Below are 55841 nucleotides of genomic sequence, written 5' to 3' on the forward strand. Positions count from 1 at the left end.
CGAGTTCGAACTGAGCTGCCGTCTGCAACAGCATCTCGAGACCCAGTTAGTCGAGGCTGTGGGCTTTCCGATGGTTAAGATTGAGGTCCCCGGCACGCTTGAACCGGTCGTCATCCAAAACGAAGCGGACATCGAATATTGGCTAGAAGGTCCGGACAACGAGGAGGCCCGCGACAGGGCCAAGGAGGAGCTATCGGTACAACTCCGTCGTTGGAGCGCCGCAGACAAGGTCATGGGGTACACAAGAGCCCGGGAAGCCGAGCGCGTGGCCGCCGATCGTGAGCTCGCCTTGGCGGCGGAGTTATGGGATATGCCCGCACAGTCCATCGAAGGGATGATCGCCAAGCTGCAGGTTGTTCTGACACTGGGAATAGCATCGCCTGAAAGTGACGAATTTCCCTGGCCGCCACTGCGTTCGGTAATGAACGATCTCATTGAAATGGTCAAATCGCTGTCTGAGCTCGCGACCTCGGACAAAGCACAAACTCCAATACTCGAGGTGGCAGCTGTAAGAGCTCGTCAACGGTGACCCGAAGCCGCCTGACACAATACCGTTCCAAGCGGAGCCGATACCAACCAACGCGTTGGCGTCAACGTGCAGCGAAATTCGCGCTTCGGTTTTCGCGGAACGGCAGCGGTGATTTTGCCCCTTAGCTAACGGACAGCTTTCGGCCTCCATCAGTCATCTTAATGTCATCAGCTTAGGCGGCGGCATCACGTTTATCGCGAGACCGAACATATTGAGAGCTTGGCGGGTTGGGTGCGCTATTGCGCCGGGTGGTATATCGCGGGCAACTGAGGTGAATATATCCGAAAATACAATCTTTACGAGAAAATAGACGGCGGCATTGAGCTGATGTGGAAGCCTTAGCAATACTTCGATCCGGCGCCGCTTTACCGCGCGATACCGATCGTTTTTACCATAGCGCGTGAATCTAGCTCCAACTTTCTTCGAAATATACTATGACGATTGCCATCGAGGGCGAGCCGCCATTAAGATCGATAGGCAGCAATCCTGTAAAAGGCACATGAAGCAACTTTACTCAGGTTATTCATGATTTTATTAGAAATTTCGATGAAACTGATATTTGTAAGAATGCGCCCCTATTTATTCATCCACTGGACTTGTAATGGCACTGCGAAACTCTGAAATTTTGTTATCCATAGTTATCGCAACTCTTGGCCGAACCCACGAAATCGAAAGGCTGCTGAAGTCATTGGCAGCCCAGAAAGTGAATAATTTCGAGATTATCGTTGTCGATCAGAACAATGATGATCGATTGGGCCCTATTCTGGAAGTCTGGTCCGATAAATTGCCCATCACGAGAAAGCGCGCCGAAAGCCGCGGGGTGTGCCGCGCGCGCAATCTTGGTGCTACTTTTGCGAGTGGCGAGTGGCTTCTCTTCCCCGATGACGACTGCTGGTATCCAGAGGATTTCGTCTCCCAATTCGACACGTTGAGGGCAGTTCATCCGAGCGACTTCTACAGCGGCCGTCCCGTTGATCTCGAAGGCAATACGATCATGGGCACCTTCGAAAAGGCCCCCACTCTTGTGGATCGCAAGACCGTCTGGACGACGCTCATCGAATGGGCAATCGTCATCAGGAGGAGCTCATTCGAAGAAGTGGAGGGCTTCGCTGGAGAAATCGGCCCCGGCGCGGGCACCCGCTGGGGCGGCTACGAGGTTCAAGACATCGCCTTGAAACTGCTGAAAGCCGGGTATCAGGGCTATTACGTTCCTACGCTTGTCGGTCATCATCCGGAGGATCTCAGCGATCGCGCCTCGCCGGGCAGTGTTGCAAAGATACGCGCCTACAGCGTCGGCATGGGCTATGTGATGCGCAAGCATGACTATAGCCTTCAGTTTTTCCTTCCCCATCTGGTACGGCCGCTGATGGGCGTTGTTGTCTACACGCTGAGCGGCAAACCCGGCCTGGCAAAGCGTTCTCGGGAGATATTTTCCGGCCGCTGGTCCGGGTGGAACAGCGTGCCGGCCTTCAAAACCCACCAGAAGTGAGCCCGGACTTTTCCGACAAAATCGATGCGCGGTGCTGACTGCCAAGGTGAAGCTCGTCGCTGGACGATGCATGGCGACTTTTGCTAGACTTGTCCACAAGCTCAAAACCCATCACATCCCCGGTAAATCGCAGGCAGGTTTCTCATGCCGAAGATCGATGTTGCAGCCGTGCCGAAACTCAAGGGTACGCGCTATCCCGCTCCGTTCAACGATCCCTGTGCCGAGCGCATACGGCAGCGGCTGGGCGATGCCGGCGGCCTCACCGATTTCGGGATCAATCTCATGCGACTTGCGCCGGGCAATTGGTCGAGCCAGCGGCATTGGCATTCCGAGGAGGATGAGTTCGTCTATGTACTGGAAGGCGAGCTGACGCTGGTCGAGGATGAGGGCGAAACAGTGCTGCACGCCGGCGATTGCGCAGCCTTCCCGAAGAATTCGGGCAACGGCCACCAATTGATCAACAGATCCGACACGACGGCTGTCTACCTCGAAGCCGGAACGCGTTCACCGACCGACCTCATCACCTGCTCCGACGTCGACATGATGAGCTCGAGCACCGACGGACGGTTCGTGCACAAAGACGGCATGCCTTATCCTGACGGCTAGAACTTGTCGCGCAATGATACGCTGCAGCTTTGCGACGGCGACATGGGCGAAAGCGGCCGATCGCTCAGCTGGAGGATTACACCGCTTCCGCCAAGACTGGCGGATCGTAGCAGCACGCATCCTTGGAAACGCCCATGCGGCATCCACTCGCCTCGAGCGCTTCCGCAACCACTTCCACGAACAGGCGGCGGAACCACACCGAGCGGCTGTCGGCCTGATCGACACGCCGATAGAGCATCGTCACCGGATCAGCCGGCAGTTCGAACGGCGGCTCGGAAATCGTCAGATCGTGCAGTTGCGCCATGCAGCGGGCAATGGCTTCAGGAACCGTCGCGATGGCCGGAATGGCCCGTAGCGTCGTCGGCAGTGCGGAAAAGCGGGAAACCGTCGCTACGACCTGGCGGCGATGGCCGAGGCGCGCGAGAGCAACGTCGACACCGCTGGATATGGCGCCTTCAAGCGAAACGGTCACATGCGGCGCGGCCGCGAAATGCTTCAGGCTCAGCGGCGTTGCGCATTTCAGATGCCGGGCATCGTAGATGCACAACGACGCTTGCTCGAACAGCGGCGCGCGAACATGCCAGGAGGCAGGTTCGTCATGCACGGAGATACTGAAGTCAAAGGCGCCCTCGTCCAGCAGGCGCACGGCGTCGCGCCGGTCGAACGCCACGCTGATCAACCGGGCATTCGGCGCGAGTTGACGCAGCCGCGCCACCAGCGGCCCGAAGAAGGACGATTCGAGATTGTCGCAGAGGCCGATACGGAACTCACCATGCCAATCCGCGGGATCGAAGGCTGCCGGCGGACGAATGGCACGCTCGATGCCGGACAGCGCATCCTCGATCGCCGGCGCAATGGAAAGCGCCCGCGGTGTCGGTTGCAAACCGCGGCCGACACGCACGAACAACTCATCATCCAGCGTCTCGCGCAACCGGCGTAGCGCCGCGGAAAGGCCCGGCTGGCCGAGCAGCAGACGCTCGGCAGCACGGCTGACATTCCGCTCCTGCATCAGCACGGAAAAGGCGAGCAGCAAGTTGAGATCGATTTTTCGAAGCGTTGCATCATTCATCATCGCCAGTAATACCTGACATGGTTACTATCAATTTGCAATAGGGTTTGAAGATGTACATTTTCTCGTTCCCTGCCGCCTTCAACCTCCCGAGAGACGGCAGCCCGGAGCAATTCCAGGAAAAGCGCGTAGCGGTTTTCCGTCCGGAATTGCGAGTGAACAACGGCATAGGGCCTTCCAGCGCTCCGAGAAGCGGCTGACCGCTCTAGAAAGGAACGATCCCGATGACTTCTTCCCAAACCCGAAGCGGGGCGGGATTGGCGTTGCTGCTGCTATGCGCCGCCAATTTCCTCGACGCCATGGACGTCTCCACCATCGGCGTGGCCCTGCCCGCGATCCAGAAAGAGCTCGGCATGCAGGCGACCTCGCTGCAATGGGCCGTCAGCGCCTATGTGCTCGGCTATGGCGGCTTCCTGCTGCTCGGCGGCCGCGTCGCCGATCTCTTCGGCCACCGCCGCGTCTTTCTCTGGTCGCTCGCTGTCTTTGCCGCCGCCAGCATTGCCGGCGGCTTCGTCGATAGCGCCCCGACCCTGATCGCCGCACGCCTGATCAAGGGCATTGCGGCCGCCTTCACGGCGCCGGCAGCCCTTGCACTGCTGCTCTCCGTCTTCGGAGAAGGCCCGGCCCGCGCCAAGGCGCTCGGCGTATTCTCCTCCACCGGCGCTGCCGGCTTCGTGCTCGGCATGGTGCTCGGTGGCGCAGCAACCATCATCAGCTGGCGGGCGACCCTGGTCATGGGCGCACCCGTTGCCATCCTCGCCCTGATCGTAGCACCTCTGGTCCTGCCCGCCGATCATAAGCGAAGCGGCCCAAGCGCCCGTTTCGACTGGGCCGGTGCCTTGACGATCACCCCTGGCTTGCTGCTCTTCGTCTTCGGCGTCACCAATGCTGCTGCCGATGGCTGGCAGGCCTTCGCAACCTGGGGCTCGCTCCTTGCCGCACTGATCCTGATCCTGCTGTTCCTGTTGGTGGAGTCGCGCCATCGCGATCCGATGGTGCCGCTCGCCATGTTCCGCCGTGCCAAGCTCAGCCATGCCAATGCCATCGCCGCACTGTTCCAGGGCGCCTATGTCGGCTTCCAGTTCATCGCGACACTCTATTACCAGACCGTCGTCGGCTGGTCGGCCTTTGCCACTGGCTTTGCCTTCGCCGTCGGCGGCACCTGCGTGATGTTCCTCGCACCACGCTTTGCGACGATCGGACAGAATCGCGGAACGACGACACTGATGACGTTCGGCGTGGGATTGCAGGCTATCAGCTATCTCTTCTGGGTGCTGTCGGCCGGCCAGATCGATACCATCGTTCTCGTCATCATCTCCCAGCTGCTGCTTGGCGTCGGCTATGCCATGACCTATCCGTCGATCCAGGTCGCTGCCCTGTCTGATGTCAGCGACGATGAAGCCGGCCTGGCTTCCGGCATGCTCTTTGCGTCGTTCCAGATCGGCGGCGGCATCGTCCTGGCGGCAGCATCGGCGGTCTTCAGCGCCGCACCGAGCTTCGGCTGGAATCCCTATATGGCCGGCATCGGTTTCGTAACGATCCTGGCTGCTGCCATCACGCTGCTCGCGGCCGTCGGTCCGCGGTCTTCCGCTGCGAGAACGGCAAATTATCAGGCTGCGGAATAACTCAAAGCAAGATAACCCGCTCGACGGGCGGGTCAATCCTTCTCTGCGCCGGCAGCTTCGTCAGCACGGCGCATCAGGAAATCACGCTCCCTCTGATTTTCAGCAAGCGCGGCAGCCGTTTCGAAAGCTCGCTGCGCTTCGTCGTAGCGACCGAGCTTGTAAAGAAGATCGCCACGAACACTCGGTAGGAGATGATAGTCCTTCAGCGCAGGCTCATCGCGCAGACGCTCGATGATTTCCAATGCCGCCTCGGGGCCGTCGACCATGCCGACGGCCACAGCGCGATTGAGTTCGACAATCGGAGAAGGAATGAGCTTCGCAAGCTCCGCATAGAGTGCGGCGATCCGCCTCCAGTCGGTTTCCTCGGCGGTCCCCACCCTCGCATGACATGCAACGATCGCGGCCTGCAAGGCATAGACCCCGCCGGCACCGTCAAGTTGCTGTACCCGCTTCAAGGCCTGCAAACCACGCTGGATCTGCAGCCGGTCCCAACGGGCGCGATTTTGTTCGAGCAGAAGGATCGGGTTGCCGTCGGCATCCGTCCTCGCCGCAGCACGGGAAGCGTTCAGTTCCATCAAGGCCAGCAGCGCATGCGCCTCGGGCTCCAGCGGAGCCACGGAGGTCAACACTCGGCCCAGCCGCAGCGCCTCATTGCACAATTGCAACCGCAGCCAGTTTTCGCCGCGTGCTGCCGTGTAGCCCTCGTTGAAGATCAGATAAACGACCTCCAGCACCGAGGCCAGGCGTTGCGACAATTCCTCGCCGTGCGGTGTTTCATACGCGAGCCCCGATTCCGACAATGTCTTCTTGGCACGGACGATGCGCTGCGCGATCGTCGCTTCCGACACCAGAAATGCTCTGGCGATTTCCTCCGTCGTCAGACCGCAGATCATCCGCAAGGCCAGCGCCACGCGCGCCTCGCGCGAAATCAGCGGATGGCACGCCGTGAAGATCAGGCGCAGCATTTCATCGCCGATATCGTCATCGAGAGGGGTGTCTAGATCAGGCATGATCTGCTCTTCCTCCTCCATCTCCCGAACGATCAACTCGTGCTTCTGGTCAAGCATCCGGCGACGGCGCAAATGGTCGAGCGCCCGGCGTTTGGCGGTGGTCATAAGCCACGCGCCGGGGCGCTCGGGGATGCCCGTTTCCGGCCATCGTTCCAAGGCGACAATCAGCGCTTCCTGAGTGAGATCTTCGGCCAGCGGCACATCGCGCAGCAATCGCGCCAGACTGGTGATCAGCCGCGGCTGCTCGATCCGCCAGGCGGCCAGGATCGCGCGATGGGTGCCGGCGGTCGTCAAGACCGCCCGCCCCGATGAAGAGCAGGAAGCATCATGCTCGTGCTTCGGCGAGTGGATCGCATACTCCCTCCGCGCCCGGTTCAAAATAGGGACGGACTTCACAGGTACCCTCCCAACCAGGCATGAAGTCCTTGTGCAATTGCATGAACTCGACCGCGAGCGCCACGGCCTCCTCCTTGCTTTGCAGTTCGAAGATCGCATAACCGCCGACGACTTCCTTGGCCTCGACGAAGGGACCGTCGACGACGCTCAACTTGCCATCCTTGATCATGACTCGGGCGCCGGTCGCAAGCGGCATCAGCCCCGCGGTATCGATCATACGGCCGGCCTTGATCTCCCGATCGGCGATCTTGTGGATGGCTTCGGCAAGCTCCGGCGTCGGATGCATGAAATCCTTGGCAGTGACAATAGACATGAAACGCATGGGAAAATTCCTCCGGAAGCGAGACGCCGGCACCATTGCCGCTCAACAAGCCCGCTCATATTGACAACGAAGCAGCCCTCTGGAAATCGACAGTCGTTTCGAAAAATCTGCATGACGACCGAAACGCCGGCAAATCGTACTTCCGGCCCACACAAGTCATCAAGATCGGCAACGCTCAAAACGACCTAGGATGCAGCCGAAAAGCTTGGGTTTGGATGATCCTGCAACTCGCCGCATCGCTTTGTTGACTTCGCATAATCATTGCAAGATGGTGAGGCGAAATTGCACCTGCGGACTTTCAAAAGCCGGCGTCCCCTCAATGGCGCAGCCTCCAGCAAAGCTCTGCAGACAACTCGGCGGGAGCTTGTTTTCATGTTCGACCACATCTCGATCGGCGTCAAAGATCTGGCGCGGGCGCAGACGTTTTACGACGCAGCACTTTTGCCGCTCGGTTATGAACGCCTGAGCAACTTCGATGGCACGATCGGATATGGCGCGGAGCGCCCTCAATTCTGGGTCAGCGAAGTGGAACACCCCGTGCCCGCCGATCGTAGCTCCGGCCTGCACTTCTGCTTCGTCGCCCCCAGCCAGGAAGCCGTCGACGCATTCTACGCCGCCGGCATTGCCAATGGCGGCGAGGACAACGGCAAGCCGGGCATCAGGCCGGACTACAGCCAGTTCTATTACGCGGCATTCGTCATCGATCCCGATGGCTACCGACTGGAAGCCTATTTCAAAACCGGCGAATAGGCGCAAGTCCGGCGCTATCGACCCGTAGCCAAATCGTCGGTCAACGCTCGAAGGCCCGAGATTAACCCGTTAGTTTCCTTGGATAGTTGATCTTTCAGGCGCCTGTCCGACTTTCGCCGTGGACGCAGTCGGATCGTGCCAATCTGATGTTTGTGCAGGATATCGGCTGCCACCTGTTTTTGGATTTCTTCGAAGAATGGCCGGCGCCGCCTATCTCTCGGACGCAGCTCTGGTCTGGTATTTATCGCTAGCGGTTTCGCAGCCGAAGCCCACGTTCGATCATCAATCATTCAGGTAAATGTCAGGAATGACAGCCAAGGTCACCAGCTTTGGCGCTCAAAGCCACGCCCTGCGATAAGGGTCTTCCGGCTCCGCCGATAGCACTGCATCGGAGAAAACGTTTGAACGACGACAATACCTCACCTGGCTGGCGCCTCGTCAAGCCAGCCATCGGCAGTGTCACGCTATGCCTCCTAGCCACGTTTTATGTGCTTCTTGTGACAAACCGGATGTTCTGGACCAAGTCCTATGGCTATTTCACTGCCGAGCCCGCCGCCTATTTCGCCTTTGCAGCCGGCATCTCCGTCGGCATCATGGCGCTCTTCACCTTCTTTTCCGCCAAATACGTCACGAAACCCGTCCTGATCTTCTTCGTCCTGGTGGCATCGGTATCGTCCTGGTTCAACGATCAATTCGGCGTCATCATCGACAAGGAAATGATCCGCAACGCCGCGGTCTCGACAGGGGCTGAAGCCGGGCACCTGATCACGGCACGCTTTGCAACATATGTCGTGCTGACCGGCATTCTGCCCTCCCTACTGATCATCTGGGTGCGTGTCATCCATCGCCCCATCCTCAAGAAGCTCGCTCACAACACCGTCGTCATCCTTGCCTGCTCCGCGGTCTTCGTCGCCGCCGGAACTAGTTTCTACAAAACCTATGCCGGTATCGGGCGCGCTCATCGCGACCTTATGGACACCCTTAACCCCGTAATGCCGGTCGCCAATGCGGTACGTTATGTCATCGACTCCACCAGAGATGCCAATGTTGTTGCAACCCCATTGGGCACGGACGCCCGCAGAGTGGGCATTGTCGACAACGGCAAGCCGCGCGTCACGATCATCGTGGCGGGCGAGACCGCGCGCGCCCAGAATTTTTCGCTCGGCGGTTACGACAAGCCGACAAACCCGGAACTGGCAAAGCGCAATGTCGTCTACTTCCCGAACACCAGCAGCTGTGGGACGGCAACGGCAACGTCGATCCCCTGCCTGTTCTCCGTCTACACGCGCGAGCAATACAGCCATCGCAAGGGGCTGGAGACCGAAAACTTGCTCGACGTGCTGACCCATGCGAAGGTAGACGTGACTTGGCTGGACAACGACACCGGCAGCTACGACGTGGCGGACCGCATTCCATACGCCTATTTGCCGCCCTCGAATGATCCGCGCTTCTGCAAAGACGGCGAATGCAGGGACGAAATCCTCGTCGACAAGGTCGACGGCTGGCTGGACAAAGTAAAGGGGGACAGCGTCCTGGTGCTGCATCAGCTGGGCAGTCACGGCCCTGCCTACTACCAGCGCTATCCGGAGGAGTTCCGCCGCTTCCGCCCCGATTGCCGCTCCAATGATTTCAGCTCCTGCTCACGGGAAGAAATCACCAATGCCTATGACAATACAATCCTTTACACCGATCACATCGTCTCTATCGTCATCGACAAGCTGAAGCAGCGCTCGAACTCGGTATCCGGCGCAGTGCTGTACTTCTCGGACCACGGTGAGTCGCTCGGCGAAAACGGCATCTACCTGCACGGCGCGCCCTATATCATCGCTCCGGTACAGCAGACGCAGGTGCCGATGCTGGTCTGGATGGCCGACGATCTGGCGAAGGTCGCAGGCTACGATATGGCCTGCATGTCGAAGCGCGCCGCTCAAGGCACACATTCGCACGACAATATCTTCCACAGCGTCCTGGGAATGATGGACATATCGACGAAAGTCTATGATCCGGCCCTGGACCTGTTCGCCGCCTGCCGCACGCCATCGAACAAGCTGGCGCTGAACTGAGGAAAGACCTGTGACAATCGGCGGCCGCCGCTCTGCAGCCGCCGGTCTCACAAGTTTGTTCAAAGCCGCTTGGGCTCGCGGATCGTCCGCTCGTTTTCGACATTGCCGGTATTCAGCGTCGTATTACGTTCGAAAAGCACGACTTCACACGTCGGCTCGGCGACCGGGCAATGTTCCACCCCATGCGGAACGATGATGTATTCGCCCGGACCAAGGACGACATCGCCGCCGTTTTCCTCGCGCAGCTTCATACGCAGCGTGCCCTTGACGACGAGGAACAGCTCATCCTCTGCCTCATGATGGTGCCAGTGGAAGGCACCATCCAGCTTGACGAGCTTGATCTGAAAATCGTTGATATCGCCACCGACGCGCGGACTCCAAGTCTCATCGAAGGCTGCAAAGGCTTTGGCAAGATTGACTTTTTTCAGTGCGACCATGTGTTTCCTCGCTTTGATCCAACTGGGCTGATGTCGAAGCTAAAATTGGCGGGCGCGTCGCCAAGCGCAACGCCGGCGCCGCCGAATATCGGCCGGTTGCCATCGGCATATCGAATTCTTCGAAGGTTTCAGCCGAAACTTTCCGGGTAGTTGGCGACCGGGAGCGACACTACATGCTGTCTCAACATCATCATTTCGACACATGACAGGAAAAATCATGACGACAAACAATGTCGAATTCGGACTCGATACGTTCGGCGACGTCACCTTTGACGGCACGGGCACGCCGCTTCCGCATGCGCAGGTCCTCCGCAATGTCGTCGAGGAAGGCGTCCTTGCCGATCAGCTAGGAATAGACTTCTTCGGCATCGGCGAGCACCACCGCGAGGACTTTGCGGTCTCCTCCCCCGAGACGATCCTCGCCGCAATCGCAAGCCGCACATCGAAAATCCATCTTGGATCGGCCGTGACAGTGCTGAGCTCGGATGACCCTATCCGCGTCTTCCAGCGCTTCTCGAGCCTCAACGCCGTTTCGAACGGCCGCGCCGAAGTCATTCTCGGCCGCGGCTCGTTTACGGAGTCCTTTCCGCTGTTCGGTTTCGAGCTGTCGCAGTACGAGCAGCTCTTCGAGGAAAAGCTCGATCTGTTCGCAGCCCTGCTCAAGAACGAGCCGGTGAACTGGCAGGGCAGCATCCGCCCCCCGCTGCGCAATCAGAAGGTCTTCCCGACCATCGAGAGCGGCCAGCTGAAGACCTGGATTGGCGTCGGCGGCAGCCCGGAATCGGTCGTGCGCGCCGCTCATTACGATCTCCCGCTGATGCTGGCGATCATCGGCGGCAGCCCCTACCGCTTCCAGCCTTATGTCGACCTCTATCACCGCGCCTTCGAGCAGCTCGGCAAGCCCGTACGGCCGATCGGCATCCACTCGCCCGGCTACATCGCCGAAACGGACGAACAGGCGCGCGAGGAGCTGTGGCCCTGCTTCAAGGCAATGCGCGACCGCATCGGCCGCGAGCGTGGCTGGCCGCCCATGACGCGCGCGGAATTCGACAACGAGATCGAAAAGGGTTCACTCTATGTCGGCTCCCCTGAAACGGTCGCCGCCAAGCTCGCCCCGGTCATCAAGACGCTCGGCATCGATCGCTTCCAGCTGAAGTACAGCGCCGGTGCGCTCGGCCATGACAAGATGTTGCGCTGTATCGAACTCTATGGCCAGAAGGTGATCCCGGCGGTGCGCGCTGCACTAGCGGCATAATCCCGGCCGGATATCCCTCCTCGCCTCTTCATCGGATCAACGGGCGCTTCGTTTCACAGCGAGACGCCCGTTGCTTTTTTTGTTGTCATTTTCCCGAAGTAAATGCTACGGATAATAAAACTGTAGCAATCACTACGGCATAAAAATATCCGATGAAAGAAAAGACGCAAAAGCCTCACACTTTCGACGATCGTGTTTTCGGCGTCCTCGAAACGCTCGCGCCGGCGGAGCAACGCATCGCCCGTTTCATTGTCAATCAGAAACAGTCCGTCTTGCTGAATTCGGCTGCGCAAATCGCGCAAATCGCCGGTACCAGCGATGCAACGGTGGTGCGCACCGCACGCGCCCTCGGCTTCGAAAGCCTGTCGACATTGCGGGCCGCCTTGCTTGCGGAACTGACTGGAACGCCCTCACCCGGAGCAAGGATGGAGCGCACGTTGGCTGAAACGGGCAGCCAGGCAGGCAATGCACTTCGCCATGTCATCGACATGCATGAGCAGGCATTGGGCGTCCTGCGACATGAGGAATTTGCAGCAAGCTTCGAGCGCTGCGTCGATATTCTGGCGGGTGCGGCCCGGCGCCATGTCTTCGGCATTGGGCCATCGGGCGCCATGGCTGATTATGCTAGCCTGCAGTTCAACCGCATCGGTCTGCCGACAAACGCGCTCTCTGCCTCGGGCATCGCGCTCGCCGATCGCCTGCTCTGGATCGGTGCCGGTGATGTGGTGCTGATGATCGCCTATGCGCCGCTCTACCGTGAAGTCGAGGTGCTGCTCGAGCATGCAGGTCGCCGCGGTGTGCCCGTTATCCTGATCAGCGACGACCTTGGCCTGCTAGTTGCCGACAGGGTGGCTGAGGTCCTACCCGTTCCGCGCGGCAATGCCGGCCACCTCGCCATGCATGGCGGCACAATGGTGCTGATCGAAGCGCTGGTCGTTGCGCTTGCGGCAAAGGGTAGAGACGTCGCCATCGACAGCCTTGACCAACTCAGCCAACTTCGCGGCACCATCGATAAGTCATGGAACAAGCGCGGCACGAGGAAGCGCAAGTGAGCGGCAACGACAGTCGCCGGACAGGAATGCTGTCCTTGCAAGCTCATCCGGCACATCAAGAAAATCATCCGCAAAATATCATGCCGATTCAAAGCCCTAACCGTCATTCGGGAATCAGTTCATGAACAACCTCACACCTATTCTGTCCACTGTGACGGCGTCCTTTCTCGGCTCGTTCGTCGAGGTCGTCGAGGCCTTCACCATCGTCCTTGCCGTCGGCGTCACGCGCAGCTGGCGCCCGGCGCTAACAGGCGCAGCGCTTGCCCTCGCCGTGCTGGCGGCGCTCGTCCTCATCTTCGGACCGCTGCTCGCGCTGATACCGATCGAAATACTGCAATTCGTCGTTGGCGTTCTGCTGATCCTCTTCGGCATGCGCTGGCTGCGCAAAGCCATTCTCCGCTCGCTCGGCGTCATCGCCCTCCATGACGAGGACGCGGCCTTCTCGAAGGAGACGGCGGCGTTGCAGGCGCAATCCACGGATCGCCGTGCCGATTATCTCGCCGGCCTCGCCGCCTTCAAGGCGGTGCTGCTCGAAGGTGTCGAAGTGGTCTTCATCGTCATCGCAGTCGGTGGCGCGCACGGCCTGACGCTCTATGCCGGTTTCGGCGCGCTTGCCGCCTTCGTGCTCGTCATGCTGATCGGGCTTCTGGTCCATCGTCCGCTTGCCACCGTGCCGGAAAATACCCTCAAATTCGTCGTCGGCCTGATGCTCACCAGCTTCGGCATCTTCTGGACCGGTGAGGGCATCGGCGCACATTGGCCGGGAGCGGATCTCGCGCTGATTGCCATCTTCGCGATCGTCTCTCTCGCGTCCTACGCCATCATCCGCGGCATGCGCGGCTCCAGCGGCAACCCAACAGCAAAGGCAGCCCAATGAACGTCCTCCGCATCGCCCTGTCCGAGCTTATCGGCATGTTTATCGATGACGGCAGCCTCGCAACGCTCTGCCTCATCCTCATCCTCGTCATTGCCGGCGCGGTGGAGTTTCTCGCCATGCCGCCGCTTGCAGGCGGGCTTCTCTTGCTGATCGGCTGCCTCGCCATCCTGCTCTACAGTGTCCGCCGCGCCGTGAGGCGATGACGCCCCTCGACAGAACTCGTCACGGATGCGAAGAATTCGGCAGTGTCGGCGAAATGGAGAAACGGTCACATGAGCAGCGCTTATCCCGAAGTCTATCTCGTACGGCACGGACAGACGGAGTGGAGCCTTTCCGGCAGGCATACCGGCCGCACCGATATTCCCTTGACCGCTGCCGGCGAGGAGGCTGCCCGCAAGGTCGCTGGACGTCTGCCGGCCATCGATTTCGCCGCCGTCTGGTCGAGCCCGTCGCAGCGTGCGCAAAACACCTGCGCGCTGGCCGGCTTCGGCAATCGGCGCGTCGTCAAGGAGGATCTAGCGGAATGGGATTATGGCGCCTATGAGGGCATCACCACCAAGGCGATCCTCGCCGAGCGCCCGGGTTGGCAGGTCTTTCGCGACGGCTGCCCGAATGGCGAGACGGCCGCCGATGTCGGCGCCCGCGCCGACCGGATCATCGGCGAACTTCGCGGCATCGACGGCTCCGTCCTGATCTTCTCCAGCGCCCATTTCCTGCGTGTCTTCGCCGCCCGCTGGGTTGGCTTGCCGGCGGAAGGCGGCGCGCATCTGGTCCTCGATACCACGAGCATCAGTGTCCTCGGCTACGAACATGACTTGACCGAACCGGTGATCCGTCGGTGGAACCAGGTCTGACAGACGCTCAGCGATCCGCAGCATTTCCATGAGCGTTTCGGGCGGCCACAGGCCGCCCGATGTTTTTCAAGAAGCCAGCTTCCAACCACTTTCCACGCCTTGAGGTCTCGCTTGCCAACTTCAACAGGCAGTTCAAGGTGCTGAAAGGCATGACGCCGCGCGAATATAGGGCGATGTTCGTCAGCAGCTGATGGATACCGCAAGCACTCTTGCAATTCTCGCCGCCGCAGCATCCGCCGCCTGAGCTTCCATGCGAGCGATACCGAACAGCAGCCCCGGTCGAGCCGGACCGAGATGCAGCAACGACATCGCGCGCAAGGCGAAGCCGTGAGCGTTAACGGCACGCATGCCGGCAACGTCATCGACCTCCTCGTCGCGGAACCAGCCTGCCAGCTGCAGCCCGCCCCCGCCCTCGCCGACCCGAAGCCACGCACCGCAATGACGATTGAGAGCGGAAACGACCGCCGCCATACGCTCAGCATAGACGCCATTCATCCGACGCAGATGCGCACGAAACCGGCCTTCCCGGATGAAATCGGCCAGAGCGGCCTGGATATGGACCGGCACGATCACCCCTCGCAGCCGCTGTGCTTTCTCGACGGAGGCGACCAGCCTGGAAGGCACCACGGCATAGGCGATCCGCAGACCGGGTGCGAGGGTTTTCGAGAACGTCCCGAGATAAGCCACCACCTCGCCACGATCGATCCCCTGCAGCGCGGCAATCGGACGGGAGGCATATTGGAATTCGCTGTCGTAATCGTCCTCAAGCACGATGGCGCCCTTGGTGCGGGCAAATTCGAGCAACGCAAGGCGCCGCGACAGGCTCATGGTCGCACCAGTCGGGTATTGATGCGAGGGGGTGACGTAGATCAGCCGGGGCGGCGGCCCCGCTGCGCGCGAAATATCGATCCCCTCCGCATCGCACGGCACCGGCACAAGCGTGGCGCCGGCCATGCGGAACAATGCGTGTGCAGTGGCATAGCCCGGATCCTCGATCCAGATGACGCCATCATTTGGATGGTCTGCCCAGAGCAAGACGCTGGCGAGCAGATTGATCGCAGCACCCGTCGATGGAACGATCAGCACCTGTTCAGGCCGGGCGATCACGCCGCGGGTCGCCGCGATATGATCGAGGATCGCTTCCCGCAATTCGCGAATGCCGCCGTGGGCGGAATAACCGAGATCATGCACCCGAAGCGAACGAGCGCGAGCGCCCAGGCATCGCGCCCAGGCGGCATGAGGGAAAGCGGCCACATCGGGAACGCCGGGCTCGAACAAACCGCCGCTTGCGAACTCAATTGCCTGGGGCAGGTTGGGTTTCAGCGTCTCGGATTGCCCCAGCAACGGCGATGAGAAAGCCGCGACCCGGGTTGCCGCACCCGTGGTCGATTGCAGATAGCCCTCCGCCTTCAGGCGATCATAGGCATTGACGACGGTCGAGCGCGCAACGCCGAGCGATATGGCTAATCCGCGCGTCGAAGGTACGCGTTGGCCTGCCGGCATCTGCCCGTGCAGGATACGGTCACGCATGACACGGTAAACTTGGCCTTCCAGATCGCCCGAAACCCGGTCAAGTGCCGGCCATTGCGCTACGGATGTCATGAGACTCCAACTGGTCTGCTCAAAATCAAAAAACTGGCTGTTTATAACCTACCTCTTTGTTGGCAGAGATCAACGATCAATCGATGAGGACGACATGGCCGACCAATACCCGCCACCAACAGAGGATTACCCCACCACCGAGCGCAGCCGCGTGCGGCGCAGCCCGAAACGCGGCACTCATGGCCGCGCGGACGTTCACGCGATTCTAGATGCCTCCCCCCTCTGTCATGTCGGCTATGTCATCAACGGCGCGCCCTATGTGACGCCCACGCTGCACTGGCGCGAAGGCGAGTATGTTTACTGGCACGGCTCGTCCGCCAGTCGCTTCCTGCGCGCTGCCGAGGACATGCCGGTCTGCCTGACCTGCAGCATCATGGACGGCTACGTGCTTGCCCGTTCCGCCTTCAATCATTCGGTCAACTATCGCTCGGCCATGGTCTTCGGCACGGCGCGCCTAGTCGATGATCCCGACGAAAAGAACCATGCCTTGCGCCAACTCATCGAAGATCTGTTTCCCGGACGCTGGGACAACCTGCGGCCAATGACCGCGCAAGAGGTGAAGGCGACATCCGTCCTGCGAATGAAAATCGACGAGGCCACGGCCAAGGTCCGCAACGCCCCGCCGGGCGATATCGATGAGGCGGATTACCCGGTCTGGGCCGGTGTCCTGCCGATAAGGAGCCATCTGGCATCGGCGGAAACCGCACCCGGCATGCCCGACAATATTGAGCTACCGCAAGCGCTCGCGGACCTGATAGCATCAGGCCGAATTCGCTGATCTGCATTCGAAGACCAAAGGACGTTGATATGGATCTTGCCAACTGGAGTGGCGTGCCTCGCCCCGAACGAACCATCCTTGACGGTCGCTATGCCCGGATTGAGCCACTCGATCCTGCGCGCCATGGCGCCGAGCTGTTTGCCTCAGCCCAGGCTCCCGGCGCCGACAATCGTTTCCGCTATCTCTTCGAAGACGCCCCCGCCGACTACGCCGCGTTTTCTCCCTGGCTCGAGAAAGCATCCTCCAGCACCGATCCCCTGTTCTTCGCAACGATCGACAAGCGAACCGGTCGCGTCGAAGGCCGTCAGGCATTGATGCGCATCGACAACACGCATGGCGTCATCGAGATCGGCAGCATCCTCTGGGGGCCGGCGATCGCCCGCAGCCGGGTAACGACCGAGACGCTCTATCTGTTTGCATCCTACGTCTTCGACACGCTCGGATACCGTCGCTTCGAATGGAAGTGCCACAATCTCAACGAACCCTCCAAGCGTGCAGCCGAGCGCTTCGGTTTCACCTTCGAAGGCATTTTCCGCCAGCACATGGTCGCCAAGGGCCGAAACCGCGACACCGCCTGGTTTGCGATGATCGATGCCGACTGGCCCAAGCTGAAAGCCGGTTATGAGCGCTGGCTGAGCCCTGAGAATTTTGACGAAGCCGGGCAACAGAAGACCAAGCTGACGTTTGGATAGACCAGCCCTTTCGACTGCAATTTTTGCTACAGAGACTTGCGAAAATAAACGACGCGCTCGGTTTCGACGAAGCCGAGCGCTACGTGGAAAGTGTGGCTCTCAAGATTGTCGATCAAAGCATCGGACGCAAATTCCGTGCATCCGGCGGCCCGTCCCCATACGGCAACGGCCTCGCATAACGCCTGTGCCGCGCCCTGCCCGCGACTTTCTCTGCGAACATAAATACCCTCGAGAAATAGGACAGGCGAGGTTTCGCAGCCATTGACGTAATCGTGCCGCAATGCCGCTTCAGCAAAACCAATAGCATGGTCTGCCGCATCGATCGCCACGAACCCAATACTGCCCTCAGCGGAACCAAGCCGTTCAAGCTCGGAACGGTGATGCTCGACCGAACCATCGGGCCAAAGCTCAGCGCGCAACCGCGCCCACGCATCCCAATATTCGGATCCAGCTTTCTCTATCCGCACGCCCATACCTTCCCAAGGTTTTGCCGGCCGTCAGTGAGGGTGGAAAAATTTCACTTTCGACTCCACAATCATCACGCTACATATCGCGCTTGCTCACGCGAAAATTATTCGATGGTCAGTATCTGAGGATGATGGCATGACATTTCAAAGCAGTTCGCGTCTTTACGCTGCTGTTTCAGCCCTGTTGTGGCCGGCAATCTTCTGCGCTGGATTGACCGGCGCCTATTTCGCCTTCGAATCGAACATGCACCTCCTCTGGTTCAATGTCGTCTATCTCTCGACGGTAGCGGTGATCGCGCTCTTCGAGCGGCTAATGCCCTATGAGAAAACCTGGCTGAAGCGCGATGGCGAGACATTCAACGATGTCGCCCATACGCTGCTGACCAAGGGGGGCGTACAGATCGCCGCCGCCATCGGCACGTCCTTTCCCATGGCAGTGGCGACGGTGGCGCAGCCGATGCTGAGCTACCATTCTCGCTTCTGGCCGGACCAGTGGCCGATGATCTTCCAGGTGGCGCTCGGCCTCATCATCGCCGAATTCGGCCTCTACATGGCGCATCGCCTCGCCCATGAGCATCTGTCGCTATGGCGCTTCCATGCGCTGCATCACAGCGTCGAACGCCTATGGGTCATCAATACCGGCCGTTTCCATGTCATCGATACGCTGTTCAAGATCGCGCTCGGCCAAATCCCGCTCTATCTGCTCGGCGCCCCGCTGCCCGTCTTCCTCTGGATCGGTGCGGTGACGGCCTTCATCGGTCTGCTCACGCACTGCAATGTCGACATGCGCACCGGGCCGCTCGACTGGATCTTCTCGACGCCGCGGCTGCATCGCTGGCATCATTCCAAGGTGCTTGCCGAGGGCAACACCAATTATGGCGAAAATCTCGTGATCTGGGATCAGCTGCTCGGCACCTTCCATAATCCGGCGCGCCCCTCCTCCACGGATATCGGCATCACCGGCAAAGTCGCCAAAGGCTTCCTCGCCCAGCTCACCCAGCCCTTCTCGAAGAAGGGCCGCAAGGAGATCATCGGCAAGAAGCCGAAGGAACTGATCCTTAAGGAAGAACAGGCCACGGCGGCAAGGCGGAGCAGCAACGCCACCATCCGCAAATCAGGCTAGAACCGCTTTCGAAAAATCGCTATCCGCCCGGCACCCCGACGGATGCGTTTATCGAGGTACGCCCTGTGGATAGAAACATTCCGAAAAACTTCGACCCGAGAAGGCACGTAATTCCGTTTCAAACCGGGAAGATATTGTCATCTAACGTGTATTGAAAAAGCCCCCCTAGGGGATTACCTAGGTCCACGCGATTTATTAGCAATGAAAGATTAGGAAAATCATTGAGATGGAAGGGAGGTTCAGCACAGAATACCTCAAGCAACTTCATAGAATATTTTTCATTTCCAGAGAAATAGACCGGCTTGAACGAGAATTCATCAAGCAAGGAATAGCACATTTTCACGTTTCCGGCGCCGGGCATGAGTCGACGGCGCTGCTCAACGAATTCCTCCAGGATAATGACTGGCTGCATCTGCACTATCGCGACAAGGCCCTGATGCTGGCCCGCGGCATGCCAATCCGCGAATTTTTCTCAAGCCTGCTCGCGACTGCCAATTCTCATTCCGCCGGCCGGCAGATGAGCGCGCATCTTTCCTCTCGCGCTCTCAACATCACTTCGATCGTTGGCCCGGTCGGTAACAATGCATTGCACGCAGCCGGCGTCGGCGCGGCGCTGAAGCACCGGCACGGCAAGCCGATCGCCATCTGCTGCGTCGGCGATGGTACGACACAGCAGGGCGAGTTCGTTGAAGCTGTCGCCGAAGCCGTGCGCGGCCAGTATCCCGTCGTCTTCGTCATCGAGGACAACAGCTTCTCGATCTCGACGCGCACGAGCAAGCAGACCTTCTTCGACTTGCCAGACGGCCCGGCTTCCTCATTCTATGGCGTCGACATTATTCGCACCGACGGCGACGACCTGACGGCCTCGCGTGAAGCCTTCCGCAAGGCCGTTCGCTACAGCCGCGACAGCCGCGCGCCAAGCATCGTGCTTCTCAACGTCGAGCGCCTGTCTGATCACACCAATGCCGATGATCAAAAGACCTATCGTACGACGCTGGAAATCGAAGCGAGTTCCTCGCGCGATCCGCTGCCCAACTTGCGGGCCATGCTGCAGAACGCAGGCGTCGGCGCCGCTGCGCTTGAGAAAATCGAGCGTGAGCTGACAGCCGAGGTGCAGGCCGAGGCCGCCCTTGCGCGCAAGGAGGATGCTCCCAAGGTCGAGCCGGAAGCCAAGGCTCCCTACCCCACTTCTTTCAGCCAATCGGCGGAATATCGCGGCAACGAACGCGAAGCGACGCTCACGATGCGCGAGGCGCTGAACGATGTGCTCGAGCGGCAGCTCGCCGCCAATCCCGAGGTCGTATTGTTCGGCCAGGATATCGAAGACCCGAAGGGCGATGTCTTCGGCGTCACCCGCGGCCTCAGCACCAGATATCCCGACCGCGTGCGCAATGCGGCCCTCAGCGAATCCACCATCGTCGGCACCGCCGTCGGCCGTGCGCTCGCCGGCCAGCGGCCGGTCGCCTTCCTGCAATTCGCCGATTTCCTCCCTCTCGCCTATAACCAGATCGTTTCGGAGATGGGCAGCATGTTCTGGCGCACCAATGGCGCCTGGGAAGCTCCGGTCATCCTTATGGTGAGCTGCGGCGGCTACAAGCCGGGCCTTGGTCCCTTCCATGCCCAGAGCTTCGAGAGCATGCTCGCGCACACGCCCGGCATCGACGTCGTCATGCCCTCCAGCGCCGGCGATGCGGCCGGTCTGCTCAATGCCGCCTTCCAATCGCGGCGCCCCACCGTCTTCATGTATCCCAAGGCGGTGCTTAACAATTCGGACGGGCGTACTTCGACCGACCTCGACAAGCATTTCGTCCATCCCGGACTGTCGCGCCACGTTACCCGCGGCCGCGACCTGACGCTGGTCAGCTACGGCAACACGGTCTCGCTATGCGCCAATGCCGCCAAGGCCTTCGAAGCCCAGGGCTTCTCGGTCGAAGTGATCGACCTCCGCTCGATTTCGCCCTGGGACGAAAAGGAAGTGCTGGCAAGCGCGAGGCGCACCCGCCGCCTGATCGTCGTCCATGAGGACAACCGCACCGTCGGCATGGGCGCTGAGATCATCGCCACTGTTACCGAGAAGACAGACGTACCGGTTGTCGTTCGCAGGCTTGCTCGCTCGGATGCACACGTTCCCTTCAATTTCCGCAACCAGCTCGAGACATTGCCGTCCTACAGCAAGCTAGTCGACCTGATGGCCGAAGTTCTCGAATGCGAGGTCACCTGGCACGAAGAGGACGACAGCGGCCCGACCGCAGCCATCAAGGCGATCGGCTCCGGCCCCGCCGATGAAAACGTGCTGGTCACTGACGTGCTGGTCAAGCCGGGCGATACGATTGAGGTCGGCCAGCTCGTCGCCGTCGTCGAAGCGACGAAGGCTTCGGTGGAGATCTGCGCCAATATCGGCGGTGTCGTGCAGGAAGTCTTCGCCAAGGTCGGCGATCAGATCGCCACCGACAGCCCGCTTCTGACCGTCGACGCCAATCGCGAGACGAGCGAACGGAATTTCGCTCTTGCTTCGGAAGTGCAGAACAAATTCGTGCTGCGCCGCCTGAAGTCGCACACGATTCCGGCGTTGCGCCGCCATTCCGGCAGTTTCTCGGAGATCGCCGTCCACGGCATTGGCTTTGCGACCGGTGGCCGCCGCGTCACCAACGACGAGATTATCCATCATTGGCCGAGCCGGCGCGCCGACGAGATCTTCGCCTTAACCGGCATCAAGAGTCGCTTCTGGGTCGGCCCCGACGAAGGCACGCTGAGCCTTGCCACGAAAGCCACGCGCGACCTGCTACAGCAGAATCAGATCTCGATCCACGATATCGATCTGGTAATCGCCGCCACCGGAACGCCTGACATCGCCACACCGTCGCTGGCAAGCCGTGTCGCGGTTGCCGTCGCCGAAGATGGTGTGCGCCCCTCGCTTGCCGCCTACGACATGGGTGCGGCCTGCTCCGGCTATCTCTACGCATTGCAGCAGGCCTATGATTTCATCGCGCAGCAGAACGACGCCAAGGTGCTCATCATCACCTCGGAAGTATTGTCGCCGCTGCTCGATATGAAGGATTTCTCCACGGCAATCCTCTTTGGCGACGCCGCCACGGCCAGCCTCGTGACCAGCCGCGACATGGCGCGCAACCCGCTCTTTACCGCGAACCGCCCGATCGTCAGCGGCCGGCCGGAACCGGGCGATCTGCTCTACGTTCCGCTGCCGGACGATGGCGTCATCGCCATGAACGGCCGCACGGTCTTCACCGAAGCGGTACATTCGATGACCCGCTCGATCGAGAATGCCTGCGTCGATGCCGGCATCGAGCTTGCCAATATCGATCTGCTCGTGCCGCATCAGGCCAACCAGCGTATCATCGACACCATTGCCAAGCGCAGCGGTCGCCCAGCACTCAGCGTCATCGAGACCTATGGCAACACCAGCTCTTCGAGCATCCCGCTCGCCATGCTGCATGTCGCCAAAGAACACTCCGAGCCGCTCAATCTTGGCCTCGTCGCTTTCGGCGGCGGCATGACCGCCGGCGCAGCGATCGTGCGAACGGTGAAATAACCAACAGACCAGCGACCTTAATCGGACAGATGTTTCGCGCCCCTCCCGGGCGCGCGGCATCGCTCGAATATGGCCGCAATCCAGCGGCGATTCCCACATAAGCGGGAAGACGATCTCGGTCGCGATCACGCATAGGCAGCACGAAGCATCAAGTTTTTGCAACCTATGCGGCCCATGCTTCATTACAATTCATCCATCTTTGCCTGTGCAATCCCTTGAAAAGCACCTGAGCGGTACTTTACTTGATGTGCATGGCCAAGGCACCTGCTCCAGCGCATCCGACGCATCTGCGATACGAACTTGCCCCCGATGTAACGGCACGACAGGCAATGGAGGAGACCTTCGCCGCATACAGGCAGATGATGACGCTGCTAACAGAGATCGTTCCGGACAGAACTGGCGCGAATCTGGTTACGCTTCATGAGCTTGCTTATGAAACCATCCGCGAACGCACCGCCTTGCCCGCGCGCCTCGTAACACTCGGCCTGCGCGTTTTTGCGGTCAGTAGAGGTGATTTGGCAGACACCAACCGCCTGCCTCTCGATGAAAAACTCTTTGCCATCAAGGGCCCGTCAGACCTGACAATCTCGACGGTGCGCGGCCGCGTCGCCGTGCCCTTCGATGTGGCCGGTTATTTCAAGGGCTGGGAGAGCGTCTTTCCCGCCTATTTGATCGCCGATGACGGCCACTACGCGATTCACATCGGCGTAACGCCCAACTCCCGCCGAACGGAGGAAAACATCATGACGAACGAAGGCATTCTTTCCCGCATGGGGCGGCTGATCGCCGGCCTCGCCAACACCGCCATCGACAAGGTGGAAGGCACAAACAAGATCGCGGTCATCGAGCAGGCTTTGCGGGAGATCGATGCAGCCGCAGACGATGCCCGCGCCGATCTGGGCAAGGCACGTGCAGAGGAATACCGCATTCAGAGCCGCCGCAACGAAATCGTCGATGACCTCGCAGCCCTCGACGACAAGATCCGGCTTGCCGTCTCCACCGACCGCGACGATCTCGCCAAGGCTGGCGTCGCCCGCCAGATCGACCTCGAAGCCCAGATTGCCGCGCTCGACAAGGCGCTGGCAGATGCGAACGAGCAGATCGACGAGGGCCAGAAGGCGTTGCAGGCTGTGCTTGCCACCCGCCGTGAAGCGGAAGCGCGTCTGGTCGATTTCAAGCGCAGCATTGCCCGCCACACGCCAGAGGAAGCAACAGGCGGAAATCCGCGTGCAACGTCGACGTCCGGCGCTGCGCGCGCAGCAGCCGCGGTCTCCCGCCTGACCGGCGTGCCGGCTGGCGAACCCGCAACCAGTGCCGAGCTCGACGAGCTCGACCGCCTGCACCGGGAGCAGGCTATCGAAGCACGCCTTGCCCGCTTCAAGGCCAACGGCCAGTAAACGATGCACCTGTTTCTCGCACCCGAATGTGCGCCCTTTGCCATTGCGGCAATGATCCTGATCGGACTGACCGTCATCGAAATCCTGTCGATGCTGCTCGGCTTCTCATTGAGCGAACTCATCGGCAAGCCGCATTTCGATGGGCATGCAGGCGTACTCGCCGGCCTGCTTTCCTGGATCAATATCGGCGGTGTGCCGCTGCTGATCCTGATCATGCTGCTGCTCGGCATGTTCGCCATCACCGGCTTCGCCGTACAGACGGTCGCCGATAGTATCTCTGCACCGCTGCCGGCAATCGTCGCGGCCCTTCCCGCCACCGTTCTCACCATTCCGCTGGTGAGAGGCTCAACCCGTACCATCGCGCGGCTCATCCCCCGCGATGAAAGCTATGCCGTCGACACCGCGGATTTCGTCGGCCGCACCGGCACGGTTACCATCGGCCCTCTGGATCAGGGCCTGCCCGGCCGCGTCAGCGTCAAGGATGCCTATGGCAACTGGCATCAGCTGCGCGCCAGCGCCGCCAAGGGCGAAAACCCTTTGCCGATCGGCGCGAAAGTTCTGCTTGTGGACCGCAAGGCCGACATCTTCGTCGCAGTTTCCGCCCCATCGGACCTTATGGAGTCCGGTGATAAATCCTCTACGGAGCAACCTTCATGACCGACCTTTACGACCTTATAGTTCCCGCAGGCATCGGCGTCGTCCTGATCCTCGGGATCGGCTTTGTCCTTGCCTCGCTCTATGTCCGCTCGAGCCGGGATGAAGCCTATGTGCGGACCGGCCTCGGCGGTCAGAAAGTCGTCCTCGACGGCGGTTCCGTCGTCCTGCCGATCTTCCACTCGATCGCCCGCGTCAACCTCAAGACCTTGCGCCTGGAAGTCCAGCGCGGCGAGAATGACGCGCTGATCACCAAAGACCGCATGCGCGTCGATATCGGCGCCGAGTTCTACGTCCGCGTTAAGCCAGACAGCTCTTCCATCGCTCTTGCCGCACAAACGCTCGGCAGCCGCACCAACGACAGCGAGCAACTGCGCCAGTTGATCGAAGCAAAATTCGTCGACAGCCTGCGTTCGGTTGCGGCCACGATGAACCTCGATGCGCTGCAGGAACAACGCATGGACTTCGTCAAAGCCGTGCAGGATGCCGTCGGTTCCGACCTGCAGTCCAACGGTCTCGAACTGGAATCCGTGTCGCTGACACGCCTCGACCAGACCGATATCAAGCACTTCAATGCCAACAACTTCTTCGACGCGCATGGTCTTGCCGCGCTGACCCGCGTTACCGAAGCGCGCAAGAAGGAACGCAACGAGGTCGTCCGCGATACCGAAGTCGCCATCGCCCAGAAGGACCTAGAGGCCCGTCAGCAGTCGTTGACGATCGAGCGGACGAAGCGCGAAGCCGAGCTGAACCAGCAGCGCGACATCGCCAACAAATCAGCCGCAACCCGCGCTGAAACCGCGCAGCAGGAACAGGCCGCCAAGCGCGCGGAAGAGGAAGCCCGCATCGCGGCTGAACAGGCGATCGCCGAGCGCGAGGCGGCAGCAAAGCAGGCCCGCGAATCCGCCAACATCGACTCGACCCGCGCAGTACAGCAGCGCGACACCGAAGCCCGCCGCGACATTCAGATCGTCGCGCAGGAAAGCGCCATTGCGGTTTCCAACAAGAGCCGTGAGGAGTCGGAAGCCAAGGCGAAGGCAGAAGCTGCCCGCGCACTCGCTATCGCTGCCGAAGAAAAGGTCGGCACCGCCAAGGCCGTTGAGATTGCAGAACGTGAAAAGCAGATCGCCGTGATCGACGCGCAGAAGCGCGCTCAGACCCAGGCAACCGCCGTCACGATTGCGGCAGAAGCCGAAAAGCAGGCGGCGACCGACCAGGCGGAGGCCATCAAGACGCTGGCAACGGCTGAAGCGGATGCCGCGATCATCAAGGCCAAGGGCATTCTGGAAACCGGTAAGGCGACAGCCGAAAGCGAGGCGCTGCTCAACGAAGCCCGCAACAAGCTCAGCCCCGCCATCATCGAATTCGAGATCACCCGCGAGCGCATCCGCATCGTGCCCGCCGCTCTTGCCGAGGCCGTCAAGCCGATCGAGAAGATCTCTGATATCAGGATCTTCGACACCGGTGGCATGCTCGGCCGCAACGGCAACGGTGCCACTGGCGGCAGTGGCGTCGGCCTCGGTGAAGGCCTTGCCGGCCAGCTGCTCTCCTACCAGGCGAACAAGCCGATCCTCGACCGCTTGCTCAAGGAGGCCGGCTTCGACGGCGACAATGCCATCTCGGCGCTGCTCGGCAAGCTGGACGGCAAATCCGCTGCGGCTGAGCCAGAAGAAGAGTATTACGAAGAGGACGACGCCGAAGAGACGGATAAGCCTGCTTAACGCTTGCCTCTGATCGACAAAAATAAAACCCCGGAATCCGCAAGGGTTCCGGGGTTTTCGTTAAACTCGCCGGCCAAGGTGATCAGGCCTTCGGGCGATTTCTGAATGCCTCTGCTTCGGCGTAGAACTTCTTTTCCCATTCCTTGTGATTGTCGAGGCCTTCCTTGATGAAGGGCGTGAAGATCGCCAGGTTCATCAGGGCCCAGTTGACGATGCGGGCCGGGAACTTCAGCGGCTTTACGAAATCGACGAAGAGCACCACGCGGGTCTTGTCGGAATGGTTCCAGGCTTCGTGCTCATAAGCGTCGTCGAAAATCAGCGCCTTGCCTTCCTGCCAGTGGCAAACCTGCTTGTCGACGCGGATAGCAAGTTTCTCGTTCGGCTCCGGCACGATGAGGCCGAGATGCAGGCGAAGCACGCCGTTATAGGGACCGCGATGGGCCGGAAGATGCTTGCCTGGCTCGAAGATCGAGAACATTGCTGTCGTCAGGCCGGGGATCTTCTGCACGGCCGCCCAGGTATTCGGGCACGCCTTGATGTTCTGCTCGGACTTCACGCCGAAACCGAGAAGGAAGAAGGTCTTCCAGCGGGTATCGGTCGAAATCGTCTTTACGTCGGTGGAGATGTCCTGGAAAGTCGGCAGCTCGCTCTGGCGCAGCAGTACCTTTTCCAGCTCGGCGCGGATTGCGGGGTAATCCTTCTCGATCTCTGCAGCCCAAGGGAAGGTCGCCGTATCATAAACAGGCGGATTGCCGAGCTTGGCATATTTCAGATTGAGGCTTTCGGCCCAGGCGACGATGCCCATGAAGAAGCGCGTCATGGCGCTGGGGCGATCCATCGGCGCAATGCCGGCCGTGCCAAAGGTCTGTTCCGGAGCATGGGATTGGTTGGAAGTGGGAGCAGGTGCGCTCAAGGGGCTCTCCGTCATGTCTGTCTTTAAGGGCTGCCTAGGAGGAAGTTGCCGGCCCGGAGGAACGCAAATCCCGAAGGGGTGCCAGGCTTAAAACTTGGGATATTCGCCTGTCCCTCCCGATTGACACCCAACTCCTTTGTTATGCGATGATTACAATAGCCGATTATATGAGTTGATTAGTCGAATTTCGCAAGAGAGTCCGTTCGCAACGAGCGGTAGTTTGTCATGGACAGAATCCTTAGCGATTCCCGGAGGCATTCACCTCAGAATCGGCAAAAATGCGGCGAAATCTGCCGACACAATTTCGTTACGCCGTTTAAGGCTGAATTATTAGCCGGACAATTGCAAATCCCGCTATCAACACCACAATCGATGGGAAAACGGACAAGAAAATATACGCGATGGACGGTATCCACTGGCCGCGCTCCCATAGCACCCACGCTTTCCAGCGCAAAGGTCGAAAATGTCGTGAACCCGCCAAGAACGCCGGTTGTCAGGAACAACCGCACCTCCTGCGACATACGCCGCAAAGGTGAAATACTCGGTCAGCAGCCGCATGACGAACGCCCGAGCACATTGATGATGAGCGTGCCGAACGGAAATTCGACCCCGAGCAGGCGAGCGACCGCCTCGTTGATGCTGAGACGGAATGCCTGCCCAATCCTGCACCGAGAAACACGACGAAATAGAGCACGACAGCCTCCAGTCGACCTTGTTTCAAAGCTTTTCGATCTTGTGGACATTTTCCCGCCGCGTTTCCAAGCCGCGTTCGCGGATATGGCGAAGCGGCACATCCGCGGGGATGTGACTGGAAGCAGCACCCTTCACGATGCCGAGACGCTGCGACAGATAGATGCTGGTATGGCCGCTGCAGATATAGGCAAGGAAGCAGGCGACGGCGAGATAGACGGTGTGCGTCGCGCCGAACAGCTCGACACCCATGATCATGCAGGCGAGCGGCGTGTTGGTAGCGCCGGCAAAGACGGCAACAAAGCCCAATGCGGCAAAGAGATCAGCCGGCGCGCCGAGAATGGCGGCAAGCGCGTTGCCGAGCGCCGCACCGATGAAGAACAGCGGCGTCACCTCGCCGCCCTTGAAGCCGGCGCTGAGCGTTACGATCGTAAAGACCGCCTTCCAGAACCAGCTCCAGTAATCGACACGAGCCGGATCGAAAAAGCCGAGGATCGTTGCATCGGCGGGATTGGGCGACCAGACGCCAAGCCCGAGATATTCCCGCGTGCCGAGCAGATAGACGAGGCCGATCAGGATCGCACTGGCGACGACGGGCCGCAGCGGCGCATAGGCGCATAACCGCTTGAAGGCCGCCGACGCCCTATGCGAGACCTCGCTGAATGAGCGCGCCATCAAGCCGAACACGACACCTGCGACGCCGACCTTGAGGAGCAGCAGCGCATCCAGATGGAAGGTGCTTGCCGGCGTACCGGCGAGATAGCCGATCTGATACTGGATATGCTCGATACCCCAGGCATGGCAGGTCCAGTCGGCCGCGATCGCCGCCGCAAGGCCGGGGATCAGGGCTTCATATTGCATTCGCCCGATCGTCAGCACTTCGAGCGCAAAGACCGCACCCGCGATCGGCGTACCGAAGACCGCGCCGAAGCCGGCGGCAATGCCGGCCATGAGGAGGATCCGGATCTCGGCATGGCTGAGCCGGGAGATCCTCGCGAAGGCGCTCGCAATGCTGCCGCCGAGCTGCACCGCCGTCCCCTCGCGCCCCGCCGAACCCCCGACCAGATGCGTCAGAACCGTCGAGACCAGAATGAGGGGCGCCATGCGCAAAGGCACGCCGCCGCCGGGCTCGTGGATCTGATCGACAATCAGATTGTTGCCGCCTTCCGACCCGCGGCCAAAATGCTGGTAGACCAGGACCATCAGGAAGCCGGCTACCGGCATCAGGAAGATCAGCCAGGGATGGTCGAAGCGCGTTGCAGTCGCTTTGTCCAGGCTCCAAAGAAAAAGCGCGCAGAGCGAGCCGACGACGACAGCCATCGGCACGACCAGAAGGATCCATTTGAACAGGCTGCGAAATTGCTGAAAGCGATGATGAAAATATGCGGATGCGGACATCATTTTGCCCCTCCCGCGAAGCCGACGGACGGTTTCCCGGGGATACAGGATAGGAAACATGCGTGAGATAACGGCAAGAAAACGGACACGACTCTACTCCTTCGCCCTTCAGGCGTCTCGAGTAGGAGTCATCAGCTTCCCTGGAAATATCAGAGCAGCGGTTCGGCCACCATGGCCCGGCAGAAATCCATTACCGTTGAGATTTCAATACAGAAATACGCCCACCGCTGTCAATGTGCCGCACTTGAGCACGCCGGATGCATTCCGTCACACCGCCCGAGCAATCATCTCGATCGGCGCGAGCAGCCCTGCTTCCACCGACATGTTGACATTGCTGCTCCGCTCACTCGCCCGCGGCCCCATCACTGTTCGGAATCCCGGGTCTCGCCCCTCGCCTGCCGCAGCTTTGGCGCGCGCCTCATGCGCCAGCCGGATCGCCAATGCGCTGCGATCCCGCTCCAGCTCCACCGCAAAGCCGGCTTCTTCGAGTAGATGGCGATAGACATCGGAGCTGCAGACGAAGCTCGTTTCCGGCTCCATCGCCCAGGGCATCGGATAAGGTAGTGTGCCCTCGCGCATCTGCATAATTTCATAGAGCCCGAACCGGCCACCCGGCTTGAGAATGCGGCGGATCTCTGCAAACAGCCTCGCCTTGTCCTCGATATTCATGCCGACATGAATGAGCGTCGTGCGGTCGAAACTGCCGCTCTCGAAGGGCAAGTCCAAGGCGCTTCCCTGCCGGAAGGATACCAGATCCGCCAGACCGCAAAGGGCTGTCAGCGACTTGGCGACCTGAACGAATTCTTCGGTGAGATCGATACCCGATACCGCGCATCCGTAGGAGTCGGCAAAATGGCGGGCAGGCCCGCCGAGCCCCGATCCGATATCGGCAAGCCGCAGACCGGCGGAAAGATCGAGATCGAGCGCGAACTCCACCGTGGCGGCATGACGCCCGAGGTGGAACTCATCGACACCGGCGAGGTCCCTAAGGCGCAGATTGTCGATATCCTTGCCACTGGTCGACAGGATTTGCAGGATCGCCGTTTCCAGCGATCCATGCGTGTAGTGGCTGGCAACTTTTTCCTCGGTGGACATGCATGCACTCCCAAGGTTTTGCCTGAAGGTGGCCTATGACATCAGACCTTCAGTTCGCGCCGCTCCGTTTCCGTTACCATGGCAAGATCCAGCACGCGCTGCAAGTTGGCTGCGTGGCGGAAGCTCGGATCCTGGCTGCTGCCGGTCATGACGGCATCGGCAAACCGCTGGTAGTTGGTCGGGACCGCCGGCACCTCGATGACCCTCCACGTCGCCGTTTCGGTATCATCACCAAGGCAACCGCACAGTTCGGAGCCGTTCGGGCTGTGGGTCACTTCCAGGCCGCCGCGCTCGCCGTAGATGCGAAGCTTCAGCTCGTTCAGATGTCCCGTTGCCCAGCGGCTCGCATGCACGACGCCGAGCGCACCGTTGGCAAAGTCGACCGACATCGAGAAGCTGTCGTTCGCGTCAAGCGTATACTCGCCGATACGCTCGCCAGGCGCCTTGGCGAAGGTCTTGAGGCGGGCGAAGACGTGATCGATATCCGTCGCTGCACCATAAGCGGCGAAATCGAGAATATGAATGCCGATATCGCCGAGAACGCCGTTCGAGCCGTGACCGGTCGACAGGCGCCAGAGCCATTTGGATTCGCTGCGCCAATCGCCCCATGCCTTGGAGACGAGCCAGCTCTGCAGATAGGACGCCTCCACATGCTTGACCGTGCCGATCTCACCCGAGATCACCATCTCGCGCGCCTTCTGCAGCTGCGCAACATTGCGATAGGTCAGATTGACCATATTGACGACCCCTGCCCTCTCGGCAGCTTCCGTCATCTCGAGCGCCTTTTCATAATTCTCCGCGAGCGGCTTCTCGCAGAGAACGTGCTTGCCGGCGGCAAGCAACGGCAGGGTCGTCGGATGGTGAGCCTTGTCCGGCGTGACATTGGTCACCGCATCGAACTCGCCCCAGGCCAGCGCCTCGTCGAGCGACGAAAAGCGCTTATTGATGTCGAACATATCGCAAAAGGCGGTGAGCCTCGTCGCGTCAGTATCGACGGCGCCGACGATTTCGACGCCAGAAATGCGGGCGAAATGCTCCACGTGGTTCTTCGCCATGCCGCCCGTGCCAACTACTATGAGACGCATATGATACCTCAGCGATAACCGGCTTCGCCGGCCTGGTGCAGTTTCGGACCACGCTCGACGATCGGCTCCAACGCCGTCTCGACCGGCACGTTGGGCGCATCATGGATGCTGGCCTGAGTGCCGAGCGGATTGTGGGCCCACTTCACGGAATTGATCAGCACCTTGTGGACCGTGGCGTCGTGATAGGTCGGGTAGGTCTCATGGCCAGGGCGGAAATAGAAGATGTTGCCGGCACCGCGGCGCCAGGTCATGCCCGAGCGGAAAACTTCGCCGCCCTGGAACCAGGAGATGAACACGGTTTCCAGCGGCTCCGGAACGGAGAACTGCTCACCGTACATTTCCTCGTTCTCGAGCTCAAAATGCTCGCCCAGACCAGCCGCGATCGGATGGCGCGGATTGATGACCCAGAGGCGCTCGCGCTCACCGGCCTCGCGCCATTTCAGCGCGCAAGGCGTGCCCATCAGGCGCTTGAAGACCTTGGAGAAATGGCCGGAATGCAGGACGATGAGGCCCATGCCCTCCCACACGCGCTTGGCGACGCGCTCGACCACTTCGTCGTTAACGGCGCCATGGTCCTTGTGACCCCACCACAGCAGGACGTCGGTGTCTTTCAGGCGCGCTTCGCTAAGACCATGCTCCGGCTCCTGCAACGTTGCAGTGGTTGCCTGGATACCGGCATCGGCATTCAGCGCCTTGGCGATGGTGTTGTGCATGCCTTCCGGATAGATCTCGGCGACGACTTTGTTTGTTTGCTCATGAATGTTCTCGCCCCAAACGACGGCACGAATAGTCATTACGGCACTCCTCTAATTCTATTGGGATTGAATAGGTTTACGATCCAAAGCGCTTTGGGAAAGCGCCGTACTTCAAACCTTCATCAGCCTGCTTTGTAGAGACATAGAACCTTCAAAGCGATTTGACAAAGGCAAAAACGGCCATGAACAACACCTCTGTTTTCAGTGCGACACGGATTTTGAAAAGAGATTGACGACGAGCACGCCGGCAATGATCAACCCCAGGCCGATGACGGCGGCAAGGTCGAGTTTCTGACGGAACAGCACGAACCCCACCACGGAAATCAGCACGATGCCGAGCGCGCTCCAGATAGCGTAGGCGATGCCCACCGGGATGACCCGCAACGTTACCGAAAGGCAATAGAAGGCCGCCGTGTAGCAAACCACCAGAACGATCGTCGGACCGAGGCGGGTGAACTGCTGCGACATCTGCAACGCCGTCGTGCCGATCACCTCCAGCACGATCGCAACCAGCAGCATTGCATAGACAGATGCGTTCGCCATTCCCATGTCTCCGACGATTCCTAGAGGTGTGTGAGCTCGACAAGCCGCCCGATGAGCGTCGCGCGCGCGTTTGCGTCCATGTCGTGACTACCGAGCAGGTCCGCAAGCCAGATCCCATCGGCCGCCAACCTGACGATTGCCGCGTCCACCGAGGAATCCGTACCGACATATTCCTCGCTGCGCTCGCGCACCCACTCGTGCCAGCGCTGCCGCAATTGCGGCTCGGTAAGCAGCACCATCGTCACCTGCGCCCAGTCCTTGTTGCCCTGCGGCTGATCGCGCAGTGCCAGGCACGCATGCAGGTAACCGCGGGTAAAGCGACCATGCGGCAATGGATCCGCGCGCATCGCTTCCTCGATTGCAGCATCCAGCCGCTCCAGCAGGCTGTCGAACAGCGCTTCGAGAAGCATGTTCTTGCTGGGGAAGTGATGCAGCAGGCCACCCTTGCTCACCCCGGAGGCGCCGGAAACGGCATCCAGCGTCACCGCAGCCATTCCCTTTTCGGAAGCAAGCCGCGCCGCGACCTCCAGCAACTGCTGGCGGACGAACAAAGGCTGCTTCTTCCTGTGGTGCGCTGTGGACATGGCGACATAACATACCAATTGGACGGTTTCGTCAATCAACTAATCGGCGGTCCGAAAACCCATGAGTTCCGGACCTCATCAAAGCCATCCTCCTCTCAAATCACACTATGATGCGCGACATCATTTTCATCGAAAATCGACACTTTTGCAGCATCGACGGTGAACGCAATCGGCGAGCCGGTAGTGATGGTGGTCATGCCCGGATCCGTGCCGATGATTTTGGAACCGTCCCTGAGCCGGACGTGAACGAGTGAACGGTCGCCGAGGCGCTCCACGGTCTCGACCTGCCCGCCAATATCGCCCTTCTCCGCCGCTGTGACGACCAGATGCTCCGGGCGGATGCCAAGCGCCAGCCCGGAATTCGAAATGCCGTTGAGCCCGACCGCCGTCTTGATGACCGATCCATCAGGCAACGTCGCCGTCGCCAATCCGCCCGCCTCGCCGATGCCAGCTATATTGATGAAGTTCATGCCCGGTGAGCCGACGAACTGGGCGACATAGCGTGTCGCAGGGCGCGTGTAGATCTCGACAGGCGAAGCGACTTGCTCGATCTTCTTGTTGTTGAGCAGCACGATACGGTCGGCAAGCGTCATCGCCTCTACCTGATCGTGGGTGACGAACACCATCGTTGCACCCAGCCGCTCATGCAGCTGCGCCAGCTCGACGCGCGTACGAGTGCGCAGGCCGGCGTCGAGGTTGGAGAGCGGCTCGTCGAAGAGGAAGACATCAGGCTCGCGCACGATGGCGCGGCCGATCGCAACACGCTGGCGCTGGCCGCCTGATAGAGCCGAAGGCTTGCGATCCAGAAGGTGCGGCATTTCGAGGATCTTCGCCGCCGCCTCGATGCGCCTGGCGATCTCGGTCTTCGGCGTCTTGATGTTACGCAGGCCGAAGGACATGTTGTCGCGAACCGTCATGTGCGGATAGAGCGCATAGGATTGGAACACCATCGATACGCCGCGCTCGCCGGGCGGCAACTGATCGACCCGCCGTCCGCCGATCCAGATCTCGCCGCTGGTGATCGACTCCAGACCGGCGATCATACGCAGCAATGTCGACTTACCGCAGCCCGAACCGCCGAGGAAGACGACGAACTCGCCACGCTCGATCGTCAGATCGATGTCGTTCAGAACCTGCACGGCACCGAAATGCTTGGTGAGGGACTTGATGTTGATGCCTGCCACTTTGCTCCTCCTGCGGAAAAATCGAACTTCGTCAGACTTGCCATTCATCGCGCCCGGCCCGACGATCACAGTCGGAACGAGGCTTCCGCATTGGTTATTTGACGGCACCTGCGGCGACACCGCGCGTCAGGGTCCGTTGGAAAATCAGGAAGAAGATCACCGTCGGCGTAATGCCGAGCAGCGAGGCCGCCGCAATCGCGGTCGGCTCCTGCGTATTGGCACCCGACAGCACGCCCATGGCGACGGAAACCGTCTGGTTGTTGTTGGAAACCAGGAACACCAGCGGGATCAGGAACTCGTTCCAAGTCCAGATGAAGAAGAAGGTCGCCAGCACCGCAAGCGTCGGCCGCAGCACCGGCACGATGACCATCCAAAGGATCTGCCAGCGCGTAGCATTGTCGATCTGCGCCGCCTCGATGATTTCGCGGGGGAAGGTCGCCAGCACCGAAGACAGAAGATAGGTCCCGAAGGCGGTGTGCAGCACGCCGATGATCAGGATCACCGAGAGCATCGAATCGAACAGGCCGACCTGCTTGGACATGTAGTAGAGCGGATAGACCAAGGCTTCCTGCGGCGCCATGATCGAGATCAGCAGGATGACAAGCATCACCTGTCCGCCGCGTACGCGGCCGATGCCGATGGCATAGGCGTTCAGCAGGCTGAGAACGACGGCCAATATCGCAGTACATCCACTGATGAGAATGCTGTTGAAGAGCTTTCGGGGGAAATCGACATTCATCCAGAAGTTCTTGAGCGCTGTCAGGTCGAAGCTATGCGGAAAGGCAAGCGGGCCATTGGCGGCATAGTCGGAAGGCGTCTTTATGGCATTGAAGGCGGCCAGGAAGAACGGAAACAGCGTACCCGCAAGGAAAACAAGCAGGATAGCCAGAACGACCCATCGGCCAATCCCTTTCTTCTGGCCGTGATGCACCGAAACAACCGGGGCGGAAATCGAAGACGTCATCGCCATGTCAGTGCCCTCCCTCGGCCTGTTTCGATTGCATGCGCAGGAACACGACGCCGAGTATGATGGTGATGACGGTCTGCAGCGTCGCAATGGCCGCAGCATAGCCAACACGGTTCGTCGTGAAGAAATGATAGTAGGACAGATAGGATGGCACCGTGGTCGCATTGTCGGGTCCGCCCGACGTCAGCACGTAGATCGGCGCAAAAACCTTGAGTGCCGCGATCAGCGTCGTCAGCGCCACCACGAAAATCTCAGGCATGAGCATCGGAATGGTGATGGAGCGGAAGCGCCCGAACCAGCTCGCATTGTCGAGTTCGGCCGCCTCGTAGAGCGAAGGGTCGACGCGCGCCAATCCGGACATGAACACGACAAGGCAGTAGCCGACCTGGACCCAGACGATGACGGCGGAAACGGCCCAAAGCGCATAGTTTGCGTCTCCCAGCCAGTTCTTGGCGAGGAAATCAAGCCCAATGGTTTTCAATACCGCGTTGATAATGCCGATGGGGTTGAGGATCCACCCCCAAAGGACACCGGCCGCGGTCAAGGGCAGAATCTGCGGCAGGTAGAAACCGGCGCGGAAGAAACTCGACCACGTCTCGCTGAATTGCGCACTGATATAGTCGAACAGCACCGCCGCCAGCACCAACCCCAGGAGGATGGGCACGATGGTCATCGAAATGATGAACAGCAGTGTATGCTGGATCGAACTCCAAAAGAGGCTGTCCAGCAGCAATCTCTGATAGTTTTCAAAGCCGACATAGCGCGGCGGAATGACACCGCCCTTCCATGTCGTGAAGCTGATCACGAAATTGGCGATCAGCGGAATGAGCACCACCAGCACAAATCCCAGCATCCCGGGGATCATGTAGAAATAGTACCCCGCCCTGCCGGCGCTCTTCGACTTTTCCATCGAATTCCTCCAGTCCGATACGGCGGGTGGCATCAGAGCCGTCCCGCCGTTGTGATTGTCGCCGATGGTGTTATTGCGCCGCCTGCACGTCGTCGTAGGCCTTCTTCAGCCGTGCAGCCAATTGATCAGGTGGCGTGGAGCCGTTCACCAGGCCGGTAGTCGCCTGAATCAGCAGTTCGTAATAGCCGGGCACCGGCCAGTCCGGGTAGAAGCCGAGGCCGCCCTTGCTGGAAATCTGGTGGAAGAGTTCGACATTGCGCTTGCCGACCTCATCGGTGATGGCAGCCGGATCTGCATCAATAGCCACACCGCCAAGATTTGCCTGTTCGTTCTGATTGTCCTTGCTCAGCACCAGATCGATGAAATCATAGGCGAGATCCTTGTTCTTGGCGCTCTTTGGCACCATGAACATGCTGCCAGTTGAGCCGACGGTGTACTTCGTCGTCGGGAAAATGAACTGGCTCCATTTGAACGTCTTGATTGTGTTCGCAAAATTGCCGTTGTTCCAGGTACCGCTGACGAACATCGGCGCCTTGCCCGAAGAGAACACATTGGCGGCGTCCGTCCCCTTGAGGCCGGTCGAATCCTTCGAGATGTATCCCTTGCCCACCCAGTCAGCGATCTTCTGAGCAGCGAACAGGAAGGGCTTGGTATCGAGCGGCGCCTTGAGACCCTGATAATTCTTGACCCAGGTGTCATCGGCCTGCGTCAGTGCCAGCGTGTAGAGCAGATGCTGTGCGTTCGAATCCACCGTGCCGTAGGCAAGCGGTGTAATGCCCTTCTGCTTGAAGTGGTCGAGAGTCGCCTCAAACTCAGCCAGCGTCGTCGGCACCTTCAAGCCATCGGCCTGGAACATGTCGATGTTGTAGAAGACCGAGACGAACTCGCCAAGCGCTGGAATACCGATGATCGGACCCGAGCCATAGACGCCATTCTGGTCATATTTGCTGAGCTGCGTGTTGGTTTCGTTCAGGACCTTACCCCAGCCACGCTTCTTGAACTCATCATCGAGCGGCGTCAGCAGCCCCTGCGAGGCGACGAGGCCCGCTGTTGCGTTGCCCTTATTGTACTCGAGCACATCAGGCGCCTGATCCGAATTCAGGATAAGACTGCCGGCCTTCTGCAATTGATCGAAGGTTTTTTGCTCGAAATTGACGGTTACATCGGGATGTTTGGCCTTGAATACGCCGAGTGCCTTCGTCCAGGCTACCGCCTGAGGCGTGTCGGGCAGCTCGTACCACCAGACGTTAAATGTCTTGCCCTGGGCCTGCGCCACACCGGCAGCCAACAGAAGCGACATGCCGGCCGAGACCGCCAGCTTCGAAAAAATATTCATATGTTCTCCTCCACCTGCGAACCGTGACGGTTTCAGTCCGACGACATGGCCCGCGCTGCCATCGGGTTTTCCCTCATTTCTACCAAGCACTCGCCTGTCCCATGAGGCGATCAGCGGATGCTCGGCAGTTCCTCCGTTTGGATACCGTCTCGCGTGGAGCAGCTGCCGCTCCACACCTTTGATTAACGCACAACTTGCCTCCTGAATCGATGCAGATTCGCAAATACGCGCGTTACTCGACGAATTCACCGCCCCGGCTTCTCTTGAGATAGTTCAGGCCGTGAACCTGACCAGTCATCTCAAGCGCATCGCGATAGACCGGGTCATGCCAGCCTTCGATGTCGATGGAACCGGACCAGCCGGCAAGCCGCAGCTCGGAGATAATGTCGGTCCAGCTGCTGTCGCCGAAGCCCGGCGTGCGCATGAAGACGAACTTCTCCTTGCCGAAGATGCCATGTTCCTTGATGACGTCCCAACGGATCGTCGCGTCCTTGCCGTGAACGTGGAAAATCTTGCTTGCCCATTTGCGGATCTGAGGCAGCGGCTCGATCAGATAGACCATCTGATGGCATGGCTCCCATTCCAGGCCGAGATTGTCGTCCGGGGTCTCGTTGAACATCAGCTCCCAGGCGTCGGGATTGTGCGCGATGTTCCAGTCGCCGGTCGCCCAGTTGCCGTCCATGGCGCAATTTTCAAAAGCGATCTTGATGCCCCTGTCGGCAGCCCGCTTGGCGAGCTCGCTCCAGACCTGCTTGTAGCGCGGCAGGCTGTCGGTGAGCGGCTTGTCACGGATGCGACCGGTAAAGCCGGCAACGCAGGTCGCGCCGAAATGATGGGCATTGTCGATGCAGTCCTTCCAGCCCTGCAGCGTCTGCAGGTCCATCTCGCGCTCTTCGAGCGGATTGCCGAACATGCCGAGGGTCGAGATGGTGATGTCGCGATCGCCGATGGCGTCGCGGCAGCGCTTGCCAAGTTCCGCGAGGTTCTGGCCGTTGGTGGTCTGCCAGAAGAAGGGCTCGAAGCTTTCGAAACCGAGGTCGGCGATCTTGGCGATGTTCTTGGCGGCATCCTCGTTCGTCGCCCTGATCATCGTGCCGATGCGGATAGCCTTTGCCGGATTAGTCATGATCTCACTGTCCTTGTGCTGAAATGTCGACGCGCCGGCCGGTCTGGGCGCTCTCGATCGCGCCGAGAACCATGGCCAGGCTGCGGATATTGTCGCGGCTTGCCGTTTCGGGCGGCCTGCCGGTCCTGATCGCTTCGATGAAGGAGGCGATGACGCTGGCATGGCCGTGCGCCTCTTCTTCGTGTTTCGGTCCGGGAACTTCGATCGGCGTGAAGCCATGCAGCAGGCCGGGCTCATTGCCGGCGACACTGGCTTCGAAACTCTCTTCGCCGTCCCAGGTCAGCATGCCCTTGCTGCCGGTCAGCCGCCACTGGCTCTCCCAGCTCGTGCGCCGTCCCTCGGCGCACCAGGAGCCGCGATAGCTGAAGACGACATCGTCGGAAAAGTCGAAGAGCGCGTGGGCAGAAGCGCCGTGCTTATACCAGGAGCCCACGGGGTTCTTCTCGACGCAATAGACCGAGACCGGCACCTTGCCGGACACGAAGCGGGCGGCATCGAACGTATGGATCGCCATGTCGAGCAGCAGGACATTATCCATTTCCTCGCGGAAGCCGCCGAAATGCGGACCAAGGAAGAAGTCGCAATGAACACCCGTGAGTTCACCGATCGCTCCCTCCTCCACGAGCCGGCGCAGGCGCCGGATGCCGGAGATGTAGCGGCGGTTTTGGATAATGGCGTGGACCTTGCCGGCTTGAGCGGCGAGATCGATCAGCGCAGCACCCTCGGAAAGCGAAGTCGCCATCGGCTTTTCGCTGAGCACATGGCAACCAGCCTTAAGTGCCGTCGAAACCACGCCGAAGCGCGCGGCCGGAATGACGACGTCAAAAACGAGATCGGCCTTGGTCGCGACAATGACCTCCGCGAGATCGGAGCCGATGACGGCATTTTCGAGAGAGAACTCTTTCGCAAGGTTTTCAGCGGTCGCTCGATTGAGATCGACCAGGCCGACAACCTGAATGGATTCGGCAAGCGATGGCGTCGAGGCAATGGCCCTGAGCCAGCCTTTAGACATAGCTCCGCACCCGCACAAAATGGCATTGAATTTCACGATGTCCTCCAGCGGGCGGTGATCAACCCCTCATGACACGCGCTCCGTAAACGTTTACGATACTATGCGAAAAGACTTTCCTGTGTCAATAGAGGAGGACAGCGGAAAATGGCGCATGGAGGAAAACCGCGGCCAATGAAGGGAATTCGCCAGCTTGCCGAGCATCTCGATATCTCGATCGGCACAGTATCACGCGCATTGAACGGCAAGCCGGATGTGAACGAAGAGACCCGCAAGCGCGTGCTCGCCGCCGCCGAACAACTCGGCTATGTGGCCAACCAATCCGGGCGCAGCCTGCGGCAAGGCACCACCAACGTTATCGGGCTGATGATCCAATCCAGCCGGGAAACGGTTGAAAACAGCGACAACTTCTTTCTGACTGTGACGGGCGGGCTGCAGAGCGTGTTCTCGCGACACAATCTCGATCTGATCATGCTCCCTTGCCCGCATGACGAAGACCCCTACGAATATCTGAAGCGCATGGTCGCGAGGCGCATCGTCGATGCGCTGATCCTTTCCGAGACGCAGCGTGTCGACAAGCGCTTCGATATGCTCGCCAAGGCGAAAATTCCATTCGCGGCGCTTGGCCGCAGCCTCTCGGGCGTGCAGCATCCCTGGGCCGACCTGGATTTCGACGGCGTCGCCAATTGCGCCGTCGACCGGCTTGTGGCGCATGGGCACCGGCGCATTGCCATCAGCACGCCCGCCAGCGACATCAATCTCGGCTTCGTCTTCGTAGAAGGCTATCGCCGCGCACTGGAGCGGCATGGTATCCCCTATGATCCCGCGCTGGTCATCCGCGCCAAATCGAGCGAACAGGGTGGCTATCAGGTCGCCGATGAGCTGCTTGGCCTGAAAGACAGGCCGACGGCTGTGATCCTGATCTATGAGCTGATGGCCATCGGCTTCTATCGGCGTGTCATGGAGGCTGGCATCATTCCCGGTCGCGATGTTGCTGTCGTTGGCTTTCGCGAGGCGCCGCGCGCCAAATTCCTGCAGCCGACGCTGACCTGCTTTCGTACCTCGCTGCACGATCTCGGGGTCGAACTCGCGGAAATCCTGCTTTCCAGCATGCCCGCCTACAACCATATCTACCCCAACACGAAGCGCCAGAGGACCTGGCCGCTCGAACTCGTTCCCGGCGAAAGCGACGCCTTTCACCTGACGACCGGCAAATAAGGCAGCGCCGAAACGCCGCACCGGCCATATCGACGGTTGCGGCAGCGCCCGTCAGTTGCCATGTAGAACATCGCAAACAGGGGCCGAGGCTTGAGCGAAGAAACCATCACACTTTACGAAGCGATCGGCGGCGACCGCACGGTGCGGGCGTTGACCTCGCGTTTTTACGAATTGATGGATACGCTGCCGGAAGCAGCCAATTGCCGCGCCGTACACCCGCCGAGCCTCGAAGGCTCGCAAGAGAAATTCTACGAATATCTGACCGGCTATCTCGGCGGACCGCAGCTCTATATCGAAAAGCGCGGCCATCCCCGCCTGCGCAGCCGGCATTTCGTCGCTGCCATCGGCCCGAGAGAACGCGATGAGTGGCTACTTTGTTTCCGCCGAGCCATGGACGAAACCATCGAGAACGAAAAACTGCGTGCAATCATCTGGGAGCCCGTCGAGCGTCTGGCGTTCCACATGCAGAACCGAGAATGAGGAAGATATGAGCATTGGCGCCGTAATCCGTCCGGCCACCCTGTTTATCGCCGGCATTCTCGGCGGCGGCGGCGTCGCGCTTGCTGCAGCTGCCACCCATGGCGGCGATACGCATTTCCTTGGTGCAGCCTCCACCATGAGCCTCGCGCACGCCCCTGCCCTCTTGGCGCTCTATGCCAGCTATGACCGCATTCGCACCGCGCCGGTTGCCGCTGTTCTGCTGGGATTGGGAACGCTGATCTTCGCAGGCGACCTGATCAGCCGTCACTTCGGCGGCAGCTCGCTATTTCCGATGGCCGCCCCGACGGGCGGAATGGGCATGATTGCCGGCTGGGCCGTGATAGCGCTCGGCGCCTTCTTCAGGACGAATACCGCGAAGGCATAAAGCCGGCATCGTCACCGGCGAGCTGGCAATACCGGCTTAAACGCCAGGAACCACGCTGAAGCCTTCGAATTGCGGCGGCCCCCAATGGAGCCGCTTGTTGTCGCTTGCGTTGCGATGTGCCACGCGAAAATGCTCGGATTTCGTCCAGTTGATGAAATCCTCTTCGCTGTGCCAGGCGGTGTGCGAGGAAAACAGCGTATAGCCTCCATCGACATCCGCCTTACCGCGCAACAGGCGAAACTCCAGGAAGCCGGGCACGTCGGAGAGGCGGGAATCGCGCCCTCTCCAAACCTCTTCGAATTCGCCCTCCAAACCGATGACGACCTTGAAGCGGTTCATGGCGATGTACATGGCAACCTCGTTCGACGATCAGACCTTCTTGCGGCGTGCGACACTCTTATCCACCCTCGGCGCAAAGGCAACGACATTTGCGCCGTCACGGCTGGCCTCGTCCAGCGGCTGATCCGGCGCTTCTCCGGGCATGCGCGCCTTCCACGCCGGAAAAGTCGCAACATTCGCAGCACGCTGCCGTTCCTCGGCGCGGCGCATCAGCAATTCATAGAGTTCGGGCACAAGCCCATCACCATTCTGCGCGGCCAGCTTGTGCAGGCCGATCAGCATAAACCCGTCAGGGCCATTGTCGATCATTGGGAAACGTCTCGTTCTTTCATGGTCTGCAGCGCCCGCTCGAGGCTGGACTTGCTGCCGTTGCGCAACGGAATGAAGGCCTTGCCGAACTTCTTGCAGCCGGTCTTCACCCGCAGGCACGCATCGTGGCTGATACAGTCGATAGGGCAGAAGACGCAGTCGACCGAAGGCAGCACCGTATCGATGCGCGACACTGCTTCGCGCAGCCCGCCGTCGTGATGGATCAGTTCAGCCCCGAAGTTGCTGGCGATCTGGCGCAGATGCGCCACCTGGCAATCGCGACCGCCGACATAGAGAAAGCTGCGCACATCGAGATTGGACTTGCCGGAGGTCTGCGCCGTAGCCTGCACCTCACGGCTCCCGCGGCCAGAATCCTTCTTCCCCTTACGCGCCATGCATCACCCGCTTGCTGGTTGCTCTTGCACGCTCGATTCCGCCGAGCGCGAGGCGACCTTAGTAAACATGAGTTTTATAGTAAAGTATAAAGTTGAGGATTTACATCATATTTTAGAGCGAAACTCGGTTAGCCAACTTGCAGAGCCTTCTCGGTGTGCACCGATGCAATTCATTCGCAGCGATTGGGTCCTGAAACAGATGCACGGACTGGGCATTCCCGCGCCGACTTAGCGCCGCGTCACCTGGACTTCCTGAGTGAACGACCAGCTTGGCTTACCCCACTCCGGCGGCAATGGCGGGAAAGGCGCTGCCCTGCGGATACCGTCGGCAACTGCTTCGTCAAGTTCAGGAATACCCGAGCTTCGGGCGATCGACATTGAACTCAAACCGCCGTTGGCACCAATCGTAAGGCGGACACGCACCGTGATGCCGCCTTCATATTTCGACGAGACACGGACCGCTCTCCGAATACGAGCCTGAACCTTGCCTGGATAGTTGGCAACAGCGGCGCTTCCCGCTCCCATGCGCTGAGCATTCGCCATTGAATTGGTGTCGGATTGAGCCGTCTCAGTCCCCTCGGAAGAACCTCTCTTGCTGTCCTCCCTGCTCTCGCCCTTCGACCCCGACTTCGCCTTTACGATCTTTGCGATCGGCTTCTTGACTTCCTTCGGCTTCTCGACGGGTTTCGGCTTTGCAACGGGAGTAACCGCTTCGGGCATGGGTTGGATTGGCTGGGCCTCGGCAACCTGGGTGTTGACGGGCTGGATCGGCTCGGCGGGCTGCATCACCGTCGTCTCGGCCGGCGCCTGGGTTGCCAGGATCTGGGGTTGCTCCGAAACAACGGTTTCGGGCGGAACCTGATCAACCGGCTGTACGGCTTCAATCGTCTGGACGGGCTGAGCTTCAACTACCTGAGGCTGCACAACGTCGGGCTGCGGCTGCTGGGTCTCTTCCGGCGTGACTTCGGTCGGTTGGACCGTCTGCGGCTGTACCGCCTCTGCCGTCACCTGTTCCGGTTCCGTCTGCGGATTATTCTCGCCTGCCGCCATCTGATCCGCATCGGCATTACCGATCATAATGACGCTGACTGTATCGCCCGCCTCCTCCTGCGCCTCTTCCGGCGTCGCCACGAAGGTTAGCAGCAATAGTGTGACGACAAGCGCGTGGAACAGGCAGGATCCCAGGCCGGAAAAAAGAAGCGGCGTTTTGCGGCCCGAAGCCGCCACCTCAAGCTTTTCAGGCAGCGCATCCATCGGCAGTTGCTCCGCCGCCGCGACCGTCACCGGCTCTGCTGGGTTGTCCGGAAAGGGGCTGATCTGCGTAAGGCGGCTATAGTGTATCACCGTCTCACCAGCCGGCGGACGTGGCACGCCTTCGAGGCCGGTCAATTCATGGCCCGGCAGCGCGCTCGGATAGTTGTCATTCAAGCCGCCGTTGGCACGGCGCTCCATAGAAACCTTGACCGAGCGCATCGCCATGGCCGTCAGCCTTCAAAAGGAACTGATGTTTGCGAGCGGGTCGCCAGTGCGGCCTTGCACTCGCCCGCCGCCGGACCATCGCATACGGGCGTATCGTTGATGATGATGCGGGAGACGGCCTCGCATTTCACGCCGGGCATATCGAATTGCCGCACGCGCTTCTTGCCGAGCGGCAGATCGCGGAAATCGAGGACGGTGACACGGTCGACGGCATTCTTGTCGTTGAAGAAGGCGAGCTCGAAAGAGATCTTGTTGATCGGCGTCGCCATCTCGTTCTCGGCGACGAAGGTCATCATGCAACCCTTCTGCGACGGCGCCAGCGCATTGAGCTCGACATTGAGCTTGTGCGCGGCGGTTGTCGGGACCGCGCTCGCATCCTCGGCGAAGGCGGGAACGCAGTATGCCGAGACGAACATTCCCGAGATAGCGAGCGTCAAGATCGTTTTCGTCAGCATCGGCATGTCTCCTGAATATGCTTTGACGCGCGCCAGCCGGCCAACTGCCCTAGCGTGTACCGTCGCAATTTTTAAACTTGACTTTCTTTGTATCCTATTGCGTTTTTATGAAACCATGAGTATGAGAGTCAAGATAAATTTGACCGGGCAGCAGTTCGGCCACCGATGAATTTTCAGGCAAAACCAAACAGGATGATTGCTGACAAGACCCCAACGCCGCCGGCGCGAAGCGCGGCGGCACCGCAGTTAAGAATTGTCGAGAGCACGGATATTTTCCGGGGCCAGACCGAAATCATGATCAAGCACGAAGGCGTCATCTACCGCATGAAGATTACGCGCCAAGGCAAGCTCATACTCAACAAATAGGCATGAAAAATGACTGAGACGACCCGACCGACACCCGCCGAAATCCGCGCCTTCCGCGCCGAGAATCCGAAGATGCGCGAGCGCGATATCGCAGCCCGCCTCAATATTTCCGAGGCAGCCCTGGTGGCTGCCGAAGTCGGCATCTCAGCTACCCGCATCGACGCAAGCGTCGATCGCTTCCTGGCGCGGATCGCCTCGCTCGGCGAGATCATGGCCCTCTCGCGCAACGAAAGTGCCGTGCACGAGAAGATCGGCGTCTATGAAAACATGAAGTTCGGCGTCCAGGCGGCCATCGTGCTTGGCGAGAATATCGACCTGCGCATCTTCCCGAAGCGCTGGGTGCATGGCTTTGCCGTCACCAAGCTCGATGGCGATCAGAAGAAGCTGAGCCTGCAGTTCTTCGACAAGGCCGGCGATGCCGTCCATAAGGTGCATCTACGTCCCGCCTCGAATGTCGAAGCCTATCACGCCATGGTCGCAGAGCTGCGCATCGAAGACCAGTCGCAGGAATTCGTCGAGGACCGCTCCGGTTATGATAACGGCCCAACGGAGGGCGATATCAGCCGCGACGAGCTGCGCGACCACTGGAGCCGCATGACCGACACGCACGAATTCTTCAGCATGCTGAAGAAACTGAAAATCGGCCGTCAGGATGCCATCCGCACCGTCGGCGACGACTATGCATGGAAGCTGGATGCCGGTGCCGTCGCCGAGATGATGCACGCCTCCGTGCGCGAGGGCTTGCCGATCATGTGCTTCGTCGCCAATGAAGGCACCGTGCAGATCCATTCCGGCCCGATCTTCAACGTGCAGACCGTGGGTCCCTGGATCAATGTCATGGATCCGACCTTCCACCTGCATCTGCGCCAGGACCAGATCGCCGAAGCCTGGGCCGTGCGCAAGCCGACCAAGGACGGCCATGTCACTTCGCTCGAAGCCTACAACGCCAAGGGCGAGATGATCATCCAGTTCTTCGGCAAGCGGAAGGAAGGCTTCGACGAGCGTCCCGATTGGCGTGCCATCATCGAAAACCTGACGAAAGACGGCGCCAGCGTCGCTGCGTGAGAGACGGCAAATGACGATGTTTAAGAACTTCAAGCGCATCAGGCCTTGGGAAGTCGCCCTGACCATGCTTGTGATGGCTCTACCACTCGTGCCGGCAAGCCCCATCGCAGGCTATGGCGGCTTCGTCCGACATGCCCATGCCGCGGAAACGCTAAAGAAGCTGGACACCACGCGCCTCGTCTCCATCGGCGGCGATGTGACCGAGATCGTCTATGCGCTCGGCGAGGAGAAGCGGTTGATCGCCCGCGACTCCACCAGTCTCTATCCGAAGGAAGCGACCAAGCTTCCCGATGTCGGCTACATGCGCGCGCTCTCGCCGGAAGGCATCCTGGCTGTCAACCCGACGGCCATCATCGCGGTCGAGGGCTCCGGCCCGCCAGAGGCGCTGGCCGTATTGCGCAATGCCAGCCTGCCGTTCGAAACCGTACCGCAAACCTATGATCGCGACGGCATTCTGAAGAAGATTGACGTCGTCGGCTCGCTGCTCGGCGTGCCGGAAAAGACGAAGGCACTGGAAGACAAGGTCGCCGCCGATCTGGACGCCGCCATCGGCGATTCCGCCAAGCGCCCGGAAGCTGAGCGCAAGCGCGTGCTCTTCGTGCTCAGCAACCAGAACGGCAAGATATTAGCGTCGGGCAGCAACACGGCTGCCGACGGCATCATCAAGCTCACCGGCGCCATCAATGCGATTAGCGGCTTCTCCGGCTACAAGTCGGTGACCGACGAAGCGATCATCGAAGCCAAGCCCGACGTCATCCTGATCATGGATCACGAAGGCCCGATGTCTATGTCGAACGAGGACCTGCTCAAGCAGCCGGCGATTTCGCTGACGCCCGCCGCCAGCAGCAAGGCGATCATACGCATGGATGGCCTGCATCTGCTCGGCTTCGGACCGCGCACCGCCAGTGCGATCCGCGAGCTGAACGCAGCCATCTACGGAGGCTGACGTGGCATTCAACGATGCCATGGCAGGGCTGAAGCAAATGTCGCAAACCACGGCGCGCCGTCGCGAAGGGGATCGCACCGCACTTGCGATCCTCGTCATCGCCGGCCTCGTTCTGGTTTCGGCGGCAGCCATCGCCTTCTCGATCACGACTGGCGCCTCGAACGCTTCGATCGTCGACGTGATCGCCAGCATGCTGAGCGGCCGGGCGGAAAACGCGCTCAGCATTCGCGACCGCATCGTCATTTTCGACATCCGCCTGCCCCGCGCCATACTCGGCTTCCTGATCGGCGGCGGGCTGGCGGTTTCGGGCGCCGTCATGCAGGGTCTGTTTCGCAATCCGCTGGCCGACCCCGGCCTGATCGGCGTCTCTGCAGGCTCCAGCCTCGGCGCGGTTGCGATGATCGTTCTCGGCGGCAGCGTTCTTGCGCCAGTCGCGCACATCTTCGGCATCTTTTCGCTGCCCATCGCCGCTTTCGTCGGCGGCCTGATAACAACGATTTTGCTCTATCGGATTGCGACGCGACACGGGCAGACATCGATCGCAACGATGCTGCTTGCTGGCATCGCGCTCGGCTCCCTCGCCCTGGCGGCGACAGGGATCCTTATCTACATGGCCGACGATCGGCAATTGCGCGACCTCACCTTCTGGAGCATGGGATCACTGGCCGGCTCGACCTGGAACAAGGTCACGGGCGCCGGTCCGATCATCATCCTTTCGCTGCTGCCCCTTCCCTTCATGGCGCGCGGCCTGAATGCGCTGACACTCGGCGAAGCGGCAGCCTTTCACATGGGCGTCGCCGTGCAGCGGCTTAAGAATGTCGCTATTGTCAGCGTCGCGGCGGCCGTCGGCGCCTCCGTCGCCGTCAGCGGTGGCATCGGCTTCGTTGGCATCGTCGTGCCACATATCCTGCGCATGGTGATCGGGCCAGATCACCGCTTCCTGCTTCCCGCCTCGGCCCTGCTCGGCGGCTCGCTGCTGGTCATTGCCGATGTCGTCGCCCGCACCATCGTTTCCCCGGCCGAACTGCCGATCGGCATTCTGACGGCCGGTGTCGGCGGTCCCTTCTTCCTGTGGATGCTGCTCAGGCAGCGCTCGCGCCTCAGCCTGTGAGCCTGCGATGATCGATGTCTTCAATCTCGTCGTCCGGCTCGCCGGCAAGACCATCGTGCAAGACGTGTCCTTTGCGGCCGAGCCTGGAACGCTGACAGCAATTTGCGGCCCGAACGGCTCCGGCAAGACAACGACGATGAAAGCCATTTCGGGCGAACTGGCCTACAAAGGCTCGGTGCACATCAACGGCGCCGAGGTCGGCGCTCTGGAACCGTGGCAGCTCGCGGAAATGCGGGGCGTCCTGCCACAGGCAAGCTCGATCTCCTTCCCCTTCACCGTGCGCGAAATCGTTCGCATGGGTCTCACCAGCGGTCGCAACCGACATCCCGAACATACCGATCGCATTGCCGCCGAGGCGCTCGCGTCCGTCGACCTCGTCGGCTTCGAAGGGCGGCTCTACCAAGAGCTCTCCGGCGGCGAGCAGCAGCGCGTGCAGCTCGCCCGCGTGGTTTGCCAGATATCCGAGCCCGTCATCGACGGCAGGCCCTGCTGGCTGCTTCTCGATGAGCCGGTCTCCAGCCTCGACATCAGCCACCAGCTCACCATCATGTCGCTCGCCCGGCAATTCTGCCGACGCGGTGGCGGGGTTATCGCAGTCATGCACGATCTCAACCTGACCGCGCTTTTTGCCGACCGAATGGTCTTGCTAAAGGGTGGCCGCCTGCAGGCAGCTGGTCCAGTGAAAGAGGTCTTGACCGATAGGCACCTTCAGGATGTGTTCGGCTGCAGTCTGCGGGTCAATTGCGTTCCTGCCAACGATGCGCCCTTCGTTCTTGCCCACAGCGCACTCGCCGACTGATGCGCCTTCAGGCACCTGACCCGGAACCTTTTGCAACACCCGCGCGTTGAGGTTCGATGATCTGAATCAATGTTCCGTGTGCTACATGGTCTAGCGTGCCGGATATTGCCCGATCATCGCAAACAACAGGCGCCTCGGGCGCCCGCTTAAAGCAAAGGGAGCTAGATATGGCGACATCCTTTCTTCATTCGGCGCGAAGCAAGCGCAATGGCAGCAACCTGCAAGACGTTGAGGCCAGCATCGAAGAACAGATCGAATCGCTGCGCGAAGAAGTTGCAGCCTTTGCCAAGCTCATCAGCGACAGCAGCGCAAAGCAGAGCAAGAGATTGCGCGCAGGCGCTGAAACGAGATTAGACGATCTGACGGTCCGCGGAGAGGAATTGCTGCACGATCTGCAGCGCGGCTATGCTAGAGGCTCCCGCGAAGTCCGCAGGACCGTGCGCCAGCATCCGGTTGCCACCATCGGTGCGGCGGCTGCATTCGGCCTCGCCGTTGCCCTGCTTCTGTCTCGCCGCTAGGGTTGCGGCATGCTCGCTCCGATCCTAGGTCTGCTTCTGTCAGGCACATTCAACCGCACCGTTGCGCGAACCAAGCGCAACGGTATTTTCATTGCCATCGCCGTCCTTCTTCTGCTCACCGCCTATGCATTCGCGCTCGTGGCGGCAACTATCTGGCTTGCGGCCATTTATGGCGCAGTGGTCTCGGCACTGTTGATAGCAGCAGGAGCTTTGCTGCTCGGGTTGATCGTCCTCGTCATCATGGCAATCGTCAACCAGCGGGAGCAGCGACGGGCTCGCGAACGTCGGCTGGCGATGGAATCGGTGGCGGCGGCGGTTCTCGGCCTCGCGCGCAAGCAGCCGTTGATGACGGCTGCCATTGCGGCCGCCCTGGTATTCGGCAACCTGTTCGGAACGAGCGACAAGGACGACTGATCCGGCTGCTCTCGAAGCCTGGGCTCCGGCGCGAAAGCGCGAGGCCTGTCTGATTTGGTGCAGATAAGAACAAGCCCGGTCTTTCGACCGGGCTTGTTTGTCAGAAGGCGAATGCCTTTGAGGTCAGTGGCGCCGACGTGGCATCGGGGCCGAAATCCGCTTCGCCGGAGATATCGAGTATCTCCTGCAGCCGCTGGCGCGCGCGGTTGACGCGGCTCTTGATGGTGCCGACCGCACAGCCGCAAATCTCCGCCGCTTCCTCATAGGAAAATCCGGAAGCACCGACCAGGATGATGGCTTCACGCTGATCCTGCGGCAGCTGATCCAGCGCCTTGCGGAAATCTTGCAGATCGACGGCGCCGTATTGCGAGGGATGCGTCGCCATCGACTCCGTGAAGACGCCATCGCTGTCCTGCACCTCGCGGCCGCTCTTGCGCATCTGGCTGTAAAGCTCGTTGCGCAGAATGGTGAAGAGCCAGGCTTTCATATTGGTGCCCATCTCGAAATGGTCCTGCTTCGCCCAGGCCTTCATGATCGTGTCCTGCACAAGATCATCAGCCCGATCGTGACGGCCGGTCAGTGAAATGGCGAAGGCACGGAGGCTCGGAAGGGCTGCGAGAAGCTCGCGCTTGAAGCTCGTTTGGGTTTCCATCGCGCCCACCTCCTATTCGGAGACCTTTGCGGAAGCCAGGCTCTCAGCATGATCCAGCTTCTCGAGAAGATCAAGAAAGCGATCCGGAATAGCTTCATCCTGCACGGCGGAATAGAAGGAACGCAGTCTGTTGCCGATCTGATTGTTGGGATCGAGGATATCCATTGCGCTCAGGTCCGATACCTTCTTATCTGCGTCCTCGGAATTTTGGATGGTCATTTACCCTGCTCGCTCTTCAATTGTCTCGCATTCATGGGTGGGTTTTATATCACTGCTTTCCCGCCCGGGAGACCAGTCAACTTCGCCCAAAGCTGTTTCCTTACGAATCGTAAAGGATGAAGCCAACTGACTGTAAGCATTGTAATGCGACTGCATAAAAAAAGTTCCGGCAAAGAGGAACTTTTTTACTGAACTGACGTTTGTTAGTCACTGCAGCTCTCACGCTGTATTTTATTTAGAATTTTATAAAGGGCGGGAGCCATTGATGACACTTTCCACACGCATCGCGCCGCATCTTCCGTATTTGCGGCGCTACTCTCGTGCTTTGACCGGAACGCAGACGTCAGGAGACGCCTATGTTGCTGCGGTTTTGGAAGCCATCATCGCCGACGTTTCGATCTTCCCCGACACGGACAGCGACCGAGTCGCGCTCTATAAACTGTTCACCAAGCTGTTCGGTTCCGTAACACTTCAGATTCCCGAGCCGGCCTCACCCTTTGCCTGGGAACAGCGCGCCTCGGTCAACCTGTCCAAGGTTTCTCCGCGTGCTCGTCAGGCGTTTCTGCTCGCCTCCGTGGAAAGTTTCCGCCTCGCCGAGATTGCGGACATTCTCGACATCTCCGAAAGCGACGCCATGCACCTGCTAGACACCGCGTCGCAGGAAATTTCGCGGCAGGTGGCAACCGAAATCATGATCATCGAGGATGAACCGCTGATTGCGATGGATATCGAGCAGATGGTGGAAAGCCTCGGACATCGCGTCACCGGGATTGCCCGCACGCATGCGGAAGCGGTTGCGCTGTTCAACGCCACGAAGCCGAAAATGGTGCTTGCCGACATCCAGCTTGCCGACGGCAGCTCGGGCATCGACGCCGTCAACGATATCCTGAAGACAGCCAGCATTCCGGTCATCTTCATCACCGCCTTCCCGGAGCGGCTGTTGACGGGCGAGCGGCCTGAACCAACCTTCCTCGTGACCAAACCGTTCAATCCGGACATGGTGAAGGCCCTGATCAGTCAGGCCCTCTTCTTTAATGAAACCACAAGAGTAGCTGCCTGATTGAAGTGAAAACCCTGCAACGGAACAAAGATTGCAGCCGGACGTTGCTGTTGAAGACGACCGGTTTACCGCCCGTTATGCCGGGTGATTTTATAGGTCGGTTCAAGTTCTTACGAGTGGAGATGCCCTGTCGGCGGGGCTCTCGAAGTTTGAGTGAAAGGCAAGCCGGTGAATACGTCTGAACCATTACCCGGCGCGCCTTTGAGTTTGGAAGGCAAAGCCGCTCTGATGGAGCGCGCGCTTGCGAGTGCCAGCGTGTCTATCCTGTTTCAGGATCAGACGCTTGCGATTCGTCATGCCGACAATCTGCCGGATCATCTGCGGCCATCCCTCGTGGTTGGCGGCAACGATCTGCATCTGTTCGGCGAGAAGGATGGCGAGCACCTCCTGCGCCTGAAGCGGGGTGTGCTCGAAAGCGGCAAGCCGGCGACCGCCGAAGTCGAAATTCCAAGCGGCGATGGCATACGCGTCTACGAGCTGAAAATGGAGCGTATTGGCGGCCGCAAGCCGCAAGGCGTATTGTCCGTCATCTCCGAAATCACCGAAAGCCGCCATCGCGAAAAGGTTCTGAAGTCGCTGCTGCGCGAGCTGTCGCATCGCTCCAAGAATCTGCTGGCGATCATTCAAGGCATCGCGACACAAACGGCGCGCCATACGCTTTCGGTCGACAATTTCCTGATCAAGTTCCGCGGCCGGCTGCAATCCCTGTCGAATTCGCAGGATCTCATCACCGACTCCAGCTGGCGCGGCGCCTATCTGTTCGAACTCGCGGAGAAGCAGTTCGCCCCCTATTGGCCCGATGCCGGCGTGCCTATGCCGATCTATGGCATCAATGCCCATCTGACGCCCAATGCCGCGGTGCATTTGGGGCTTGCGCTGCACGAGCTGATCGTCAACTCCGCCTCGCACGGCGCCATCTCGGTGGGAGCGACCAGCATCACGCTGAATTGCAAGGAAGCCGAGCTCGACGGCAGGAAGGCGATCGAGGTGGCGTGGTCCGAGCGCTTCTATACGCCCGGCAACCATGAGTTCGAGGACAACAGCTTCAGCCGCACCGTGCTCGAGCGCGTCGTGCCGACCTCGATGAACGGCCGTGCTGACTTCGCCATGGGCGATGGCAGCATCGGCTATCGCCTCACCATTCCCGAGACCGAATACGAGATTCTCAGACGTCGTTGACGGGGAATAGAAGGCAGCCAGTGCGAGGGCGGCGCACTGGCTGCTTTACACTCATCGGGAGGGGACCGTGAGTAGATGTCGGATGACGCTATTGGGCATGCATCAGGGGGATGCATCATCATCGCGACAGCTGGTTAACGATGTTGCCGGTTCTTGGTTCCATCCAATGTCGGAAAATTTCATTTTTTCTTCACATGCATTTGCAGCGGCGCGAGATTGCTCGCCGTTTCGATGCCGACTGCGCTTCCTTTATCGAGTGCTGCAGCCTCTTTGGTCTCGCGCCGTCCGAAAGGAAAACGCGAATTTAAGCGCATAAAAACAGATAGTTGGAAGGAGATCGCGATCCCAGGAAGCTGCCGATCCGCTTGACTCAAACGTCCCTTCAAGCAAATCTGCGCTTCAAAATTTTACCGTTTGATAAATTTTTTAAGCTGAGTTACCGTTCCTGTACTAGCCGTTTACTATAAGAGGGAACTTCAATGGGACGACTGGAAACTGGGATTCATAAAGGCAGGCTCACGCCCGCCGAATATGATGCAAACTTTTCCGATCTTCACCCGCGCCTCAACAAACACGAGGCGCTGGTCGCATCCGACCGATGCTATTTCTGCTACGACGCGCCGTGCATGACGGCCTGTCCCACCTCCATCGACATTCCGATGTTCATTCGCCAGATCTCGACGGGCAACCCGATCGGCTCGGCCAAGACGATCTTCGATCAGAACATCCTCGGCGGCATGTGCGCCCGCGTCTGTCCCACCGAACAGCTCTGCGAGCAGGCTTGCGTGCGCAACACTGCCGAAGAGCGCCCGGTCGAGATTGGCCGCCTGCAGCGCTATGCGACCGATGCGGCAATGGCCGAAAACAAGCAGTTCTATTCCCGTGCCGAATCCACCGGCAAAAAAATCGCCGTCATCGGCGCCGGCCCGGCCGGGCTTGCCTGCGCGCACCGTCTCGCCGTGAAGGGTCATGACGTCACCATCTTCGACGCTCGCGAAAAGGCCGGCGGCCTGAACGAATACGGCATCGCTACCTATAAGACGGTCGACGACTTCGCGCAGAAAGAAGTCGATTATGTGCTCGCTATCGGCGGCATCGAGGTGAAGAACGGCCAGGCGCTCGGCCGCGATTTCAGCCTCTCCGACCTCTCCCAGCAGTATGATGCCGTCTTCCTCGGCCTCGGCCTTGCCGGCGTCAATGCGCTACGCGCCGAAGGCGAGGATCTCGATGGCGTCGCCGACGCCGTTGCCTATATCGCCGAGCTGCGTCAGGCCGGTAGCAAGGCCGATATCGCCATCGGCCGCCGCGTCGTCGTCCTCGGCGGCGGCATGACCGCGATCGACGCGGCCGTGCAAGCCAAGCTGCTCGGCGCCGAAGAAGTGACGATCTGCTATCGCCGCGGCAAAGAGCATATGAACGCCTCGGAATTTGAACAGGATCTGGCCACCTCCAAGGGTGTCATCATCCGCCACTGGCTAGCCCCGAAGCGCATCCTAGACAAGGACGGCAAGGTCGCCGGCATCGAGGTCGAATATACCGAACTGCGCGACGGCAAACTCACCGCCACCGGCGATGTTGGCGTCATTGCCGCCGACCAGATCTTCAAAGCCATCGGCCAGACGTTCGAAGCTTCAGGCCTCGGCGCCCTGCGCATGGAATCCGGCCGCATCGCCATCGATGGCGAAGGCCGGACCTCGATCGAAGGCGTATGGGCCGGCGGCGACTGCGTGCTCGGCGGCGATGACCTGACGGTCTCGGCCGTAGCACAGGGTCGCGACGCGGCCGAATCCATCAACCATGCGCTCGCTGCCGACAAGTCGGCCGCTGCAGTCGCCTGAAAGGAGAACCGACATGGCTGATCTCCGCAATAACTTCATCGGTATCAAGTCCCCGAACCCGTTCTGGCTCGCCTCCGCGCCGCCGACCGACAAGGCTTACAACGTCGAGCGCGCCTTCAAGGCTGGCTGGGGTGGCGTCGTCTGGAAGACGCTCGGCGAAGAAGGCCCGCCGGTCGTCAACGTCAACGGCCCGCGCTATGGCGCAATCTGGGGAGCCGACCGCCGCCTGCTCGGCCTCAACAATATCGAGTTGATCACCGACCGCGACCTCTACACCAACCTGCGCGAAATGAAGCAAGTGAAGATGAATTGGCCGGATCGCGCTCTGATCGCCTCGATCATGGTGCCTTGTGAGGAACAGGCCTGGAAGGCCATCCTGCCGCTGGTCGAAGAGACCGGAGCCGACGGCATCGAGCTCAACTTCGGCTGTCCGCACGGCATGTCCGAACGCGGCATGGGTGCTGCGGTCGGACAGGTTCCGGAATATATCGAGATGGTCGTGCGCTGGTGCAAGCAGTACACCCGCATGCCCGTCATCACGAAGCTGACGCCCAACATCACCGACATCCGGAAGCCGGCCCGCGCCGCCAAGGCCGGCGGCACTGACGCCGTGTCGCTGATCAACACCATCAACTCGATCGTCTCCGTCGATCTCGACAGTTTCGCACCGAACCCAACTGTCGGCGGCAAGGGCAGCCACG

At 60.1% G+C, this 55841-nt stretch carries 60 protein-coding genes, 1 pseudogene and 1 riboswitch (1 of these 62 running past the window's edge); of the genes and pseudogenes, 33 read left to right on the forward strand and 28 right to left on the reverse strand.

All coding sequences use genetic code 11. The features are described 5' to 3' along the window. The 3 genes from QD409_RS23475 to QD409_RS23485 form a co-directional block, all read left to right on the forward strand. A partial coding sequence (locus QD409_RS23475) for a hypothetical protein (RefSeq protein ID WP_430763799.1) occupies positions 1-529 on the forward strand: 529 nt, incomplete at its 5' end. Between the two features lie 601 nt (positions 530-1130). Then, positions 1131-2018 carry a glycosyltransferase family 2 protein gene (locus QD409_RS23480; RefSeq protein ID WP_092853611.1) on the forward strand — a complete coding sequence of 296 codons (888 nt, stop codon included), beginning with the start codon at positions 1131-1133 and terminating at the stop codon, positions 2016-2018. A 144-nt stretch (positions 2019-2162) separates the two neighbouring features. Continuing rightward, positions 2163-2624, forward strand: a complete 462-nt coding sequence (locus QD409_RS23485; protein ID WP_430763800.1) for a cupin domain-containing protein — start codon at positions 2163-2165, stop codon at positions 2622-2624. Between the two features lie 76 nt (positions 2625-2700). On the opposite strand, the gene QD409_RS23490 is transcribed toward QD409_RS23485, so the two are convergent. After that, positions 2701-3696 carry a LysR family transcriptional regulator gene (locus QD409_RS23490; RefSeq protein WP_430763801.1) on the reverse strand — a complete coding sequence of 332 codons (996 nt, stop codon included), beginning with the start codon at positions 3694-3696 and terminating at the stop codon, positions 2701-2703. A gap of 221 nt (positions 3697-3917) precedes the next feature. On the opposite strand from QD409_RS23490, the gene QD409_RS23495 reads away from it, so the two are divergent. Beyond that, positions 3918-5318, forward strand: coding sequence for an MFS transporter (locus QD409_RS23495; protein WP_430763802.1), 1401 nt, complete (start codon positions 3918-3920; stop codon positions 5316-5318). Positions 5319-5350: 32 nt separating this feature from the next. Here the strand turns inward: QD409_RS23495 and QD409_RS23500 are convergent, their stop codons facing one another. Together QD409_RS23500 and QD409_RS23505 are read right to left on the reverse strand one after the other, a co-directional pair. Next, a complete protein-coding gene (locus QD409_RS23500) occupies positions 5351-6622 on the reverse strand; it encodes an RNA polymerase sigma factor (RefSeq protein WP_430763803.1) in 1272 nt (423 codons plus the stop codon). Between the two features lie 31 nt (positions 6623-6653). Continuing rightward, a complete protein-coding gene (locus QD409_RS23505) occupies positions 6654-7046 on the reverse strand; it encodes a YciI family protein (RefSeq protein WP_430763804.1) in 393 nt (130 codons plus the stop codon). Positions 7047-7418: 372 nt separating this feature from the next. On the opposite strand from QD409_RS23505, the gene QD409_RS23510 reads away from it, so the two are divergent. Further along, positions 7419-7796, forward strand: a complete 378-nt coding sequence (locus QD409_RS23510; protein ID WP_092853597.1) for a VOC family protein — start codon at positions 7419-7421, stop codon at positions 7794-7796. 401 nt (positions 7797-8197) lie between these two features. After that, complete coding sequence (locus tag QD409_RS23515; RefSeq protein WP_430763805.1) at positions 8198-9859, forward strand: phosphoethanolamine transferase; 1662 nt, start codon at positions 8198-8200, stop codon at positions 9857-9859. 59 nt (positions 9860-9918) lie between these two features. Here the strand turns inward: QD409_RS23515 and QD409_RS23520 are convergent, their stop codons facing one another. Continuing rightward, complete coding sequence (locus tag QD409_RS23520) at positions 9919-10296, reverse strand: cupin domain-containing protein (RefSeq protein ID WP_092853595.1); 378 nt, start codon at positions 10294-10296, stop codon at positions 9919-9921. A 217-nt stretch (positions 10297-10513) separates the two neighbouring features. Between QD409_RS23520 and QD409_RS23525 the strand changes: the two genes are divergently transcribed. From QD409_RS23525 to QD409_RS23550, 6 genes are all read left to right on the forward strand, one after another. Next, positions 10514-11551, forward strand: a complete 1038-nt coding sequence (locus tag QD409_RS23525; protein ID WP_092853593.1) for an LLM class flavin-dependent oxidoreductase — start codon at positions 10514-10516, stop codon at positions 11549-11551. 152 nt (positions 11552-11703) lie between these two features. Continuing rightward, positions 11704-12603 carry a MurR/RpiR family transcriptional regulator gene (locus QD409_RS23530; protein WP_092853591.1) on the forward strand — a complete coding sequence of 300 codons (900 nt, stop codon included), beginning with the start codon at positions 11704-11706 and terminating at the stop codon, positions 12601-12603. Between the two features lie 121 nt (positions 12604-12724). Continuing rightward, on the forward strand, positions 12725-13480 hold the full coding sequence (locus tag QD409_RS23535) for a COG4280 domain-containing protein (RefSeq protein ID WP_092853589.1): 756 nt from the start codon (positions 12725-12727) through the stop codon (positions 13478-13480). Beyond that, the gene (locus tag QD409_RS23540) at positions 13477-13683 is read left to right on the forward strand and encodes a hypothetical protein (RefSeq protein WP_092853586.1); all 207 of its coding nucleotides are present in this window, start codon (positions 13477-13479) and stop codon (positions 13681-13683) included. Before QD409_RS23535 ends, QD409_RS23540 begins: the two co-directional genes overlap by 4 nt. Positions 13684-13752: 69 nt before the next feature. Continuing rightward, positions 13753-14334 carry a histidine phosphatase family protein gene (locus tag QD409_RS23545; protein WP_092853584.1) on the forward strand — a complete coding sequence of 194 codons (582 nt, stop codon included), beginning with the start codon at positions 13753-13755 and terminating at the stop codon, positions 14332-14334. Between the two features lie 59 nt (positions 14335-14393). After that, on the forward strand, positions 14394-14525 hold the full coding sequence (locus QD409_RS23550) for a MucR family transcriptional regulator (protein ID WP_245298110.1): 132 nt from the start codon (positions 14394-14396) through the stop codon (positions 14523-14525). Here QD409_RS23550 and QD409_RS23555 read toward each other — a convergent pair. Beyond that, positions 14515-15936: a PLP-dependent aminotransferase family protein gene (locus tag QD409_RS23555; RefSeq protein ID WP_092853582.1), complete on the reverse strand. Its 1422-nt coding sequence runs from the start codon at positions 15934-15936 to the stop codon at positions 14515-14517. The two genes, QD409_RS23550 and QD409_RS23555, sit on opposite strands and share 11 nt — an antisense overlap. Positions 15937-16030: 94 nt before the next feature. Here QD409_RS23555 and QD409_RS23560 point away from each other — a divergent pair, with 94 nt between their 5' ends. Both QD409_RS23560 and QD409_RS23565 read left to right on the forward strand, forming a co-directional pair. After that, on the forward strand, positions 16031-16714 hold the full coding sequence (locus tag QD409_RS23560; protein WP_430763806.1) for a pyridoxamine 5'-phosphate oxidase family protein: 684 nt from the start codon (positions 16031-16033) through the stop codon (positions 16712-16714). Between the two features lie 29 nt (positions 16715-16743). Then, positions 16744-17406 (forward strand): GNAT family N-acetyltransferase, encoded by a 663-nt coding sequence (locus QD409_RS23565; RefSeq protein WP_092853578.1) that lies wholly within the window; start codon positions 16744-16746, stop codon positions 17404-17406. Positions 17407-17432: 26 nt separating this feature from the next. Here the strand turns inward: QD409_RS23565 and aac(6') are convergent, their stop codons facing one another. Then, complete coding sequence (aac(6'), locus tag QD409_RS23570) at positions 17433-17879, reverse strand: aminoglycoside 6'-N-acetyltransferase (protein WP_167668047.1); 447 nt, start codon at positions 17877-17879, stop codon at positions 17433-17435. Positions 17880-18009: 130 nt separating this feature from the next. On the opposite strand from aac(6'), the gene QD409_RS23575 reads away from it, so the two are divergent. The 5 genes from QD409_RS23575 (at position 18010) to QD409_RS23595 (ending at position 26318) form a co-directional block, all read left to right on the forward strand. Continuing rightward, positions 18010-18996 (forward strand): sterol desaturase family protein, encoded by a 987-nt coding sequence (locus QD409_RS23575; protein WP_092853577.1) that lies wholly within the window; start codon positions 18010-18012, stop codon positions 18994-18996. A 226-nt stretch (positions 18997-19222) separates the two neighbouring features. Next, positions 19223-22546, forward strand: a complete 3324-nt coding sequence (locus tag QD409_RS23580; protein ID WP_092853575.1) for a thiamine pyrophosphate-dependent enzyme — start codon at positions 19223-19225, stop codon at positions 22544-22546. 245 nt (positions 22547-22791) lie between these two features. After that, positions 22792-23943: a PspA/IM30 family protein gene (locus QD409_RS23585; protein WP_430763807.1), complete on the forward strand. Its 1152-nt coding sequence runs from the start codon at positions 22792-22794 to the stop codon at positions 23941-23943. Between the two features lie 3 nt (positions 23944-23946). Then, on the forward strand, positions 23947-24600 hold the full coding sequence (locus tag QD409_RS23590) for an OB-fold-containig protein (protein WP_430763808.1): 654 nt from the start codon (positions 23947-23949) through the stop codon (positions 24598-24600). Then, complete coding sequence (locus tag QD409_RS23595; RefSeq protein ID WP_430763809.1) at positions 24597-26318, forward strand: flotillin family protein; 1722 nt, start codon at positions 24597-24599, stop codon at positions 26316-26318. Before QD409_RS23590 ends, QD409_RS23595 begins: the two co-directional genes overlap by 4 nt. An 82-nt stretch (positions 26319-26400) precedes the next feature. On the opposite strand, the gene QD409_RS23600 is transcribed toward QD409_RS23595, so the two are convergent. From QD409_RS23600 to QD409_RS23665, 14 genes and pseudogenes are all read right to left on the reverse strand, one after another. After that, positions 26401-27246, reverse strand: coding sequence for an aspartyl/asparaginyl beta-hydroxylase domain-containing protein (locus QD409_RS23600; protein ID WP_092853567.1), 846 nt, complete (start codon positions 27244-27246; stop codon positions 26401-26403). 301 nt (positions 27247-27547) lie between these two features. Continuing rightward, a pseudogene (gene crcB / locus QD409_RS23605) lies at positions 27548-27925 on the reverse strand (fluoride efflux transporter CrcB). A 23-nt stretch (positions 27926-27948) separates the two neighbouring features. After that, the gene (locus QD409_RS23610; protein ID WP_430763810.1) at positions 27949-29319 is read right to left on the reverse strand and encodes a voltage-gated chloride channel family protein; all 1371 of its coding nucleotides are present in this window, start codon (positions 29317-29319) and stop codon (positions 27949-27951) included. 115 nt (positions 29320-29434) lie between these two features. Next, positions 29435-29523: riboswitch (Fluoride riboswitch) on the reverse strand. A gap of 63 nt (positions 29524-29586) precedes the next feature. Further along, positions 29587-30414 (reverse strand): class I SAM-dependent methyltransferase, encoded by an 828-nt coding sequence (locus tag QD409_RS23615; protein ID WP_092853563.1) that lies wholly within the window; start codon positions 30412-30414, stop codon positions 29587-29589. Between the two features lie 41 nt (positions 30415-30455). Continuing rightward, entirely contained in the window at positions 30456-31499 is a 1044-nt protein-coding gene (locus tag QD409_RS23620) for a Gfo/Idh/MocA family protein (RefSeq protein ID WP_430763811.1), read from the reverse strand. A gap of 8 nt (positions 31500-31507) precedes the next feature. Further along, complete coding sequence (locus QD409_RS23625; protein WP_430763812.1) at positions 31508-32293, reverse strand: ThuA domain-containing protein; 786 nt, start codon at positions 32291-32293, stop codon at positions 31508-31510. Between the two features lie 162 nt (positions 32294-32455). Beyond that, complete coding sequence (locus QD409_RS23630) at positions 32456-32797, reverse strand: SMR family transporter (RefSeq protein WP_092853557.1); 342 nt, start codon at positions 32795-32797, stop codon at positions 32456-32458. A 20-nt stretch (positions 32798-32817) separates the two neighbouring features. Beyond that, positions 32818-33381: a TetR/AcrR family transcriptional regulator gene (locus QD409_RS23635; protein WP_092853555.1), complete on the reverse strand. Its 564-nt coding sequence runs from the start codon at positions 33379-33381 to the stop codon at positions 32818-32820. A 95-nt stretch (positions 33382-33476) separates the two neighbouring features. Further along, positions 33477-34565 (reverse strand): ABC transporter ATP-binding protein, encoded by a 1089-nt coding sequence (locus tag QD409_RS23640; RefSeq protein ID WP_430763813.1) that lies wholly within the window; start codon positions 34563-34565, stop codon positions 33477-33479. A gap of 94 nt (positions 34566-34659) precedes the next feature. Next, positions 34660-35535, reverse strand: coding sequence for a carbohydrate ABC transporter permease (locus QD409_RS23645; protein WP_092853551.1), 876 nt, complete (start codon positions 35533-35535; stop codon positions 34660-34662). A gap of 1 nt (position 35536) precedes the next feature. Next, on the reverse strand, positions 35537-36442 hold the full coding sequence (locus QD409_RS23650; RefSeq protein WP_092853550.1) for a carbohydrate ABC transporter permease: 906 nt from the start codon (positions 36440-36442) through the stop codon (positions 35537-35539). A 70-nt stretch (positions 36443-36512) separates the two neighbouring features. Beyond that, the gene (locus QD409_RS23655; protein WP_092853548.1) at positions 36513-37778 is read right to left on the reverse strand and encodes an ABC transporter substrate-binding protein; all 1266 of its coding nucleotides are present in this window, start codon (positions 37776-37778) and stop codon (positions 36513-36515) included. Between the two features lie 232 nt (positions 37779-38010). Further along, entirely contained in the window at positions 38011-38904 is an 894-nt protein-coding gene (locus tag QD409_RS23660; protein ID WP_092853546.1) for a sugar phosphate isomerase/epimerase family protein, read from the reverse strand. 4 nt (positions 38905-38908) lie between these two features. Then, positions 38909-39952, reverse strand: coding sequence for a Gfo/Idh/MocA family protein (locus QD409_RS23665; RefSeq protein ID WP_430763814.1), 1044 nt, complete (start codon positions 39950-39952; stop codon positions 38909-38911). A gap of 135 nt (positions 39953-40087) precedes the next feature. On the opposite strand from QD409_RS23665, the gene QD409_RS23670 reads away from it, so the two are divergent. From QD409_RS23670 to QD409_RS23680, 3 genes are all read left to right on the forward strand, one after another. Then, a complete protein-coding gene (locus tag QD409_RS23670; RefSeq protein ID WP_092853542.1) occupies positions 40088-41131 on the forward strand; it encodes a substrate-binding domain-containing protein in 1044 nt (347 codons plus the stop codon). A gap of 90 nt (positions 41132-41221) precedes the next feature. Then, positions 41222-41611, forward strand: coding sequence for a group II truncated hemoglobin (locus tag QD409_RS23675; protein WP_092853540.1), 390 nt, complete (start codon positions 41222-41224; stop codon positions 41609-41611). A gap of 7 nt (positions 41612-41618) precedes the next feature. Next, positions 41619-41996: a DUF423 domain-containing protein gene (locus QD409_RS23680; protein ID WP_092853538.1), complete on the forward strand. Its 378-nt coding sequence runs from the start codon at positions 41619-41621 to the stop codon at positions 41994-41996. 36 nt (positions 41997-42032) lie between these two features. On the opposite strand, the gene QD409_RS23685 is transcribed toward QD409_RS23680, so the two are convergent. The 5 genes from QD409_RS23685 to QD409_RS23705 all read right to left on the reverse strand — a co-directional run bounded on the left by QD409_RS23685 (position 42033) and on the right by QD409_RS23705 (position 44973). Continuing rightward, positions 42033-42347: an antibiotic biosynthesis monooxygenase family protein gene (locus QD409_RS23685; RefSeq protein ID WP_092853536.1), complete on the reverse strand. Its 315-nt coding sequence runs from the start codon at positions 42345-42347 to the stop codon at positions 42033-42035. An 18-nt stretch (positions 42348-42365) separates the two neighbouring features. Continuing rightward, positions 42366-42644, reverse strand: coding sequence for a hypothetical protein (locus QD409_RS23690; protein WP_092853534.1), 279 nt, complete (start codon positions 42642-42644; stop codon positions 42366-42368). Beyond that, positions 42641-43039 (reverse strand): DUF2325 domain-containing protein, encoded by a 399-nt coding sequence (locus QD409_RS23695; protein ID WP_092853532.1) that lies wholly within the window; start codon positions 43037-43039, stop codon positions 42641-42643. The genes QD409_RS23690 and QD409_RS23695 overlap by 4 nt, the downstream gene beginning before the upstream one ends. 228 nt (positions 43040-43267) lie before the next feature. Further along, on the reverse strand, positions 43268-44518 hold the full coding sequence (locus tag QD409_RS23700; protein WP_092853530.1) for an energy transducer TonB: 1251 nt from the start codon (positions 44516-44518) through the stop codon (positions 43268-43270). A 5-nt stretch (positions 44519-44523) separates the two neighbouring features. After that, positions 44524-44973, reverse strand: a complete 450-nt coding sequence (locus QD409_RS23705; protein WP_092853528.1) for a hypothetical protein — start codon at positions 44971-44973, stop codon at positions 44524-44526. Positions 44974-45165: 192 nt separating this feature from the next. Here QD409_RS23705 and hemP point away from each other — a divergent pair, with 192 nt between their 5' ends. The 7 genes from hemP to QD409_RS23740 all read left to right on the forward strand — a co-directional run bounded on the left by hemP (position 45166) and on the right by QD409_RS23740 (position 50192). Next, positions 45166-45339 (forward strand): hemin uptake protein HemP, encoded by a 174-nt coding sequence (gene hemP, locus QD409_RS23710; protein WP_092853526.1) that lies wholly within the window; start codon positions 45166-45168, stop codon positions 45337-45339. Between the two features lie 9 nt (positions 45340-45348). Next, the gene (locus QD409_RS23715) at positions 45349-46404 is read left to right on the forward strand and encodes a hemin-degrading factor (RefSeq protein ID WP_092853524.1); all 1056 of its coding nucleotides are present in this window, start codon (positions 45349-45351) and stop codon (positions 46402-46404) included. A gap of 10 nt (positions 46405-46414) precedes the next feature. Next, a complete protein-coding gene (locus tag QD409_RS23720; protein ID WP_430763815.1) occupies positions 46415-47350 on the forward strand; it encodes a heme/hemin ABC transporter substrate-binding protein in 936 nt (311 codons plus the stop codon). A 19-nt stretch (positions 47351-47369) separates the two neighbouring features. Next, entirely contained in the window at positions 47370-48461 is a 1092-nt protein-coding gene (locus QD409_RS23725) for a FecCD family ABC transporter permease (RefSeq protein ID WP_425348560.1), read from the forward strand. Positions 48462-48468: 7 nt separating this feature from the next. Further along, a complete protein-coding gene (locus QD409_RS23730; RefSeq protein WP_092853518.1) occupies positions 48469-49260 on the forward strand; it encodes a heme ABC transporter ATP-binding protein in 792 nt (263 codons plus the stop codon). Between the two features lie 167 nt (positions 49261-49427). Further along, positions 49428-49778 (forward strand): glycine zipper domain-containing protein, encoded by a 351-nt coding sequence (locus QD409_RS23735; RefSeq protein ID WP_092853516.1) that lies wholly within the window; start codon positions 49428-49430, stop codon positions 49776-49778. Between the two features lie 9 nt (positions 49779-49787). Continuing rightward, positions 49788-50192 (forward strand): hypothetical protein, encoded by a 405-nt coding sequence (locus QD409_RS23740; RefSeq protein WP_092853514.1) that lies wholly within the window; start codon positions 49788-49790, stop codon positions 50190-50192. 100 nt (positions 50193-50292) lie between these two features. On the opposite strand, the gene QD409_RS23745 is transcribed toward QD409_RS23740, so the two are convergent. Then, positions 50293-50844 carry an RNA polymerase sigma factor gene (locus QD409_RS23745; RefSeq protein ID WP_430763816.1) on the reverse strand — a complete coding sequence of 184 codons (552 nt, stop codon included), beginning with the start codon at positions 50842-50844 and terminating at the stop codon, positions 50293-50295. A 12-nt stretch (positions 50845-50856) separates the two neighbouring features. Further along, complete coding sequence (locus QD409_RS23750; RefSeq protein WP_092853513.1) at positions 50857-51063, reverse strand: NepR family anti-sigma factor; 207 nt, start codon at positions 51061-51063, stop codon at positions 50857-50859. 265 nt (positions 51064-51328) lie between these two features. On the opposite strand from QD409_RS23750, the gene QD409_RS23755 reads away from it, so the two are divergent. Beyond that, positions 51329-52123, forward strand: coding sequence for a response regulator (locus QD409_RS23755; protein WP_092853511.1), 795 nt, complete (start codon positions 51329-51331; stop codon positions 52121-52123). Between the two features lie 228 nt (positions 52124-52351). After that, a complete protein-coding gene (locus QD409_RS23760) occupies positions 52352-53302 on the forward strand; it encodes a sensor histidine kinase (protein WP_208858694.1) in 951 nt (316 codons plus the stop codon). Between the two features lie 179 nt (positions 53303-53481). Here the strand turns inward: QD409_RS23760 and QD409_RS23765 are convergent, their stop codons facing one another. Next, positions 53482-53688, reverse strand: coding sequence for a hypothetical protein (locus QD409_RS23765; protein ID WP_139115096.1), 207 nt, complete (start codon positions 53686-53688; stop codon positions 53482-53484). 93 nt (positions 53689-53781) lie between these two features. Here QD409_RS23765 and QD409_RS23770 point away from each other — a divergent pair, with 93 nt between their 5' ends. Together QD409_RS23770 and preA are read left to right on the forward strand one after the other, a co-directional pair. Then, on the forward strand, positions 53782-55140 hold the full coding sequence (locus QD409_RS23770; RefSeq protein WP_092853508.1) for an NAD(P)-dependent oxidoreductase: 1359 nt from the start codon (positions 53782-53784) through the stop codon (positions 55138-55140). 13 nt (positions 55141-55153) lie between these two features. Beyond that, positions 55154-55841, forward strand: the 5' portion of a protein-coding gene (gene preA / locus QD409_RS23775; RefSeq protein ID WP_092853506.1) for an NAD-dependent dihydropyrimidine dehydrogenase subunit PreA. 626 nt of this gene lie beyond the right edge of the window; only the first 688 of its 1314 coding nucleotides appear in the window; the start codon lies at positions 55154-55156; its stop codon lies off the right edge, out of view.

This window comes from Rhizobium sp. BR 315, assembly GCF_050577975.1.
GTDB classification, from domain to species: domain Bacteria; phylum Pseudomonadota; class Alphaproteobacteria; order Rhizobiales; family Rhizobiaceae; genus Rhizobium; species Rhizobium miluonense.

Bases quoted from the DNA above. Each gene is read 5' to 3' on its own strand.
- QD409_RS23480 (WP_092853611.1), top strand. From the start codon at position 1,131: ATGGCACTGCGAAACTCTGAAATTTTGTTATCCATAGTTATCGCAACT.
- QD409_RS23485 (WP_430763800.1), top strand. From the start codon at position 2,163: ATGCCGAAGATCGATGTTGCAGCCGTGCCGAAACTCAAGGGTACGCGC.
- QD409_RS23490 (WP_430763801.1), bottom strand. From the start codon at position 3,696: ATGATGAATGATGCAACGCTTCGAAAAATCGATCTCAACTTGCTGCTC.
- QD409_RS23495 (WP_430763802.1), top strand. From the start codon at position 3,918: ATGACTTCTTCCCAAACCCGAAGCGGGGCGGGATTGGCGTTGCTGCTG.
- QD409_RS23505 (WP_430763804.1), bottom strand. From the start codon at position 7,046: ATGCGTTTCATGTCTATTGTCACTGCCAAGGATTTCATGCATCCGACG.
- QD409_RS23510 (WP_092853597.1), top strand. From the start codon at position 7,419: ATGTTCGACCACATCTCGATCGGCGTCAAAGATCTGGCGCGGGCGCAG.
- QD409_RS23520 (WP_092853595.1), bottom strand. From the start codon at position 10,296: ATGGTCGCACTGAAAAAAGTCAATCTTGCCAAAGCCTTTGCAGCCTTC.
- QD409_RS23525 (WP_092853593.1), top strand. From the start codon at position 10,514: ATGACGACAAACAATGTCGAATTCGGACTCGATACGTTCGGCGACGTC.
- QD409_RS23530 (WP_092853591.1), top strand. From the start codon at position 11,704: ATGAAAGAAAAGACGCAAAAGCCTCACACTTTCGACGATCGTGTTTTC.
- QD409_RS23535 (WP_092853589.1), top strand. From the start codon at position 12,725: ATGAACAACCTCACACCTATTCTGTCCACTGTGACGGCGTCCTTTCTC.
- QD409_RS23540 (WP_092853586.1), top strand. From the start codon at position 13,477: ATGAACGTCCTCCGCATCGCCCTGTCCGAGCTTATCGGCATGTTTATC.
- QD409_RS23545 (WP_092853584.1), top strand. From the start codon at position 13,753: ATGAGCAGCGCTTATCCCGAAGTCTATCTCGTACGGCACGGACAGACG.
- QD409_RS23550 (WP_245298110.1), top strand. From the start codon at position 14,394: ATGTTTTTCAAGAAGCCAGCTTCCAACCACTTTCCACGCCTTGAGGTC.
- QD409_RS23555 (WP_092853582.1), bottom strand. From the start codon at position 15,936: ATGACATCCGTAGCGCAATGGCCGGCACTTGACCGGGTTTCGGGCGAT.
- QD409_RS23560 (WP_430763806.1), top strand. From the start codon at position 16,031: ATGGCCGACCAATACCCGCCACCAACAGAGGATTACCCCACCACCGAG.
- QD409_RS23565 (WP_092853578.1), top strand. From the start codon at position 16,744: ATGGATCTTGCCAACTGGAGTGGCGTGCCTCGCCCCGAACGAACCATC.
- QD409_RS23575 (WP_092853577.1), top strand. From the start codon at position 18,010: ATGACATTTCAAAGCAGTTCGCGTCTTTACGCTGCTGTTTCAGCCCTG.
- QD409_RS23580 (WP_092853575.1), top strand. From the start codon at position 19,223: ATGGAAGGGAGGTTCAGCACAGAATACCTCAAGCAACTTCATAGAATA.
- QD409_RS23585 (WP_430763807.1), top strand. From the start codon at position 22,792: ATGTGCATGGCCAAGGCACCTGCTCCAGCGCATCCGACGCATCTGCGA.
- QD409_RS23590 (WP_430763808.1), top strand. From the start codon at position 23,947: ATGCACCTGTTTCTCGCACCCGAATGTGCGCCCTTTGCCATTGCGGCA.
- QD409_RS23595 (WP_430763809.1), top strand. From the start codon at position 24,597: ATGACCGACCTTTACGACCTTATAGTTCCCGCAGGCATCGGCGTCGTC.
- QD409_RS23600 (WP_092853567.1), bottom strand. From the start codon at position 27,246: ATGACGGAGAGCCCCTTGAGCGCACCTGCTCCCACTTCCAACCAATCC.
- QD409_RS23610 (WP_430763810.1), bottom strand. From the start codon at position 29,319: ATGTCCGCATCCGCATATTTTCATCATCGCTTTCAGCAATTTCGCAGC.
- QD409_RS23615 (WP_092853563.1), bottom strand. From the start codon at position 30,414: ATGTCCACCGAGGAAAAAGTTGCCAGCCACTACACGCATGGATCGCTG.
- QD409_RS23620 (WP_430763811.1), bottom strand. From the start codon at position 31,499: ATGCGTCTCATAGTAGTTGGCACGGGCGGCATGGCGAAGAACCACGTG.
- QD409_RS23625 (WP_430763812.1), bottom strand. From the start codon at position 32,293: ATGACTATTCGTGCCGTCGTTTGGGGCGAGAACATTCATGAGCAAACA.
- QD409_RS23630 (WP_092853557.1), bottom strand. From the start codon at position 32,797: ATGGCGAACGCATCTGTCTATGCAATGCTGCTGGTTGCGATCGTGCTG.
- QD409_RS23635 (WP_092853555.1), bottom strand. From the start codon at position 33,381: ATGTCCACAGCGCACCACAGGAAGAAGCAGCCTTTGTTCGTCCGCCAG.
- QD409_RS23645 (WP_092853551.1), bottom strand. From the start codon at position 35,535: ATGGCGATGACGTCTTCGATTTCCGCCCCGGTTGTTTCGGTGCATCAC.
- QD409_RS23650 (WP_092853550.1), bottom strand. From the start codon at position 36,442: ATGGAAAAGTCGAAGAGCGCCGGCAGGGCGGGGTACTATTTCTACATG.
- QD409_RS23655 (WP_092853548.1), bottom strand. From the start codon at position 37,778: ATGAATATTTTTTCGAAGCTGGCGGTCTCGGCCGGCATGTCGCTTCTG.
- QD409_RS23660 (WP_092853546.1), bottom strand. From the start codon at position 38,904: ATGACTAATCCGGCAAAGGCTATCCGCATCGGCACGATGATCAGGGCG.
- QD409_RS23670 (WP_092853542.1), top strand. From the start codon at position 40,088: ATGAAGGGAATTCGCCAGCTTGCCGAGCATCTCGATATCTCGATCGGC.
- QD409_RS23680 (WP_092853538.1), top strand. From the start codon at position 41,619: ATGAGCATTGGCGCCGTAATCCGTCCGGCCACCCTGTTTATCGCCGGC.
- QD409_RS23685 (WP_092853536.1), bottom strand. From the start codon at position 42,347: ATGTACATCGCCATGAACCGCTTCAAGGTCGTCATCGGTTTGGAGGGC.
- QD409_RS23690 (WP_092853534.1), bottom strand. From the start codon at position 42,644: ATGATCGACAATGGCCCTGACGGGTTTATGCTGATCGGCCTGCACAAG.
- QD409_RS23695 (WP_092853532.1), bottom strand. From the start codon at position 43,039: ATGGCGCGTAAGGGGAAGAAGGATTCTGGCCGCGGGAGCCGTGAGGTG.
- QD409_RS23700 (WP_092853530.1), bottom strand. From the start codon at position 44,518: ATGGCGATGCGCTCGGTCAAGGTTTCTATGGAGCGCCGTGCCAACGGC.
- QD409_RS23705 (WP_092853528.1), bottom strand. From the start codon at position 44,973: ATGCTGACGAAAACGATCTTGACGCTCGCTATCTCGGGAATGTTCGTC.
- hemP (WP_092853526.1), top strand. From the start codon at position 45,166: ATGATTGCTGACAAGACCCCAACGCCGCCGGCGCGAAGCGCGGCGGCA.
- QD409_RS23715 (WP_092853524.1), top strand. From the start codon at position 45,349: ATGACTGAGACGACCCGACCGACACCCGCCGAAATCCGCGCCTTCCGC.
- QD409_RS23720 (WP_430763815.1), top strand. From the start codon at position 46,415: ATGACGATGTTTAAGAACTTCAAGCGCATCAGGCCTTGGGAAGTCGCC.
- QD409_RS23725 (WP_425348560.1), top strand. From the start codon at position 47,370: ATGGCAGGGCTGAAGCAAATGTCGCAAACCACGGCGCGCCGTCGCGAA.
- QD409_RS23730 (WP_092853518.1), top strand. From the start codon at position 48,469: ATGATCGATGTCTTCAATCTCGTCGTCCGGCTCGCCGGCAAGACCATC.
- QD409_RS23735 (WP_092853516.1), top strand. From the start codon at position 49,428: ATGGCGACATCCTTTCTTCATTCGGCGCGAAGCAAGCGCAATGGCAGC.
- QD409_RS23740 (WP_092853514.1), top strand. From the start codon at position 49,788: ATGCTCGCTCCGATCCTAGGTCTGCTTCTGTCAGGCACATTCAACCGC.
- QD409_RS23745 (WP_430763816.1), bottom strand. From the start codon at position 50,844: ATGGAAACCCAAACGAGCTTCAAGCGCGAGCTTCTCGCAGCCCTTCCG.
- QD409_RS23750 (WP_092853513.1), bottom strand. From the start codon at position 51,063: ATGACCATCCAAAATTCCGAGGACGCAGATAAGAAGGTATCGGACCTG.
- QD409_RS23755 (WP_092853511.1), top strand. From the start codon at position 51,329: ATGACACTTTCCACACGCATCGCGCCGCATCTTCCGTATTTGCGGCGC.
- QD409_RS23760 (WP_208858694.1), top strand. From the start codon at position 52,352: ATGGAGCGCGCGCTTGCGAGTGCCAGCGTGTCTATCCTGTTTCAGGAT.
- QD409_RS23770 (WP_092853508.1), top strand. From the start codon at position 53,782: ATGGGACGACTGGAAACTGGGATTCATAAAGGCAGGCTCACGCCCGCC.